This window comes from Flavobacterium sp. RSP49 (assembly GCF_003968735.1).
GTDB lineage: Bacteria > Bacteroidota > Bacteroidia > Flavobacteriales > Flavobacteriaceae > Flavobacterium.
In genome coordinates, this window is record NZ_RYDN01000019.1 from 1 (window position 1) to 57,671 (window position 57,671).

Below are 57,671 nucleotides of genomic sequence, written 5' to 3' on the forward strand. Positions count from 1 at the left end.
TCCGCTTCACATAGCGTGTTTCTTCATGTTTTTCCATTAGGATACTTTTTGTGTATCGCTATTTCAGGACGGGACATCGGATAAAAAAAAATGCGTAAAAACAATAAGGCGGCTTTTTTATATCAAGTTAAATTTGGATATTCGTACTAAATATAAACAAGCTATGAATGACTATTTAATAGGTATTGGAAAAAGAATTAAAGATATTCGAAAAGCCAATAAAAAAACCATCAGCACTGTCGCTAGCGCTGCTGATGTAAGTAATGGCCTGATTTCCAGAATTGAAAATGGGAGAACTATTCCCTCTTTACCGGTATTATTGAATATAATTAATGCGTTAGAAATAAACGTTTCCGATTTTTTTGAAGGTATGCCTAAACCTTCAGAACTTAGTTATATTGTATCTAGATCCGAAGAAAATGCGATTATCGAAAAGGAAGATGAGGCCAAAGGCTTTACTTATAAATATATTTTTGGCAAACAACTTTCCTCAATTGGATTTGAAGCTGTTTTACTTGAAGTGCAACCTAATTCTCAAAGAGACAAGGTAGAAACGGATGCTTATGAATTCAAATACATGATTTCTGGTGAATGTTCTTATATAATTGGTGATAAAGAAGTGCTTTTAAAAGAAGGTGATTCTCTCTTTTTTGATGGACGAATACCTCATGTGCCTGTCAATAAGGGACTAATTTCTGCTAAAATGCTAGTGCTTTACTTTTTTTTAAACACTGGAAAAGAATAATTTTTAAAAAAAACTCCCCTTTTTAGTATATCAAAAAAGAGAGTTCAAAAAATAACTAAACAAAAATCATAAAAGAATCGCTCTTAATTCATTTAAATTTTCTATGATATAAGTTGGATTTGCTTCTTGTATTTGAGTTCTATTTTGAGCTCCTGTCAAAACTCCAATAGTAATACCACAATTAGCATTTTTACCCTCTTCAACATCTATAGCTGAATCACCAACTTTCATTACTTTTTCAGCATTATTTACACCTGTATTTTTCATTGCCAAAAGAATCATATCTCCTTCCGGTCTTCCATTTTCTACATCATCAGCTGTTATTAATCCGTCAATTGTTTCGCCTACAATCCAGCCTAATTTTTCTAATAACAAATGAGCCGTTTTACTGTCATAACCTGTATTTAAAACCACTTTAATATTACTAGCTTTTAAATCTTTAAAAAGTTGCTCTGTCCCCTCAAAAGTTTTTATTTCTAAAATATCATAGGCATTTTTTAGCGCTATTTTAAATTTTGAAAAGGCAGCGTCAGCAATCTGACTAACATTATTAAGGCGCGAATATTCTTTTAAAACATCTGTAATCGCCTGATGTTTTTCTTTTCCCGCTCCATACTTCAAAACATCTTCTAAACTAACATTAAATCCTTCATCATTAATTACTTTTTGTACAGTCTTGTAAACGACATTGCCTTCATTAACTGTTGTTCCGGCCATATCAAAGACCACCAATTCTATTCTTTGTTTCATTCTTTTGTATTAAAAATTTTATTTATATTTTCTTTGGAAAATCCGGCACTTGCTGTCATTCCCTTCCCGCCTATTCCTGTTATGATATGAATATTATTATCTATTGTATGCTCAAAAACATCCTTAGTTTTACATTGCGAATACAGGCCATACCATCTGTTTTGAATTTCATAATTGGGCAAATCAATTATTTTTTTGGCTTCTTCGATCATGAAATTATCAATATCCATGTCTAAATCAAAACCCAAATCATCACTATTTTTGGCGTCAGCATACTGATGGGAATCGCCCAAAATGACGGAACCATCAGCCGCTTGTTTGAATAAGATATGTACGCCCCATTTTTTTTCTAAAGAATTTGGATCTTCATTTGATTTAATTGATTTAAAGGAAGGACATTCATAAAACGCTTCGTATCTCCTGATGGACAAGCCTGTAAGTATCGAGCCGTCAAGTGTATAATTTTGCTGCGGTTTGGTTTGCATCATTTGCAACTTCGAAACCTCTAAATCACTTTCGTTAAAAAGCTTTGGAAACAAGTTTTTAAACTCATTCCCATTACAAATAATCACTTTACTGGCTATGAATTCTTCATTTGCAGCACTTGAAAGAGAGACTCCGCTTGGCGTAGATTCACAATTAATAATACTGGTATTGGTGATTAGTTTTAGCCCCATATTCTGAATCATAAACTCTTGCAACCTGTAAATCATCGTTCTAGGTTCCACCGTAACTTCTTCAGGGAAAAACAATCCTGCTTTTACATAATCGGAACGCAAACCCGGATACTTATCCAAACATTCTTGTTTAGTCAACAAATGGGATTGATACTGATTCGATTGATTAATTTGAGCCAACTCTTCAATTAATTGCATTTCTTCCTCATTCGAAGCCAAATAAACCGAGCCATTTTGACGGATTGAAATATCAAATTGGCTTTGAACTTCTTTATAGATCGCTAAACTTTCTCTTCCGTATGCCTGCCATTTTGAGTCCATTCCTGAAGGAACAACTTGTCCGAAATTTTGAATTGTAGCTCCTTTTGGCATTTTATCTTTTTCTATAATAGCTACCCGAAGTCCTTTTTTCAAGGCATGATAGGCGTGAAAAGTGCCTAAAACTCCGCTACCGACAACTATAAGATCATACATTGGTTTCATCTACTACTAATTTAAAATTTTCATTTTGATTTTTATGTTTTTTATATTTTCCTTTTAAATAAAGAGTTGAACTGATGGTGACAAGGGCTCCAATTCCTGCAACCGAATACGCGCTGTACATAAAAAAATCAATCCAAGACAAACCGGATTGTCCAAAATTCTTATACAACAAAACAAGAACACTTCCTAAATAACCAAAGGCATCGGCAAGGTAAATCAAGAAACCGGCATTCCCTTTGATCCGGAAAGCTCCTATAAAACGATCAAAAAATAGACAATTAAAAGGGACGTAACAAATATATAATCCAAAGCCCGAAACGACCATCCAAGTGAATGGATCTAAATTTCCGGAGTGAAATAAATAGGTTGAAAATCCTAAGGAAATTGATCCTACCAAAAGCAAAAATTGGTAAAAAAATAAGGCTTTTTTATTGTCTCTAAAATAAAAAGCAAATCCTAAAACCAACAATACAATGAAAGCAACCCATGTTTCAGAACTCGAATAGACTGATACATCCCCTTTATACCCAATAGTATCCCATAATTCTCGGGAAAAATTGTCTCTAAAATCTCTAAAAGCGGTCAGGAAGGTGTAAAATAAAACCCATATCGTTATTGGAAATAAAAATTGCAACAACAACTTTTTCCTGTCTTTTCCAACCATCGGAATACGTTCGGAGCGCAGTTCAATATCTTCTTGTGTGGGCTTTGGAATTCGTTCCAATAGCCAACTAAAAAACAATAAAGGTAATACAAATAATGCTCCTGTGATGGCAGGCATCCAAAACTCCGAAAATCCCCAAGATGTCATTACAAAAAGTCCAACTGATTTCACGACCCCACTGGAAACGATAAAACTGGTGCTAAGAGCTACCCCTAATATTTCAGTGAATTTACGGCCTTCAAGATAGGAAAAAACAATTCCCCAAATCATTCCCAGAGGAACTCCGTTCAGGAACATAAAAACTACATTATAGGGTTGGGGCACCAAAGCAAATAAAACCAAAGCCAGTTCCGCAATGAGAATTAATCCCACCAAATAATACGCTCGTTGGTTGGCTTTTAATTCGGAGACCACTTTAATTCCAATAAATTTAGAAAATGCATAACCCAATACTTGTGCGATGATTAGAATAATTTTGTAATCAATATGAAATACTTCCATCCCTTCAAATGTGGCTACACTAAAGGGCTTCCTGAAGGCATACATACAGAAGTAAGCACCAAACGAAGCCAGTGAAGCATTCAATATAAAAGGAATATTCGATTTTTTTACTACCTTTTTCATTAGTGTTTGAATACTTTTATCGGGTTGCCTTTCATTTCAGCATCTTTCAATTTGCGATCTAAAACCTGTAAAACGGTGGGGGCGATTTGAGTGCTAAACAACTGTTCTGCTGTTTTAACGTCACTAAATACAGTATTACTATTTCCAAAAAAAGCGGGTAAACTCGTTAGTACAACTGACTTTTTCATGTTATTTTGTTTTAAATGTTGCAACATCAGACCAATCGCTCCAGTTTAAATTCTGATCTCGGTAACGAACGCGCCAATAATAAGTAAGATTTGTTTCCAATCGATTGCTGTGCTCATCGGTAAGATCATCATTCTCTTGTCTGTTTACTTTATAATACCAGTTCTCGTGTTGTTTCCAACTATCAAAAATTGGCTTTTCAAATTCTTTAGTTTTAGAAATTTGCCAATGGGAAGCAGCGTGAAAAGCGCCTTCAAATTCGCTGCTAAAGACACCCGCTTTTAACAGTACTTCGCTAAGATCAACCGCTATAAAATCAGCAGGAGAAACCGGTTTAGGAATATTAGGTTTGCGTTCGTTTTTATAAATAACGACTTGGTCACTTACTTCATTAGCTTTAAATTGTTCTTCATTTCCTCTGCTTATCCTTTTAATCGTAAACTTTGGATCTTTTTTATTGGCATCGACCTCAACCATTACAAACCCATACTCATCTTGTGTAACGGTAAACTCATCGTAATCTTTTCCCTCAAACTCTCCCCAATTATCTATTGCTCCTCCAGCTGAGGCAACATTTATCCACAAATGTTTATGGTCTTTTGATTGCCCCCTAGAATAGCCATGAGTATGCCCAAAGAAGTGAATACTCGGCTTTCCTGTTTTAGTGGTAAAATCTTCTAATAATTGGACCACTTTACCAGTAAAATTAGATTCTCCTGGGATCCATAATTCCGATTTATGTGGATGATGCAATTGGGCAAAAACAAAATCTATTTCAGGATTTTTAGCCGTTTCGTCTAAAAGTTTTTCCAACCATTCGTACTGATGTTTACTATCGCTGTAGCCCTCATTAGAGTTTAAGCCTATGATTCTCGTGTTTCCGTAATCTTTATGCCACCAATGTTCCGCATAAGCAGGTGAACCATTTTCTGGAAGACTGAAATATTTAAAATAATAAATACTGTTTTTTTCATGGTTTCCCAGAACAGGATATAAAGGAACTGTAGAAAAAAGTTTTTCGGCAGGATTAAAAAAATCATTTTTCCATTGGGAATAATTCGTACCATTTTCTACCAAGTCCCCTGGAATTAGAACCATAGCTAAATTATTAGATATTTTACCCGGAAATTCTTTTTGTAAATAGTCCAGAATTCCCTGATTTACAATCTCAGAAAATTTGTCTGGATTGTTATGATCCTTTTGCATGTCACTCATGGCAATGATATTAAAAGATTCTGCCTGAGTGGATAAGGGTGGCGTTTTAAATTCAAAAATATCCGATTGAACTCCTTTAGTAAGTACACGGTAATAATAAGCGGTATAATGATTTAATCCTTCTAATTTCACCTCGTGAATTCTGGCAGAACTATAATTAACATCAAAAGATTTTCCGGATGTTCTTTTCCCTAATTTTCTTGTCAATCCCCATTCTACAATACTTTCTTCTCCCGAATTTGTTTCCCAAAGGATTTTTATAGAGTTGGGATAAGCATCTTGTAGATAGGGTTGAATGGTTATTTTTACTAAATTTTCTTGTCCCTGAATCGATAAAGAAGGGATCAAAAATAGGGCTAATAATAGGCGTAAATATTTCATTTTTATTGTTTTTCTAATTTTGTACTAATGCTAAACTTTCTTCTAAAATTTGTAAAGCATCCATCAATTCTACTCTACTAATAGTTAATGCCGGCGATAATTGCAATACATTTCCTACCGAAACTTTAAAACTAAGGCCCCGCTTCAAACAAGCATACATCACTTTTTCAGCCTCAACAATCGCTTTTTCTTTGGTAATTCGGTCTTTTACTAATTCTATGCCCCACAAAAGACCTATGCCGCGAACATCACCAATAAGTGAGAATTTTTCTTGAAACCTATTTAATTCGGATTGCATATAAATCGCATCTTCCTGTACTTTTGCTAAGAGATTATTTTCTTCAATAAATTGAATTGTTGTTAGCCCTGCGATGGCTCCAATTGGACTTTTTTCGTGCGTATAATGTCCCAATGAAACAGCGCCAAAAACGTTATATTCATCTCTGGTAATAGTTGCAGCCTGTGGAAAAATACCGCCTCCTAAACCTTTGCCCAGACACAAAATATCAGGTTCGATATCATAATGTTCAAAAGCAAACATTTTTCCGGTTCTGCCTAAAGCAATTGGAATTTCATCCAAGATCAATAAAACACCGTAGCTGTTACAGAGGTTTCTAGCCTCTTTCCAAAAATGTTTCGATGGAATTTGTACATCGGTATTTCTAATAGTTTCCACTATAAAAGCACCAATATCTCCCTCTTTTTCAAAAACATATTCCAGATATTCTAAACATTTATTTTCATTATTTTCAAAAATACCTCGATAGGTAACCGGAGGAGGAATTCGTTCAATTCCGGGCAATAACGGCCCCATATATTCTCTAAAAACAGACTCGCCGCCCACACTGATTGCATCTAAAGAAGCCCCATGAAAAGAGTCCCAGAAAGAAACAACTTTAAACTTTTTAGTTATGGCTCGCGCTAATTTCAAGGCGATTCCCACAGCCGAACTTCCGTTAGGCGTTAAAAGGATTCTGTTTAAACTTCCCGGACATAAACTGGCTAATTTCTCCGCAAAATTAATGGCCGGTTCGTTTGTGAATCTTCTTGGCGAAAAAGACAAACTTTGTAACTGTTGGCTAATATTTTTAATCAGTTTAGGATTCGAATACCCTATTTGATGCACGTTATTCCCATGAAAATCATAGTATTTTTTACCAGAAACAGAAGTTATAGTAGCATCATTACAATCGTTTAAAACATCCAGACAAGGCGTTGACAAAGCCTGATGCAAAAAATATCGGGCATCTTTCTCTAAAAGTACTTTTGTTTTTTCATCAACTGCTGTGGCCAACCAATCCTTGCGCGCCGCTGTAAGATTAATATCGCCTTCGGTTACACTATTTATGGGAATTTTGTGTTGCATCTTAATTATAATAGCTATTGAGCGTTTAAAACTGTTGTGGGAATAATCTGTTTTGGGATGTCTTTACTTTCATAAAACACATCCAACCAGCCACCGCCTCCGGCATTAAAATAAACGATTTCCATAGGATGCATTCCTTCCTTAAGTACTATGCTTCCATCTTTTACTCTTACACCATGATCACCATCATTATCAACAACTTCAACAGCATTTACCCATAATTTACTTCCATCGTCAGAACGGGTATAGAAAGTGTAACTCCCTGCTTTTTCAATTCTAATTTGTGTTCTAAATCGAATAGCAGTATTCCTTTTAATTTCTTCTTTTAGACCATCTGTGGTGATTTCAAAACAGCTTCCTTTACTATCTGGTATTCTACTCTCTAAGGAAGGGATACTACTTAGATTGTCTAAGTAAAAAAGTTCGTAAGTTACTGGTGCTAATAATTTTTTTGATTTTACTCTATAGTAGGCCTCACTAACCATACTACTAATTTTTCCATTCTTGAAAATAGCACTTTTGACAACTGTATTTTGATTAGTATTAAAAGGGGTGGTATAGGCTTTTGAAAATTTTGTGGGCATTGTTCCATCAACTGTAAAAAATATTTTTCCATCCTGGTTTGGATTTTCAATACTAATTTCAGCAACGATATCGAACAAGCCTCCTGCTTTTTTATTGTATACAGCTTTAGGAAACATTATTGGTTCTTTCAATCGCTCTGTCAAAGGGTAATCATCCATTTCTGAAAAACCCACAAATGCATTTTTTACTGGCTTTCCAATCCAGGCTTTGGGAGTTCTTAGCCCTAAAGCAAAAGCTACTGTTGCAGCATTGTCATACTGATAGACAGGATCTATTATTTTAAAATTTTTCTTAATCATTTTTCCCCAAAGTATAAATGGAATCTCTACTTCTTCGAGTGATTCCCCACCATGCCCCATTGCAACTCCACCATGGTCAGAAGAAATAATGACCAAGGTTTCATTTTCCATTCCAGATTTTTTTATAACCTCCATTACCGCTCCCAATAGTTCATCTGCTTTCTCCACAGATTTGTAGTATTCCGGACTTCCATGTCCATATTCATGACCGGCATGATCGTTATGATCAAAGTGAATAAAAGTGAAGGTTGGTTTTTTATCACTAATGTAGGCATTGGCTACTTTTGCAGTTTCATCTTCTGTTTTTGGGTTTACATCATAATCAACCGCGCTTTTTTCGAATAAACGTCCAAACCCGTCCCAATGATAAATGGCTCCAATTTCAGCATTTGGAATTTGTTTGTCAATCAAATGGAATATAGTTGGAAAAAGAAAATCCTCACTTTGGGTAACCGCCGGCAAAACAAAATTATTTTTTTCCCAACTATTTGAAGTTATACCGTGTTGCTCTGGACCTGCTCCCATTATCATAGAAGCCCAATTAGTACTTGAACTAGAAGGTAATACTGCTCTGGCATGAAGCGTGGATGCTCCTTCTTGCATGATTTTATGAAAATTAGGCGTTGTTGCATTTTCCAGCCCAGCAGGACTCAATCCATCAAAACCAATCACAATTACATGCTTGGGTTTTGCTTCAAGAGCGCTGATCTGCGCCTTTGCTGTACAAGACCATAAGGAAGAAATCCCTATGGCCATACTTAAAATTTTTATATAGTGCATCCTTGATTATTTTAACAACCACATTATGGCATTGATATCATCTGATCCTCCGTATTGACTAGTCAATGCAGCATTGACATTCATACTATTGGTTTCAAATTCAGATTGTGGATATTTCCATCGCATCGGAATTCTTAACCCATTTTTATTAGCAGGCCCTACATTAAAAACGGGAATTCCTGTTCTTCTATAATTAAAATAGGATTCGCGCTCTGAGTTTTGAAAAAAGGCGACATACTTTTGACTCAAAATTTGTTCTAATCCATCTGCTGTATTTCCCTTATAAACAATATTGGCACTAGCTAAAAAAGTATCGATGTCAGTTGTGGAAACAGCATAAAACTCCATTGAAGCTTTGATCCCTAAATTATAATAAGTGGCCGCATCACCTGCAATCCATCCTCTATTAATGGCTTCAGCAATTCCAAATTGTTGTTCGGCATACCCAATTAAAATATACTCTTCTCCACTGTAAGTACTATAAAACCTTTTTTCGTTTGGATAAGAAAACTTTCCTTCATCTGATGCGACTTGCATGGCGCCTTGGTCCTCACCCGTATTCGCACCGATATAAGCGTTTAAATTTAAAGGATCATTTGCATCGTAATAAAATTGAGCAGGATCAGCTACTTTGTAGATTCTAGGATCATTATTTTGTTTTAAAATATCTAAATAGGTTCCTCCCATAATATTTCTGTTTCTGTTGAAACCATAACTACTTGGATTTAATTCATAATTATTGCCATTCTCATCTGAAAAACTACGGGCCATATTATCAGCAATTCCGGTCATAATTGGATATTTTTTTGGATTGGATACGATCTGATTAAATTTTGTTTTAACATCTATTTCTGTTGTTTTTTTACTCAAACTGATTAAAATTCTTAGATGAAAAGCATTAATGGTTTTTTGCCATTTGTCTAAATCTCCTTGAAATAAAAAATCCCCTTCAACAGCTCCAGTTCCAACTTCTCCCTTAGCAATAATTATTTGATCATTTGCCGCTTCAAGAAGTGCTAATATTTCTACGTAAACTTCTTTTTGGCTATCGTATTTAGGTTGTGTAATGGCATCAACACCTGCTGCTCTTAATGATTCTGTCATCGGGATGTCTCCCATTCTTTTTGTCATAAAATCTAAAAAGTAAGCTTTAAAAAACTTTGACAAAGCACCGTATTTATTTTTGGTATCTAAATTTGCAGCTTCTTTTTCCATCGCAACAACATTAGATAAGGTCGTATATCGTAAAGGTGCTGATCCCCAATTATAATCTTGAGATCCGTAATAATCAAACGATATTGTCCAAAATTGGTTGTCTCTTTGTGCATCAGACCAAGGACCTTCACCGAGATTATTCGTCACTCTTAACACCTCAGATAATAACATGGAAGGCGGAACGCTCGTGGCTCTGTTCGGATCATTCGTTAATTCATCAAAATTGGTACAGGAACTAATTATAAAAATTAGTGCAATGATTAGTATGTTTTTATACTTATTTAATGTTTTCATCTGTTTATTTTTAAAGTTTAAAGTTTAAGTTAAGACCATAACTTTTTACGGTTGGTGTTTGCAAAGGCGAAGAACCTTCGTTTAGAAATTGATCCAAATCGATGTTCTTATTTTTAGAGAAATACAATAAATCTCTTCCTATCAATGAGATAGAAGCTCCGTTTATAAATGAATTTTTCAGCGCAGATTGAGGCAAATTATAAGTAACACTTACTTCTCTTAATTTAAAGAAGGTTTTATCAATAATATTAGCCGCAGTTTTACCATGATATGATTTGGCATAATCTTGAAAATACATTTTTGTGGTATTCGCGGTATAAGTTCTGCTATCTGTCAACACATTGCCTTGTCCATCAGTAACTAATTCTCCTCCAGTAACTACTACTCCATCCGTGATATAAGACTTAATACCTTGTACATCATTGGCTCTTTCCGGAGTATCACTAAATTCATGTCTACCACTTTGCCACATTTTAAGATTGACATAATTTTCGATTTTACCGCCATATCTTCCATCAAAACTGAAGTTCAATCCAAAGTTTTTATAACTAAGATTGTTGGTAACTCCTAAAGCCCAGTCTGGTGCCTTGTTTCCAATCTTAGTTTGATACGAATTCATTAAAGGTTTTCCGTCACCACCCACTATTAGTGCTCCGGTATTAGATCTCATAAAATCATAGATATAAAACCCGTCAACTCGTTCTCCAATTTTTATTAAACCATTGTTTTGAATACCAGCATAAACTTCTTTCAAATACTCTTTATAAGTAGACCAGTTTACATTAAAATTCCAGTTAAACTTTTTACTTGCTATAGCTTTAACGAACAAAGAAACTTCGACTCCTTTTGTTTTTGTTGTAATTCCGTTCGCTTTACTCCCTAAATATCCCGAAGTTTCAGAATATTTTAAGTCGAAAATTTGAGGCCCATTGGTATTTTCAAAATAAGTGACATCAAATCCAAATTTATTTTTAAGCATTCTGGTTTCTAAACCAACTTCTATTGAAGAGTTAAATGCAGGTTCTAAATCCGCATTGGATAAAACCTCTCCAACATATGCGGCATTATAAGTTTTCCCATCGATAGTAAATGGATCTCTTAGTCTATAGGTATCTTGGTTACTATAAATATCTAAAGAACTGCCTACTTTTGCATAAGAACTTCTTACTTTCAAATAATCTACATGAGGAATATTAATTAGCTCACTTACTATAGCACTTACACCCACAGAAGGATAAAAGAAGGTATTATTTTGTTTCGGCAATCTGGAATCAGTATCAAACCTTCCTGTAGCTCCTAAAAATAAGAATGATTTATACGATAAATCTAAAGAACCATAAGCGCTATTACTTTCAAAGTGACTCTTATAATTAGTGGGTTGAACCGGGGTTTGGGTATTGCTCAGGTTATATAATCCCGGAATAATTAAATAGTTCGTAGTAGCATAGGAATTTCTATACTTTTCCGTATTATTATTCAAACCTAGAGTGGCTTTTATATCAAAATTATTGATGGTTTTAGTATAATTCAGCATCAAATCCGAATAATTTTTGAATTTGTAATCGTATTGTTCTTTGTAATCCCCTTGTGCTTTTTCTCTTCCATAAGTCGTCATGGAATACGGGAATTTTTCATCTCTAAACAAATTACTCAATGCCACATTAGTTCTTAAAATAACATCAAAATTGGTATTAAATTTATGATTTAAACTAATTTGTCCGGAATAGTCATTTTTATAATATCCTTTTAACCATTCATAAGCCATAAAATAAGGATTGTTATAGCGCGTATATTCAAAGCTTTTTACTTGCAAACCTTCTTTTCCTTCTTGCCAGTAATCTCTCAAATCTCTAACATCATAATCCGCTCCTCCCCAAATCAGCATGTTATACAAATAACTGTTAGGACCGTATTGCACATTTGGGTTATTAGGAGAAGTTTGAAAATTAAAATTTGAACTCGCATCTACCCAAGTTTTATCACTTAAATTATATCGACCACTTAAGTTATAATTGTAGATGTTTAATTTAGTATTTGGATTAATCCCTTTTTGATAGGTATTGGAAACTGAGAATCGAATGTTACCCTTATCAAAGGTGGAAGCCAAAGCCAAGTTATCAGTAATTAGCAAACCGTCTTCCATAAAGTTTTTAAAATTATTAATCCCTCTGGCCAACCAAGGCGTTGCAATAAGATTTCCATTGGTATCCAATGGACTATCATATTGAGTAATTAATTGCCCATCAAACTTGGGTCCCCATTGATCATAATCCGCATCATTTATTCCTCCTCCTTTACCATCTTTAAAGGCATAATTACCATAAGACCCCGGCCCATAAGAATTTTGTGTATTAGGAATAGCATTAAATCCAGATTGAAATAAGGAATTATGATTAAACTCAACTACAAAACCTTTAGCATTTTTAGTTCCTCTTTTTGTAGTAATTTGTACCGCACCATTACCTCCTACAGAACCATACAAGGCAGCGGCATTAGCTCCCTTTAATACATTGATACTCTCTATATCGTCCGGGCTAATATTATAAGTATCCGTACCTAATGGAACTCCATCTACAACAATCAAAGGACTTTTTCCTCGCAAATATAATTTTGGACTGCTAAAAAATTCTGATGAGGCGGCAACTATTAAACCCGAAACTTTACCCGCAAGAGAATTCATAACATTTGCATCCCTTCCTCTTGATAAATCACCCTCAACTTCTTGAACAGAATACCCTAATTTCTTTTTTTCTTTCTTGATTCCTAAAGCCGTTATTACAACCTCATTTAAACTTTCTGAACTAGATTGAAGCACTATAACTGCACTTGTTAATTTAGAAGTATTAAAATCAACAGAATCAAAACCAATATAGGAGATTGTAATAATCTCATTCCCTTTTGGCAATTCAATTTCAAAATTACCATTCATGTCAGTTCCCACACCAGTGGTTTTTCCTTTAATAATGACAGTTGCGCCTGGCAACGATACGTTTTGTTCATCAACAACCTTACCCTTAAATGTAGTAGTTTGTGCAAAAATTAAAGATGTACTTAACATCAATAATAAGATCATACACGTTTTTAAATTTTTCATCAGACTCTTAAATAATTACTATTAGTAAATTTTACAAAGCAAATTTGATAAATATTTTACTATTAGTAAACTTTTTGATTTTAAGAAATCTTTAACAAGTCTTTATTCTATTGTCAATTAAATGTTAACTAATAAAAAAATCAAATAGGATAGATTCTATTAAAATGAAATCAAGCGGCCTCTCTTCGGTCGTTCTCTTTGTTCCGTTCGGCAGGGCTATTACATCCACAATACCGCTTCATTTCGTTACACTCCGCAGGCTACGTTCCACTGCATTCCAGCAGTATCATGTCTGTCGCCCTTTATTTTTTCAGCGGTTGCTCCTTTGCGCAGCCATCGGGGTTGGCGCCGTTCCGTAAAAAACGTCACTTCGTCCCGCAAAAATGCGGGAGTACTTTCCGTTCCCGTCCTGCCGTGGCTGTTCGATTGCCACAACCCCGTCACTGCGCTCCTCGATAAATAATGATTTCCGCTGTCGCTACAATCATCATTTTCTGCCGTGCTTGGAGGTGTTTGATTGCCTTGCGAGAGAAACGAAGCAATCATAATAACCTCCTTAGAAAAATCTCAACAAGACGATAGTCCAATTTCTTGAAAAGAAAGAGAAAAAAATCCAGCAAACATAGCATCCATTCCTCTCTTTCAGTCGGTCGTACCTCCCTCCGGTTTCGTTCGTCATTTCTGTTGTTTTAACGGCTTTATTTTATTCTCTTTTTTCTTTTCAAAAAATTAATATTTAATACCAATCCACCATGCCGAATTTCATCATTAAAACACACCAAAAAAATACAGTTTACAAAGCAAACCAAATCTTTATTGTCAATAAAGGAATGAATAGTGGCAAATGGAGCGTAGCGGAATTCACCAGAAGACACTGAAACGGTTTACTGGTTAGCGCCTATAGTTTATGGATAGTAAGATTCTGGAATCAATCACTGGTTGGGTCCGTAATCTCATTTTTACGAATCGACGATTTCAAAAAAGTTTTCAACTTAAAGGTAAATGAAATGCTGCAGGAAGAAGAGCTGCATAAAAAACAAATTCAGGCGTTGAGGTTGTTGGAACAAAAAGAGGATCAATTCGAGAAGAATATTATACTGATAAATGAAATGAGAAAAGTGATATTGATGAGGTATTGTAAATAATAGCGCTTTGAGTACAAACTAAATAATTGCAATAGTTAAAAAAATAAAACATAAATTAGCATATTGAAAAAAAATTTATTTAACATAAATACCCTAATAGCAGCCATTTAATCGAAAGACTAATCTAACGCATAGTATTAAATCATTTTCTAAACAATTCTTAATATGAATAAATTAAAATCTCTTCTTAGAAAAATAGCAGTACTACTTTTTGTTTTCACTGGCACAATTGTAATGGCACAAAAAAACCCAAGCAATGCTAAATTCAGCAAATTTCTGGATAATTATTACGAAGGCGGCTTACTATTAAACCCATTGACAGCGACACAAAGAGGCGACAACAGATACAACGATTTATTTCCGAACGATATCGCTGAACCCTACCTTAAAAAACAACACGGTTTTACCATCATGTATCAAAAACAGTTAGCATCTTTTGATAGAAACAAGCTGAATTCCTTTGATAAAATTTCTTTTGATATCGTGAGCCTCCAAATAAAGCAAACACTGGAAAGAGAAAAATTCAATTTTGAATACATGCCCTTTAGCCAGTTTAGGGGCTATCCCAGTTCATTACCCTCACTTGGTTCAGGAAAAAGTTTTCAACCTTTTAAAACAGCGAAAGATTATGAAAACTGGCTCAAACGAATTGATGGTTTTACGATATGGGCCGATACTGCGATAGCTAATTTTAACAAAGGTCTTGCAATGAAAATGGTCCTTCCAAGAGCCTTGGTGATTAAAATGATTCCGCAGCTGGAAGCTCAAACTGTTACAGATACACTTAAAAATATCTTTTATGAACCCGTTCGAAATATACCAAGCTCATTTTCAGTAAAAGAAAAGAAAGTGATTCGGTTGGCCTATCAAAATGCAATCATTACAAAAATCATCCCTACTTATCAAAAACTGGCCGATTATTTAAAAAATGTTTATTTACCAAAAGCCAGAACCTCTTCGGGCTATAATGATTTGCCTAATGGGAAAGCTATGTATGCCTATTTGGTTAGAATGAGTACCACAACCAATCAAACACCTGAAGAGATTTACCAAACCGGACTTCGGGAGGTGGAACGAATTACCAAAGAAATTGAAAATCTAAAGATTAAAATCGGCTTTCAGGGCGACCGAACTGCCTTTTTCAATTATGCCCTGACTGATCCCTCCTTTTTCCCTTTCGCAACCGACGAAGAAATATTGGAAAGTTACAGAGCCATCCTGCCCATCATAGAACCGAAGTTGAAAAAATTATTCAATATTGTTCCCAAAACAGCCTTCGAGGTGAAGGCAATCGAAAAATTTAAAGCCGCGACTTCGGCTGCCAATTATGAAAGAGGCACAACGGACGGTAGCAGACCCGGTTATTTTAATGTTCCAATCGTTGACGCTACTAAATTCAATAAGTTGGGGATGGACAACCTTTTTATCCATGAAGCAATTCCGGGACACCATTTTCAATTGTCCTTACAACAAGAGAATCAGGATTTGCCAAAAATTAGACAATTTGCCTCGTATTCCGTTTTTTCTGAAGGCTGGGCTTTGTACGCCGAAGAATTGGGCGAAGAATTGGGATTGTACACGGATCCTTATCAAAAATTGGCTGCCTACAAATCCGAATTATTTAGAGCGATACGCCTAGTGACAGACGTTGGATTGCATACCGGAATACTAACAAGAGAAGAGTCAATCCAATACATGATGGAAAAGGGGGGAAGAGAGCAACAAGCCTCTGTTTCAGAAACAGAAAGATATATGGCAATACCAGGACAGGCGCTTTCCTATAAAATAGGGGAATTGAAAATATCGGAATTGAAAGCCAAATATATAAAAAGCTTGGGTGACAAGTTTGACATCAAAAAGTTTCACGATGCGATTTTGCAGGTTGGTTCCGTGCCTTTAAGTGTATTTGAAACTTATATGGATAATTGGGCTTCTGAATAAATTAAATAAGGATAATATAAATATTAATTGGGGAAAAACAGTTTTTTAACCCAATCAAAATTATTTTTTGTGACTTATAAAATAGAAAGCCTGATCTTTCGAACCAGGCTTTCTCAATTCATCCGGAAAAGGGTACCAATCATAGCCGGATTATTTTTCGCTGCATTTTTACATTGAACTTGATTCAGTGTCTCAGTGTTTCTTTTTATATTTTGTCAATCCTTTTAAAAGGAGTGAAATTAGGAAACTAAATAATAGCTCCAATTATTGCTAAGAAAATCGTTTTTAGAATGTCTTCAGAAACAATATTTGGCATGACACTCAATAAAGTTCCGGACGCGTTTCCAATTGATAAAGTGTTATTTGATTCCATCTCGCGGTAAATTTTGATTGTCTTTTTTCAATCGATTGGTAATGGCTTGCTCTCGGTTCGCTGTATCATCAACCGTGATTTGGCTGATTATTGAAATGACACCTCCTGCTAGGGCTGCATATCTGGCAATACTGACAACGGCTACAGGTAAAATTACCGGAGCCGCAATGATACTTCCACTGATAGCCAATAAAGCCATTCCAATACTTCTCAAAACCTTAAAAAACTTTGGGGTTGGTGATTTTGCACGTCCAACTATATTCATAATTTATTTACTTTTTTTAAACCTTGTTGTCCTGATCGGAATCAAAGGATTAGTCTATATTTTTATTTTCACTTCTTCATTATAGATCAAAGCTTTATAAACTAACGCTTTTAACTTTTCTAACTCTTTTCTGGAAAAACTTCCTTTCCCTATTCCGGTGTGCAGTGTTACAGTTGCAATACAGCCCAATAATTCCGTTTTAGCATCATTGGCGGGATGGATTAAGATCAAATCTCTCCCCGGAACATTTTTTAAATGCAAGTGCCATTGAAACTTGGGACTAAATCGCTTCTGTAAAATACATTCTCCCTCGGGAATGCAAGAAATACGCTTTCGGTTTCCCAACCAAGGCAATTCGATGGTATAACAAACTATGGTGCCGTTCCATTCTAATACCCCTTGCGTTCCCTCTGGAAAATACGTCCGTGTCAACACCAGGACCATCTTACAATCCGCTCACTTGGACCAATGCCAATGGATTGTAGGAGCCATTTTTCAATGGGTACATTTGTCCATTAACTTCTTGGTAGAACTCCACTCCCAAAGCCAGAAACAACGGTTTTGTGCTTGCAGGAGTAACTGTATTCAGTTGGGAGATTGCAACCGTAGCCACTGCATCCCAAGGTAAAATCGCGGTTTCGGAATGCGCCTCAACAAAGATTTCCGTTTCAAAATCAATCTCGGCTCCCGCAGAAATAATTTTAAAATGCGTAGTTCCACTCGGTGCGGCAATCAAGTTTTCCGGAACAAACGAATCCAAATCTACAGTGATTTCACCGGTCACACGGTCAATTGCTCCCACAAATGGGGCAAATAAACTAGTACCTAGTTTTCCTCTGATGTTGAATTCAAATCCGGCCAGCAATTCTGCTTCGCCATCAATCACATTTCGCAATCCACGCTCACTTACCATGTCCGCCTGAATGACTTTAATCATTTTCTGGGTCAATCGGCTCACCATTCTGCCATCAGCGGTATTCAAAAGCAAAGCTCTCAATGCCGTTCTCAAAATCTTCCCGGCCTTCCCGGCTCTTCCAAATTCTGAACCATTTTCACGGGTTCTTTGAAATGCAGGATCATTCTTGATTCTGTTTGCATCAATTCCCCCTTTTTCGCGAGCCAGATGCCCGTCCTTGGTTTTGTAAAAAGTAATATCTCCTATAGTCCCTTTCAGCTTAATTATGCCTTTCTGTCTTGCCATAATTTCTAATGTTTTAAATTAATACTGTTTTAAATTTGCTCAATCATCTATCGTTGCAACATCTGTCGATTGATTTCCAAACAAAGATTAGACTTAAACCAATCATTTAGAACAGACTATTGTTCCATATGTCTTACAGTGGTATAAATGGCATTTTTAAACATAAATGTCACCCAGTATCGGTAAACCTACCAAAAAAACAACTATATGCTTTTACATATAAAACGCTATATTTGCTTAAAATCAATGCAAATGCATATAACAATGAAGACATTAGCCACTTTTGTAAAAGAGAAAAGAAATGAAGTATACCTAACCCAAGAAGCTTTTGCGGAACGTGCTGGAGTGGCACTAACTGTTGTTCCTAAAATAGAATAAGGCAAAGAAAACCTAAATCTCGGAAAGGTAAACGAGGTCCTTAAAATGTTTGGCCATACATTGGCACCGGTCAGTGCAAGAGAATTATTAAAAATCAACAATCCTATAGAATAAAAGAAAATTCCACGCCTTGTTTCATCGGGAGTAAACGCATCCTTTTTTTGATTAATTTTACTCCACTACTGTTTGGCCAACAGTAATTTAAAGTATATCAAAGCCTACCCAAAGCTATAGATAGTGTATGAAAATCGAAAACAAGAGGTTGTGTATCTACCCGAAGGACATACAACGCATTACAGGGAAGAGTTACCGGCAAAGCGTGAGAATGTTGCAAACCATCCGCAAAGAGCTTAACAAGCTCCAAAACGAATTGGTGAGCATAGAAGAATTCTGCCAATACACCAGCCTGAAACAGGAACAGGTAATGAACTTAATCGTTGACTAAAATCATTCTTGCAAATTGAAAATTGCAATGCAACCCGTTCATTTTTTGGTCGTCTTTATGAGATTAATTGGACTTAAATCCGTAAATTTGATTCATACAATTTAAGTGCTAAATTGAGTCAAAAAAAAGGGTGCATAATTCGGTGCACTCATTCTGAGAATTGGCTTTAAAGTCAATGAATATAAGGGGTTACTAATTTCGATTAATCCCTCTTTCTCCGCTGGTTATTTCAAAAAACCTGCCAAAACTCTTTAAATCCTATGATTTAGAGGGTTTTTTAATTTACTCCCTATCCAAATTATTCATAGTTTCTCATTCTAAAGGAGTACAATTCGGGGCACTATAAAATTTCAAAAACATTGTGCCCCTACCTATGTAAACCCTTTTGAAACAAGGGGTTAATTCATTGAACATCTTGTTTTGAGTTGATAGTTTTTCTAAATTTCTATTAACTTAAAGGTTACCAATTATGGACAATCCAATTTCAATCCTTTTTTATTTAAAAAGAGTCAAAGTCAATGCTCAAGGTTTGGCTCCAATTTTTCAACGAATTACCATCAATGGTAGACGACTGGATAACAGCACCGGCAAGTTTGTTGACCCAGACAAATGGCACTCCGAAATGTCTAAAATGAGAGGGACTTCGGAGGAAGCTCGTTCAATCAATGGACATCTTGACAATTTAAAATCAAAGATTTTAAATGTGGAGAAAAATTTAATTAAAAAAGACATCCCGGTAAACTTTGAATCCTTCAAAAATGAGTTAACCGGTAAAAAAGAAAGGGAGCGAATGTTAATTCCTATCTTCCAGGAACACAATCGTAAAATCAAAGAGCTGGTGGGTCAGGAATACACACCTGGTACACTGGAACGCTATGAGACTTCGTTAAAACACACTAAAGATTTTATTTCTTGGAAATACAACATCACGGATATCAATATTGAGAAGATCGATCATTCCTTTATCACCGAATATGAATTCTACTTGCGCAGTGAACGAAAATGTGCCAATAACACTGCTGTAAAATACATCAAGAACTTCCACAAAATCATCAACAATGTTTGGCCAATGGATGGCTAAACAAGGATCCTTTCGCCAATTACAAAGCAAAAGTCAAAGAAGTCATTCGAGAGTTCCTTTCTGAAGCCGAAATAGAGCAAATGATAAACAAAGAATTTGTTTCCGAGCGATTGGAGCTCGTTCCCGATATATTCGTTTTTAGCTGCTTTACTGGCTTGGCATACATAGATGTAAAACAATTGACACTGGACAATATTTCCTCGGGATTAGATGGCGATAAATGGATTTTCAAGAACCGACAAAAAACCGATACAGCTTCCAAAATTCCATTATTGCCAATGGCAAAAGATATCATCGACAAATATGCTGAGCATCCGGTTTGCAAAACGAGAAACGCCTTCTGCCTATTTTAAGCAATCAAAAAATGAACGCCTATTTAAAAGAAATTGCAGGTGTTTGTGAAATCGAAAAAGAATTAACCTTCCACATTGCCCGACATACTTTTGCGACTACGGTAACGTTAACAAATGGTGTCCCAATAGAAAGTGTGAGTAAAATGTTAGGACATAAAAATATAAGAACCACACAGCATTATGCAAAGGTTTTTGACAAAAAAGTAAGTAAGAATATGAAAATATTTCGTGACAAATTTGCTGCAGTGACTCACCATCAAGTAAAAAAAATAAACTAACGGTAAGTCATTGAAAATAAATGAGATAACTAATAGTCACTTTTTTATTTGTTTTCAACCAATGATTTAAACTATTTTAAGTGATTTTTATTACTAAAATTAAATAGAAATTAACCAAACCTAAACTATTTAATAATCATATTCAGTCGCACATTACTATTTGAACTAGAAGAAGAATTAAATTCAATATCATTTCATTATGATAACCCAATAAGCATGAGTGATAAGTCTATCTAAACTTAGTGTAGTTATTGGGATAGCATATTCATCACTAATTAAAATAGCTTTCGCTCATTAAATCGTTAAATTTTATTTAGAATAAATTTAAATAAAAACTTGTTTGTTCCATTTTAGGTTTTATATTTGCAGTAAATTATTTTAATTCAATCTAAATTAACTAAAATGAACTTTAAAAAAATATCTTTTTCTGCATTACCAATTTTAGTATTAGCACTTGGTTCGTGTTCAAATGATGACAATGCAGCTGCTGAAGAATCTTTTAACTACACAGTTCCGACAACGTATACATTTGAAAGAAATGCAGTAACTACTGTAGACTATTCAGGTCAGTCAAGTCGATTATTAATGCTTGATGAAATGGGGAAATATTTCAGTACAGCCGCAACAAACGGAACTGTAGCTGATGATGCTGTTTTATCTGAAATGTATTTAAATACAAACAATCGCTATACTGGTGCAGGTTTAAACACCTCAGGGAAACAATTAAAAGATAAAACAGCTTCTTCAAAAGATTATTTTTCATTATATCTTGGTGGTGGTTCAATAGCGGAACAAGTAAGTGTTCGTGATTTATTTGAAACCCAATTCGACAATGCTGATGCTGCCAGTCAAGGAAAAACTGCTTCAGCGGGTGTTGCAGGTGTTTATCTAGATGGAACAAGCAAACGATTATTTGCAGCAAATGGATTAGAGCCTCAACAAGTGTTATTAAAAGGAATGATGGGCGCTTGTTTTATGGATCAAATAGCTAATAATTATTTAAGTTTAAATAAATTAGATGAAAGTACTAATAAAGCAGACAATACCGCAAAAATTTTAGTGGCTGGAAAGTCTTACACAACTATGGAACATACATGGGATGAAGCTTATGGCTACATATATGGTTCAGATGATTTAAAGGTTACGCCAAACGTATTCAAACATTGGAGTACCTACATCAATCAAGTCAATGCAGATACTGATTTTAATACTATAAAAGCCGATATCGAAATGGCTTTCCGTAAAGGTAGAGCCGCGATTGTTGCTAATGATTATGCTGTTCGTGATGCTCAAATTGATATCATTAAAGCAAAATTAGCAATGGTTTCAGCCGTTAGAGCTGTATATTATTTACAAGAAGGAAAAGGTAAATTAGCAACAGATAATGGTGCAAAAGCTTTTCACGCTTTGTCTGAAGGTTACGGATTTATTATAGCATTGCGTTATACAAATAAACCAGGAACAAATAGCCCCTACTTTACAAAAATAGAAGTAGATGCAATGTTGTCTTCTATGGTGAGCGGAACAAATGGTTTGTGGGCGATCGATACATTGGGAGCAAAACTCGATGCTATTTCATCCCAAATTGCAACAAAATTCAGTTTTACAGTAGTGCAAGCTGCGACAGTAAATTAATTAAAAACAAAATACGAGAATTTAAGTTCTCTTACTTTGTGTATTTTTGTAAAAATTTTTAAAAATGAAAAAGATTCTATTAATTTTAAGCCTCATTGTTTTAATTGCGGCTTGCTCATCAAATGAGGGAGAGAGCACTATTGAGGGAAATAATTATGATCGAACAGTACTCTTAACTAACTGGGCTGATAATATCATTGTTCCAAGTTATGTAAATTACCAAGCAAAGGTTCAAATATTAGTAACGAACTCAAATACTTTTGTCTCAACGCCAACTGAAGGAAATCTTCAAACGGTTAGATCTTCTTGGTTAGACGCTTACAAAGCGTATCAATATATATCAATGTATAATTTAGGTAAAGCTGAGGAAATCAATTTTAATATGGCTTCCAATACTTATCCAACAAATACCATCGGTATAGATTCAAATATTTCATCTGGAACTTACAATTTGGCATTGTTATCTCAACTTGACAAACAAGGTTTTCCTGCATTGGATTATTTGCTAAATGGTTTGGGTACAAGTGATGCAAACATTGTAAGTTTTTATGTTACAAATACAAATGCCTCCAATTACAAACAGTACTTAACCGCGGTAGTTATTAAACTAAAAACGAATATTGACGCAGTTGTAACCGACTGGAATTCCAATTTTAGAAATAGTTATGTGGCTAATAACGGAACTACGGTAAGCAGTTCAGTAAATAAAACGATAAATTTATTTGTAAAAAATCTTGAAAAAGATATTCGGACCGGTAAATTAGGAATTCCGTCAGGCGTTTTTTCAAGCGGTGTTAAATTTCCCGAAAAAGTGGAGGGTTATTACAAAAAAGATATTTCTAAAGAGTTGCTAAATGTTTCCTTAAAAGCACAACAAGATTTTTTTAATGGTAAGCATTTCAATAATGCAACAACTGGTGAAAGTCTAAAAACATATTTAGATTTTTTAAATATAATTAGAGATAATAAAAAATTAAGCGACATTATAAACAATCAGTTTACGACAATTTTTACTGTAAACAATTCCCTTAACAACAGTTTTTCACTACAAGTAAATACTGATAATTCAAAAATGATTGCTGCGTATGATGCCTTACAGCAAAACGTAATCTACACAAAACTAGATATGATGCAAGCATTAAACGTTACTATTGATTATGTAGATAGCGATGGCGACTAACTATGAATTTTAGTACAACGAAATATATCAATAAATATTCAGAGGCATCAACGCTAGCTTTTTTTAGGCTAGCGTTTGGTTTTATGATGGTTTTAAGTTTAGCGAGATTTGCGAGTTATGGCTGGATTAAGACGTTTTACATTCAACCTCAATTTCACTTTACCTATTACGGTTTTGAATGGGTAAAACCACTAGGTAATTATACGTATTTATTATTTTTTATCTCTGGATTAGCCGCTTTATTTGTTGCCATTGGATACAAATACAAACTATCGATTATTATTTTCTTCCTGAGTTTTACTTATATAGAACTCATGGATAAAACGACCTACCTAAACCATTATTATTTTATTACGGTGGTGAGTTTTATACTGATTTTTTTACCTGCAAATGCTTACTTTTCTATTGATGCGTACAGAAATCCTAAAATTGCCTTTCAGAAAATACCCAGTTGGACAATTGATATTTTAAAAGTGCTTATCGGGATTGTATATTTTTATGCGGGATTGGCAAAACTCAATTCAGACTGGCTTTTTGAAGCTATGCCACTCAAAATCTGGTTGCCTGCTAGTTCCAATTTACCAATAATTGGTTCCTTATTAAACGAGAATTGGGTACACTACGCCTTTAGCTGGACGGGAATGATCTATGATTTAAGTATCCCTTTTTTACTACTATACAAAAGAACCCGACTATTCGCTTTTGTTTTAGTCGTGGTATTTCATGTCCTGACTAAAATACTTTTCCCAATTGGCGTTTTCCCGTACGTAATGATTGTCAGTTCATTACTTTTTTTTAACAGTAATTTTCATAAAAATATCCTACAATTTGTTTCTAAATTATTCAATTTTACTTTCGCTGTTTTTGAGAATGGAAAAGAAAAAATTAAAAATTTTAATTTTATTCACAAAACTAAAATAGCTTTGGTGAGTTGTTTTATAGCTTTCCAAGTACTTTTTCCGTTTCGATATTTATTGTATCCTGACGAATTATTTTGGACTGAAGAAGGCTTTCGGTTTTCATGGCGTGTGATGCTTATGGAAAAAGCTGGTTATGCCCAATTTAGTGTTACCGATGCAAAAACAAAAGAAAATATAATGGTGGACAACAGTCGTTTTTTAACTTCTTTTCAGGAAAAGCAAATGTCGTTTCAACCGGATTTTATTTTGGAGTACGCACATTTTTTACACGATTATTATCAAAAACAAGGTGTTCACAACCCTGTAGTTAGAGTAGAAAGTTACGTCGCTCTTAACGGAAGATTAAGCAAATTATACATTGACCCAAAAATAAATCTAGCCAAAGAAAATGAATCTTTCAAACACAAAACTTGGATATTACCTTTTAACGATGAAATTAAAGGATTTTAGTTGCATTCTACTTTTGTTCGTCACAATAAATAGTTTTTCCCAATATAAAGTTTCGGGAATAATTACGGCTGAAAACGGTAATAAATTAACGTTAGTCGAAGTTTATAACAAAAGTTCCGGGACTAAACAGCTCTCTAATTCTAAAGGAGAGTTTTCAATTGAATTCAACCAATCTGGTGATTATCAACTTGTATTTTACAAAGAAAACTATGGTGTTTTAGAAAAAACAGTGTCAATATCAGATCAAAACATTGTTGTTGTTTTAGAAAGCGTTGCACAACTTTCCGAAGTGGTAATCAATAAGCAGAAAGAGAAAATATTCGCTCTCAATAAATTAAAAGATATTGAAGAAACGGCTATTTATGCCGGAAAGAAAACCGAAGTTATTTCATTAAATAAAATAACAGCGAACAAGGCAACCAATAATGCCCGTCAAATATTTGCTCAGGTAGTAGGACTAACTATAAATGAAAGTTCTGATGGTGGTTTGCAATTAAGTATTGGAGGTCGAGGATTGGATCCAAATCGAACAGCAAATTTTAATACTCGTCAAAACGGTTATGACATCAGTGCGGATGTTTTGGGTTATCCTGAAAGTTATTATGCAACACCCACCGAAGCATTAGAAGAAATTCAAGTAGTACGAGGCGCGGCATCGTTACAGTACGGAACACAATTTGGCGGATTAGTTAATTTCAAATTAAAATCACCAAGTAAAAGACCCTTTGAGTTTACAACGAGAACTACAGTAGGCTCGTATGGTCTGTTTACCAATTTTACGTCATTAAGTGGCACAAAAGACAAGTTCAGTTACTACACCTTTTATAATTACAAACAAGGAAATGGATTTAGACCTAATTCTGACTTTGAAAGTAAAAACTATTTTGGAAATTTAAATTATCAATTTTCGGATAAAACTTCCTTACATTTTGACTACACCTATTTCAATTATTTAGCACAACAAGCTGGAGGATTAACTGACGTGATGTTTGATAAGGATCCAACACAAAGCAATAGAACACGAAACTGGTTTGCTGTAAATTGGAATTTATTTGCCCTTCGCTTAAAGCATAAATTTAATGATAAGGCAGATTTTTCTTTGCAATTATTTAGTCTAGATGCGAGTCGTAAAGCACTTGGATTTCGTTCTAATAGAGTTTCTGCCCCGGATGTATTAGGTACTGAAAGGGATTTAATAATTGGTAAATTTGTCAATTGGGGTGCCGAAGCACGCTATTTGCAGCGTTATACAATTAACGAGAACACCAGCGCTTTTTTGATTGGTGCAAAATTTTATCAATCCAAAAATTCAGGAATTCAAGCCCCGGGAAGCTCGGGTAGTGATGCCAATTTTAATGTTGCTGAGACGGAATTTCCATTTTATGCCAACCAATCCAACTATACTTTTCCCAACTTAAATATCTCTGTTTTTGGAGAAAATATTTTTAAAATAACTCCAGGTTTTTCTATAACTCCGGGTTTTAGATTTGAAAAAATAAAAACACAAGCCGAAGGTTCTTATCGAAAAATAAATCTTGATTTAGCAGGAAATGTGATTTTAGATGAAACTACGTTTGAGAAAAACACAAAAGACCGAAACTTCATTTTAGTAGGTGTTGGATTAAGTTATAAACCACAAAACCGAATTGAATTGTATGGGAATATTTCTCAAAATTATCGCTCGGTAACATTCAATGATATTCGTACGGTTTCACCAAGTCAAGTTATTGCTGAAGATATTACAGATGAAAAGGGTTATACTTCTGATATTGGAATTAGAGGACAATTTGGAAATAAAGTAACCTTTGACGCGAGTATTTATGGCTTGTATTACAGTGATAAAATAGGAGAATATGAAACCCGAAACCCAAATGGCTCTGCGGCAATTGTCAGATTGCGAGACAATATAGGAACTGCTGTAACCTACGGTTTTGAATCCATGTTCGACTGGAGTTTAAACAATACATTTTTTAATGAAAACGATAACTTTGTTTGGAATGTATTTTCTAATATTGCGATTACCAATTCAGAATATTTAAAATCGGATGCGCCAAATATTGAAGGCAATAAGGTCGAATTTGTACCGCTTTATAACATAAAAACAGGAACCGGAATTGGATATAAAAACTTTATTTCAAGTGTACAATTTACCTACGTTTCCTCTCAATTTACCGAAGCAAACAACAGTAAAACAGATAGAAATGACAATACGTATGGTATTTTTGGCCAAATTCCAGCCTATTATGTAGCTGATTTTTCAACCTCGTATAAATGGAAAAAATGGAAACTAGAAGCCGGAATCACTAATTTTACAAACAATAGTTATTTTACAAGAAGAGCCACTGGCTACCCAGGACCAGGAATAATACCTTCTGATGCAAGAACTTTTTATACTACGCTTGAGTATGTTTTTTAATATTTAAAAAATTTGATGATATTCAAGTAATTTACAAAACAGATAATAGTTTATTCAAATTAATGAGTGCTTCAAATCTTTTTGCAAAGAAATATATATACGATTTAGACTACATAATTGATTAAATGCCTTTAATAGAATTATTCAATCAATTCAACATCAAATCAGAAAAATTAAATTAATCGGAGCATAAGACAATTTTTGATTTGGATAACGAAATAAATCCAATTGACGAACCTAAATTACTTTTATAATTCGATAGTGTAAAAATTCAAAACAGAACAGACCATCACATTCGAATGATAGAATAAAAGTATTAGAAAACAGCAAAAGTTGGCATCTAGCTTTAAATTAATGTTCTAAAGTAAGAGAGTTGTACAACCTTCTTGGTAAAGATTTCCCTGTTCCAACTGCTACCAGAATAAAGTGATTCTTTAAACACGTATCATTTAGTCTTCATTTACATCTAATGCTTAATTTTCAAATCGTTAATTTCCCTTTTCAGGGCCAAAAACATATCTTTCACACTTGCAGCTTCAGAGATTTCTTGTTTTCTATCGCTCCTGCCAATATTACATTCATACTCCCAAATCTCAAGAATATCAGAAGCCTTTACTTCATAAGGGGGATAATAAATATTATCTGATTCCAAAACCAGAATATTTTTTTTGTTCTTATTCAGTCTTTTGTAGACCATCCCCTCACTTTTGGTTATCAGTATATAAGTCTTACCATCCATAACTTCACCTAATTTTTCAATGTACCGACCAACAATGATACTACCATCCTCATGTGGTGGCATGGAATCTCCTTCTACCGGAAAACCCCTATGCTTGCCAGATCCCAAAAATGGTAATGAAATTTGTTGCAGACTTTCAATATATTCCGGATCGGCATACCCATTCAAATACCCGGCTTTTACTTTTTGTGTAACGACTTCAATAAAGTTATCTCCTTTTTTATCTACCGTAATCGGCAACACCAATCTGTTACCTTCCAATTGTAACAAATCATCTACGGGAATTTTTCGAACATCCACAGATAGCAACAGGTCTATACTGATGTGATAGTAATGCGCTATTTTCTTCAATATTTCATACGGTGCTTCCGAGGTTCCGTCTTCATATTTGACATACCTACCCCTAGTTATCCCTAAGGATACAGCCAGCTTTTCCTGTGAAATCTTTTGTTGCACCCTAAGGTTCCTTATGTTGTCAGAAAATAAAGACATAGCCATTTTGTTATAATTTGTAACAACAAATATAATCAAATTTGTTATCATCTGTACTAATTTTGTAACGTATAAAAAGAAAAGAAGATGGAAAGAGCAATTGTACACATGGATTTGGATACTTTTTTTGTGTCCTGCGAAAGACTGGGAAATTCAAAACTGGAAGGAATCCCTTTGATTATTGGTGGCGGAGATCGTGGTGGTGTTGTCGCTTCTTGTTCGTATGAAGCCCGAACTTTCGGTGTGCGTTCCGCCATGCCTATTAAAATGGCACTCCGCCTCTGCCCTCAGGCAAAAGTGATGAAAGGTGATATGGAATTGTATTCTAAATTATCGCATGACGTAACCGAAGTGATCCAACTAAAAGCACCTATTGTAGAAAAGGCAAGCATCGATGAATTTTACCTTGATATTACCGGAATGGATAAATTTTATGGGGGTTACAAATGGACCAACGAACTGGCACAATCCGTTACCAATGAAACTGGTTTACCCATCAGTTTTGCACTATCGGTAAACAAAACGGTATCTAAAATTGGTACCGGAGAAGCCAAACAAAAAGGAAACTTGGAAATACCGGAAAATAAAGTCCGGTCTTTCTTAAATCCGCTTTCAATCCAAAAAATACCCATGGTGGGTGATGTGACTTTTCAGTTATTATCTCGAATTGGAATCCGTACCATTCAAACGCTTTCTGAAATGCCTGCCGAAGTATTGCAACGGATGATTGGCAAGAATGGCATCGACATTTGGAAGAAAGCAAACGGTATTGATCACAATCCGGTGGAACCCTATACAGAACGGAAATCCATTTCAACGGAGCATACTTTCACTCAGGATACCATTGATATTCCAAAATTGAAATCAATACTGATTGGAATGGTGGAAAAACTGGCTTTTCAGTTGCGTTCTGAAGAATGGCTGACTTCCACGGTAGTTATTAAAATAAGATATTCCAATTTCGACACAGAAACCGAACAATGCAAAATACCTTACACCTCAGCCGATCACATGTTGATTAAATCTGTTACCGATTTATTTGATAAAGTTTACCAGCGTCGCATGCGGCTCCGATTAATCGGAATTCGTTTCAGTGGACTCGTTCGTGGAACCTATCAAATCAATTTATTTGAGGATACCGAAGAAATGCTGTCTTTGTATCAAGCCATGGATAAAATGAAAAGCCGTTATGGCTTTGACGCCGTAATGCGGTGCGCCGGAGCAAGCTTCAAACCCAATAACAAATCAGAAATTTTAAAACGATCCTCTAAATAAATAAAAAAATCACAACCAAAACCGCATTGTCATCCCGAGCGCAGTCGAGGGACAACAACTCAAAAACCCATTACCCAAAACCTAACATCCCATGTACCTCAACTGTCATTCTTTTCATTCCCTGCGTTACGGCACCATCCCGCTGTTGGATCTCGTCCAGCAGGCTGTTATTTGTGGTGTAAAAACAATGGCATTAACCGATATTAATACCGTTACTGGCATCTATGATTTCATAAAAAGCTGCGAAGAAGTAAATATTAAACCACTCATAGGAATAGAATTTCGTTGCAACCATCAACTGCGTTATATCGGCTTGGCAAAAAACGCCGGTGGTCTAGCCGAAATGAATCGCTTTCTAACCAAACATAATTTCGAAAATAGCCCTTTACCAGTATCCGCTCCTGATTTTAAAAAAGTAGTCATTATTTATCCTTTCGAAAATAAGCCAGCTAAATTAAAAGACCATGAATATATAGGCATTACTCCCGATCAGCTTCCCAAGTTGTTTCTTTCGGAATGGAAGGCTTTGCTTGACAAAATGGTGATTTTACAATCTGTCACCTTTCGGACTAAAAGAGAATTCAACTTGCATAAAATCCTGAGAGCTATTGATACCAATGTCATCTTGTCCAAATTGACTGACGATGATTATTGCAAAACATCTGAAGTAATGATTTCTTTGGAGGAACTGCTTTCAAAATTTGAGGAATATCCTCAAATTATCGAAAACACGCAGAAACTGATGGATCAGTGTCATTTTGAATTCGACTTCAAAACGCCCAAAAACAAAAAGTATTATTCCGGGAGTCGGGAAAGCGACATGCAGCTTTTAACCAAACTCGCTCACGAAGGATTGTTAAAAAAGTACGGTGCCGATAATTTCCAAGCAACAGCTCGAGTGGAGAAAGAATTAAAGGTGATTGATCAACTAGAATTCAGCAGCTATTTTCTGATCACGTGGGACATCATTCAATACAGTATAAGTCAGGGCTTTTTGCATATCGGTCGGGGTAGCGGAGCCAACAGTATCGTGAGTTACTGCCTTGGCATCACCGACATCTGCCCTATTGAACTGGATTTGTATTTTGAACGCTTCCTGAATGTAAACCGCAAGAGCCCACCGGATTTTGACATTGACTGGTCCTGGAAAGAACGCAATACCATTCTCCGATATATTTTTGATAAATACGGTGCCGATCATGTCGCTTTCTGCGGAACCAATGTGGAATTTAAATACCGTTCCATATTCCGGGAAGTGGGTAAAGTGTTTGGGTTGCCCAAAGAAGAATTGGATGCATTGGCTAAAAACCCAATGGCGTTACATGATAAAAACCCAATAGTAAAGTTAGTGCAGGAATACGGGATGTTGCTTGAAAAATACCCAAATCAACGCAGCATGCATTCCTGTGGAATCCTGATTTCCGAAGAACCCATTACCAATTACACGCCTTTGGAAATGCCCCCGAAAGGGTTTCCAATTGTTTTGTTCGACATGCACATTGCCGAGGATATTGGTTTTGAAAAGTTTGATATTCTCAGTCAGCGCGGGATCGGTCATATCGATGACAGTGTGAAACTAATCGAGAAAAATCAGGGAATCAAAGTCGATATTCGGGATACATCATTGTCAAAAAATGAGGCGAAGGCCAATCACTTTTTGAGCCATGGAAAAACAATTGGATGCTTTTATATCGAAAGCCCGGCAATGCGTGGCTTATTGCGACGTCTGAAATGCGATAACTACAAAACCTTAGTAGCAGCATCCTCCATTATCCGCCCGGGTGTCGCCCAATCCGGTATGATGAAAGAATATATTTTCAGGCACAACCATCCCGATAAGTTCGAATATTTTCATGACGTTTTTAAAGAACAGCTAGGCGAAACCTATGGGGTTATGGTCTATCAGGAAGACGTCATTAAAATTGCCTTACATTATGCAGGACTTCCCGCTGCCGATGGAGATATTCTGCGTCGGGCCATGAGTGGGAAAGGACGATCCAAAGCTGCTTTGCAAAAAGTCAAAAACAATTACTTTGCCTGCTGTACGAAAAAAGGACATCCGCTTAAGTTGAGTGAAGAAATATACCGACAAATTGAATCTTTCGCTGGCTATTCCTTCTGTAAGGCTCACTCCGCCTCTTATGCTGTTGAGAGTTACCAAAGCTTATATTTAAAAGTCTACTATCCTATTGAATTTATGGTAGCGGTGATCAATAATCAGGGTGGTTTTTACCGTACCGAAGTATACGTACATGAAACCAAAATGTCAGGTGCAACCATTCAGAATCCTTGTGTAAACAAGAGCGATTATGAAACTACGGTATATGGCATTGACGTTTATTTGGGCTTCATGCATCTGGAAGGTTTGGAAAGTAAAGTAGCGCATGGTATAGTTAAAGAACGGGAGGAACAAGGTGCATTTAAATCATTAGAAGATTTCATCAATCGCATTCCCATAGGTATTGAAGGGATACAGATTTTGATTTTTATCGGAGCATTCCGCTTTACCGGTAAAACAAAAAACCAATTGCTGGTGATTGCCAGACTCATACTAGTCAATTTCAAACCCGAAAACAGAAATGGGATGCTGCTTCAGGAACCAATCAAAGAATATGAACTGCCCATACTCGAACGCTCCCCTTTTGAAGATGCTTTTGATGAAATCGAGCTATTGAGTTTTCCGGTTTCCTGCACCCCTTTCGATTTATTGCAGACCAAATATCGAGGGGACGTAATGGCGAAAGATTTATTAAAGCACCATAAAAAAACGGTAAAGATGCTGGCCTACCTTATTTCCAGAAAGCACGTTCCTACCAAAATGGGAACCATGTATTTTGGAACTTGGGTAGACATAGAGGGGGAATATTTTGATACGGCACATTTTACTAAAAGTCTGGAAAAATATCCGTTCCAAGGCGGCGGCTGTTATTTACTCTTAGGAACTGTAGAAGTGGATTATCATTTTCCCACCATTACGGTTATCAAAATGGCCAAAATGCCATTCCTCCCTGATCCAAGGTATTCCAATACTTCTGACAGACAATATAAAGTCCATGAACAAATTCGGGAAGATGTCAGCATGACCCATCGGGCACCGTATCCACAGGAATATGAAATTAATCTGCCAAGACATAAAATGGAGGTGGGTACAAAAAAAGAGTCTGTTTGACTCTTTTAGCAAGTGAGGAAGGAGCGATTTCACCAACTTCATATACAAGAATAACAATACAATTCACGTTATATACCAAATGAAAAAACAGGAATACGCAATAGTAGATATAGAAACCACAGGCGGCAATGCCAGTAACAGTCGCATAACAGAAATTGCCATTGTTATTCATAACGGAACCAGCGTAATCGACCGCTGGGAAACACTAGTCAACCCAGAAAAAGAAATACCGCTTGCCATTTTTTCGCTAACCGGCATTAACAATGAAATGGTTCGGGATGCACCTATTTTTGATACTATTTCTGAAAAAGTTTTAGAAATGCTTACCGGACGCATTTTCGTTGCCCATAATGTCAACTTTGATTATTCGTTTGTTCGGCATCAACTCGAAGCAAGCGGATTCAAATGGACCGCGCCAAAATTGTGCACCGTTCGCGCAGCAAGAAAGATTAAGTCAGGATTGGCTTCGTACAGCTTGGGAAGGCTTTGCCAATCGCTAGACATCCCTTTAACAAACCAACACCGTGCCGGTGGTGACGCGGATGCCACAGCCATATTATTTTCCCGTTTGTTGGAATGGGACGTTGAAGGAATTATCGAAAAAATGATAAAAAAAACTTCTCAAGACCAGCGCTTACCTCCAAATCTGCCGCCGAATGACTTTGAGCAATTACCTGAAAAAGCAGGAGTGTATTATTTTTACGATCAGACAAGAAAAGTAATTTACGTAGGAAAGGCAATTAACTTAAAAAAAAGGGTGGCTTCCCATTTCAGTGGCCATAATATCACGCCACAAAGGCAAAATTTCCTGCGAGATATTCACAGTATTTCCTTTGAAGTTTGTGCTACCGAATTAATGGCGCTTTTGCTGGAATGTACCGAAATTAAGAAACTATGGCCTACTTACAACAGGGCACTCAAACGTTTTGACCCTAAGTATGGGCTGTATGAATATGAAGCCCGCAGCGGTTACAAATACCTGGCCATTGGAAAGTTAGGCAAATTTCAGGCGTGCATAGAGTCTTTCAATAATTTGTATAAAGGCATCAATGTATTGCGCAGCCTAGCCGAACAATTTGGCATTGATAACCGATTCTGTAACTACGGCATGGACGACCACAGAGAACTTATCCCAAAACCGGACCGAGACAATTTACCTGAAGTGGAACTACACAACGAGCAAGTCGAAAACGCCATTGATTTTTTAATAAAAAACAGGCCAAGCTTTGCCATTATAGACAAAGGCAGGTCTGCTGAAGAACGCAGTTGCATTTGGGTTGAAAAAGGTCACTTTTATGGCATGGGATATATTGCATCGGATATTGGTTTTACAGATCCCTCTGATATAAAAGATCATGTCACTCAACACAAAAGCAATAAATACAGTGTGGATTTAATCCTTGCTTATGCTGAGAAATATCCGGGTAAGGTTCTTTTTAAACAAAATCATAAAGAATTATGAGACTTTCAATAACACCGAAATATTTACATCAGGCATTGGCGAAAAAATTTTTTTTGACTTTCCAGATACGGAACTCATGTTTACTACAATTTTGTTTTCAAAGAAGAATCTGACTATTATTACACTACGTTACGTGACAACGCGCCATGGCAAGAATATGCACCCTCTGGCTCGTTTGTAATGAAGCACCTACTTTCCTTATAAAAAGAATCGTAGCGTTTGCATCGCAGCTAACTTAACAGAGCCTATTCAAACAGTATTGCATTCAGTGCCTCAAATTAATAATCAATTCACGTTCTTCCACTGGCAATCCTTATGAATACAAAAGAAGTTTTAGCTTCCCGTCGGAGCCATGATGGAAGTACCCTTACCATAAAGCCAATAAGGAGCGAAGTGGCAGAAGCGTAAGCGCTCTCACAACCTAAATCTGTAGGCTCTATATCTGAGCTATTTTTGGAAAAAGAAATTAAACTTAATTTAACTCAATGATTTACTACAAATAAAAACAGCATCTAAAATTACTTTAGATGCTGTTTTTTAATGCACTGTAAAAAAATTATTTTTATTTAAGCGATTTCATATCAATTACAAATCTGTATTTAACATCATTGCTTGTAACACGATCATAAGCTGTGTTAATATCTTGCATATTGATAAGCTCAATATCACTAGTAATATTGTGTTTGCCACAGAAATCTAACATCTCTTGTGTTTCTTTAATACCCCCAATTAAAGAACCAGCAATACGCTTACGTCCCATAATGATATTTCCACCATGAAATGGCTTCAAAGGTTCTACTGCACCAACTAAAACCATTGTTGAATCAATTTTAAGTAATCCTAAATATGGATCCATTTCATGACCTACAGGAATAGTATTTAAAATAAAATCGAAACTGTTTTGGTGTTTTTTCATATCGTCTTCATCTTTGGAAATTAAAACTTCATGAGCACCTAAACGTTGAGCATCTTTTCCTTTTTCTGGCGATGTTGTAATCATAACCACATGTGCACCTAATGCATTGGCAAATTTAACGCCCATATGACCTAATCCTCCTAAGCCTACTATTCCTACTTTATCTCCTTTTTTCACATTCCAATGACGTAATGGTGACCACGTAGTAACTCCTGCACATAATAGCGGTGCAGTTGCTGCTTCGTCTAAATTTTCTGGAATGCGTAGTACAAATTTTTCATCAACAACAACTGACGTTGAATAACCTCCGTATGTTTGTTTGCCTTCAAGATGTTTATCCGGACTGTTGTACGTAAATGTTGCTTCATTTTCGCAAAATTGTTCTAAATCTTTCTGACAAGAAGAACATGTCTGGCAAGAGTCTACCATACAACCTACACCTACTAAATCACCTACTTTATGGCTACTAACACCATTTCCTACCTCTACTACTCGACCAATGATCTCATGTCCAGGTACTACAGGATAGGTTGATCCATTCCATTCGTTTCTTGCTGTATGTATGTCACTATGACAAACACCACTGTAAGTGATATCAATTTTTACGTCAGCTGTTCCTACAGCTCTTCTTTCAATATTTATAGGTTTTAAATCTTCTGTTGATGCTGTTGCACCATATGCTTTTACTGTTGTAGTCGCCATTATTATGTTGTTTTTAAAGTTACTATTTATTCAATTTTTGTATTACTATTTATTTAGAAGCTTCTGGATAATCAGTATATCCTTCTGCTCCTCCTGCGTAGAACGTACTTTGATCCCATTCTGCTAAATCTAAGTTGTTTTCAAAACGTTCCACTAAATCTGGATTAGATACGTATGGTTTACCGTAAGCTACTAAATCCGCATACCCTTCTTCAATTACTTTATTTCCTTTTTCTTGATCAAATGCCGAGTTAATCATCAATGTTCCATTATATAGAGGACGGAAATGTTTAGCTATTTGTGTCACAGCATATGGTATTTCTGAAACATCTGTAAAAGGTTCAGAAAGATGCAAGTATGCTAAATTATAATCATTCAATTTTTTAATGATGTATTCAAACGTTGCGATTGTGTCTTCATCCATAGTTGTTCCGAATGGACCGTTTAATGATGGATTAAAACGAGCTCCAATTTTTTCCTGCGGAATGACTTCTTTGATCGCATCTAAAACTTCAAAAAATATACGGGCTTTATTTTCAATACTTCCACCATACTCATCCGTTCTATGATTAGACGTTCCGTTAAAGAACTGCTGAAACAAATAGCCATTAGAGGAATGTATTTCTACTCCATCAAAACCAGATTTTACTGCATTTGCAGCTGAATTTTTAAAATCTTGTACCGTAGTTTTAATATCTTCAATGGTCATTTCCTTTGGCGTAACAGTATCTTTAAACCCTTCCGGAGTAAATGATTTATCATTAGGATTTATAGCTGATGCGGATAATGGTAATGCTCCATTATGAAAATCGGGATGAGACATACGTCCTACATGCCACAATTGAATAAAGATTTTCCCTCCTTTATCATGTACACGTTTGGTTACTTTTTTCCAACCTTCTACTTGCTCATCTGTGTAGATACCAGCCGTATTGATATAACCTACAGCATCACGAGACACTTGCGAGCCTTCTGTAATAATTAAACCTGCTGATGCACGTTGCTCGTAATACAAGCCATGTAGCTCATCCGTTGGAACGTTGCCTTCATTATCTGCTCTACCACGTGTCATAGGCGCCATGACAACTCTGTTATTGAGATTAATATTTTTTTTATATGGTGTTAATAAAGGTTGTTTGCTCATGTTGTTTTTTATAAATTATTTGTTTTTTACAAATTTACATTACCGTGTCACCAATATCATTGACTTATATCAATTAAAACAGATTTAACTGTTTTCCTAACTCTATTTAAGTTTTCTGGAGTGACTCTTAAATCGTTTATACCGATTCCAGCTTAAAACGATCAGATCGTTCTAGGACAAAGGGCACTATTTCTGAAAATGTTTTTAATCCAGTTCCTCAAGTGTATAGAACAATCGATTTTGTACCCCTATATTTTCTTTCTGTAATTGGTATGCCAAAGGAATCGCGCGTCTAGTATACTCAAAACATTGGTTGTTATAGATTATGTCCAAAACAGGTTTCCCTTGGTACTCTTTTATGAGATCGATTTGGTTGCCTTTAAAATCCTGAACCAGAATTGAATCAACAGCTCTATTTTCTTTATTCATTTATTGCGGTTTTGATTTTAAGCTCACTATTGCAAAATTGATGAAACGAAGTTGTTCGTTGTCTATAATTATTTTTTTTGATAATTTAAAGTAATTTTCAATAGAAAAATTTTCTGTTAAGAAGAAAAAATTCATTAAAACGGCTATTCTAGTGTTTTAAATAATTTTCGCCAGCGGGTAACAAGGTTATGATTTAATAGCTTCTATCGAAAGATTTTTTTATTTAGTATCGCTTTCCTTTTTTGTTACTTATATTAAAAATGGTTCCAAAGTTTTTACACTTTGTAACCATTACTTATTTTTCTAGCTAAATTGAAATGTTTAGAAATTACATCCAAGTAATAATATCTTTTGTATTTCTTCTTGATTTAGGGTTTGCTGGATCTGCTTTTCTGTAACCAAAAGCAACCATAAAGGATAAACCGTATTTATCTGTATCCACACCAAACTTTTCTCTCAATAAATTTTCTGTTTTTTCTTGATGAAAACCTTCAATAGGACAACTATCAATACCTACTAAAGCGGCTGATGTCATCATATTTCCCAAAGCAATGTAGGTTTGTTTTGATGACCAATCGAATAATTTTTTATCCGTATCTAAATCAAAATCATTTTCTTGAAATTCTCTGTAGAATTTAGTATACAATTCTATGGTATCTGCTGGCCATTGTTTGACTTCTTTCATCATTGACATAACATAATCGGAATCGTATTTTACCATTGGTGCTTTCATAGACAAACCCAATACAAAATGGCTTGCAGTATCTAGTTTTGCCGGTGCTCCCCAAGCTACTGGTTTTATCAATTCACGCAACTCTTTGTCTTGAACAACAATAAAATGCCAAGGCTCAAAACCAAAAGAACTTGGCGATAAATGTGCGGTTTCTAAAATAAATTCCATATTTTCATCTGAAATAATTTTAGCAGCGTCAAACTCTTTAGTGGCATGTCTAAATTGAAATGCATTGATAATATCTTCTTTTGCTATGTTAGGTATGCTCATATTCTGTTGTATAAATTTTTAATGACTACAAATTTACAATACTGCAGCAGAAATCTCCTTGACCTATATCAAGTAAGATAGATTTAATATTTTCATAACTACATCTCTTTTCCGGTTTGACTCTCACGTTTGAGTAGTTCTAAACCAGCTTGACTTTCTATTCCTTTTTTTGAAGTACAAAGAGAAAAGTGAAATCCCTCAAAAAAGAAGACCAAAACGAGCCCGACATTGGCAATAATTTGGAAAATCAGTCTACTTCATAAGGTTTTATAAAACTATTTGACATTCTCTGATTCTTTTAAATGTATCACGTAAAATAAGCAAACGAGACAATACTTCCCCTCAATTATTCTACCTTTGGAATCAAATTACAAACCCGCTTGAAAGAAAAACTCAAACAATTAGAATTATTTTTAAAAAGCTCGAACTTTGACCGAGGGATTCGTATTGGTTTTGGAATTGCTGTACCTCTTGCAGTGCTGTATCTTTTAGGGTATTTTGAATATGCTCTAGCTGTTGCTATAGGTGCTTTTTTAAATGCGCCAGGCGACATTCCGGGCAGCACCAAGCGTAAAGTCAATGCTATTTTAATCAGTATTGGATTAACAATGATTATTACGGCTATAATCCTATTTTCAAAACCTTTCCTACCCCTGTTTTTGGTGGCACTAGCAATTATTACGTTTGCTGTCTCGCTGCTTTCGGTTTATGGTTTTAGAGCGTCCTTAGTGTCCTTTTCTGGCTTATTGGCAATGGTAATAGCAATTGCCATTCAAAAAGAAACGGCCTATGCAATTTTAGTTCAGGTTGCCTTAATGGGTGTCGGAGGTCTTTGGTATTTAGTCGTATCCGTTATTTTTCAAAAACTTGCGCCTGTAAAAGATCAGAATCAGCTATTGTCAGATACGCTTTTCCTTATTGGTGAATACTTAAAAATACGAGCCAAATTATTAACAAAGAAAACTGAGCGTGACAAATATCTTAAACAAAGCTTAGTTTTGCAACATCAAATCAATGAAAAGCAGGAAACACTCCGAGAAACACTGCTAACCGCACGTAAACGTTCCGGACGTTCGCATTATGAAGAAAAGCAACTGTTAATCTTACTATCTTCTATTACTATCTTCGAATTGACAGAAGCAAAACATTTGGATTACAAAATGATCGATGAAATTTTTGGCGAGCACAAAGAATTTCTAAAAGCTTCCAAAAATCTGAGCAAAATCATGGGCGATCACCTCATCCGTTTGTCTGAATTATTGATTCAAAAGAAGAAAATACCAAATAAAGATATTCTATTAAGTACATTAGCAGAAGCCAACGAATCTATCAAAAATTACGTCGATACCGTCAAATTACCTGAAGCGCGTGAAGGTGCTTTAGTATTGAAAAATCTATACGATTATCAAGAGCAACTGCTACAAGAAATCAGAGTTATTAGACGTGTAATGGCCAATGTCAAGGAGGCTTCTAAAATATCCTTAAAAAGACAAGATTCGAGTCAGTTTTTAACGCTTCAGGAATACAGGCTGAATGTCCTTGTTCAAAATTTCAGTTTGGATTCCACCATGTTTAGACATTCATTGCGCCTTACCATTGCGATAGTATTTGCCTATCTATTTGGATTTCTTTTTGACATCCAAAATACTTATTGGATTTTGCTGACCATTATCGTTATTATGCGACCTAGCTACGGTCTAACCAAAGAGCGATCAAAAGCTCGTATTATCGGAACGCTCATTGGTGCGACTATTGCTGTTGGTATTGTGCTGCTTACTCAAAATGTAGTGGTTTATTCGGTATTAGCATTTGTTTCATTGGTATTTGCATTTGCATTAATTCAGCAGAATTATAAGTTTTCCGCTGCATTGATCACCATCAGTATCATATTTGTGTATTCCTTAATCAATCCTGATGCCTTTGAAGTGATTCAGTACCGCGTCATCGACACCATCATTGGAGCCACTATAGCAGTTGTTGCTAATTATATGCTTTTACCAAGTTGGGAAGCCAATAATCTAAAACAGGTACTTCTGAACGCTTTAAAAAGGAACAAAGAATATCTTATAGCAACACAAGAGTTATATCAAGATCCTTCTAAACACAAACTCTCCTATAGTTTGGCAAGGAAAGAAGCATTTCTTGCTATCAGTAATTTAAATGCTGCCTTCCAGCGATTGACCCAAGACCCAAAATCGAAACAGAAAGAATTTCAACTGATTTATGAAATTGTGACTCTTAACCAGACCATGGTTTCTGCCATCGCATCCATTGGTAATTTTATCAGTAATCATCAAACCACTCCTGCTTCTATAGAATTTAATATACTCATCAAAAAGATATCCAATACCCTACAGATGTCCTTCGATAGTTTTGACGATACTCAAATAAAGAAAAAAGTCACTACAGAAACTGCTGAAGATGCGGAGGAAAAGTTGTTGGGGAAGTATCAGCAATTATCAGATTTGCGAGATGAAAATATCAGATTAGGCCACACTGAATTAGATATCGAAACGCTTCATGGTCTTCAGGAAGCTTATTTGATTGCCAATCACATGACCTGGTTAAAATCCCTTTCAGAAAATATACAAAAAGCTACAGAACGTTATCGCTTGACTATCGTAGAAACCCAGTAGTAATTTTTTATCGATGTTAAGGTAATATTCACAACATGCTTTTCATTATTACTTATAGCACTTACTTGCAACTAAATTTGGTACTTGTCAATATCATCTTTTTTGTTGTCTTCTATCTATTCAGCATTCATCCTCTTTTAAAAATTGAATTATATAAAGATCAAAAAAAAGCGTTTTAATTATTAAGTATATAACTTAAATGGAGACTTTTTATTCTTTTGTTTATCCTATTCGCAATTCCTTTTAATCAAATATAAATTCTGTACTTCCTTATTATGAACCTCCCATTGCGTTCCTTAAGGTTGCTTCTTTTGTTATCTTACAACCCCCTTCATTTTTTAATCAATTAGACGCTACTGCCAATAAAACAGCTACGTAATGACAAACAGCACCTGCGAGCACAAAAAAATGCCAGACAGCATGGTTGTACCGATATTTCTTCCACAAGTAAAAAACAACACCAATAAGGTAAAGCGCGCAGCCAATTAGAATCATAGTCAGGATATTAGAGGGAATACTTTCAAAGAAAGTACGTCCGCCAACAACCATAATCAAGCCCATTCCTATGTAAATTACCGTAGAAAAAATCTTCCATTTTTCTATAAAAAAAATCTTATAAATGATTCCCAATGCTGTAAGACCCCACAAAACCGATAGCAACGTTATACCAAAAGAATTAGGCATATACATCAGTAAAAACGGAGTGTAAGTACCCGCTATCAAGAAATAAATACTGATGTGATCAAGAATTTCAAGTGTGCGTTTTGCCTGAACATTCTGCATTCCGTGGTAGAGTGTAGAAAAAGTAAAAAGTTGTAAAAAACAAAAGCCATATATAGCCGCACCAATAATACCAGAAGTGTTATCACTTTTAATAGCAAATGCAATTAGGATAGGGATACTTACAATACCAAAAATAATTCCAAAACCATGTACGATACTGTTTACGAGTTCTTGCCTGATTTGTATATTTGAATTCTGAGTTTGCATAAAATTTATTTGACAATGCGTATTATTTTACCTCTTTTTTGTAAAATTACTCAAATCTAATCCTAACTTAACTCTAATGGCGATATAATTTACCTTTTTATTACTACTGTTCTACTTCCAAGAGGTCTCCTTACACGCTCTATGATGAATCGTCTGGTCTGGTTTATTTCCTATTGAACAATTTGCATTTCTTTATTCAGCAGATTTAATCGCGCTTAAATTATAAAGGAGATTATAAAAAAACTTTCGTCACACTTGCTTCTGCTGATTCTTCTTTTCGTTGTCCTAAGAATGATCACTCCATCTACTGAGCGAAATGAAATTCGCCGAAGTAATCCTTTCGTGCGGTAAACTAAACATATTGTACAAAGTAAAATTCACGAACTAATCTCTGGACCGCCTATGTAAAAAGCAATAATAAAAACGCTCGCCTCTCTTCACCACAAATATCAAAGATGTTATTTCGATCCAATTGCAAAATTGTAATAAAAGTTATATATATTTGAAAAAGCATAAAATAGTTGGGTTTTAAAACTGAATTCGTATACTGTGGTGCTAAAATTATCTTTGCTAAGCATACTATTTTAAAATGCCAGCTTTCAAAGGTTTGTCAATTTATTTTTAATAAATATCGTCTAGGTTATGAAAAATTTACTACTACTTTTGTTTGCACTTTTAGCTTTTGCTTCCTGCTCGAAACAGACATTAAAGAATAATGTTGCGATTACAGGAATAGATTCCAAATTGCGGCCCGGTGATAATTTTTTTAGATATGTAAATGGTAAATGGTACGATTCGGTACCAATTCCTGCCTCCCAAACTGGAGTTGGTGCCTACATGTTTATGAATTATCCACAACGGATACGCCTACAAGGAATATTGGACAGTATTTCACAAAGCAGGAATCCTATAGGGAGCCCGGAACAGAAGGTAGCTGATTTTTATGCCTCAGGCATGGACACTGTAAGGATCGACGAACGCACTTACAAACCTATTAAACCACTTCTGGCCAAAATTGAAACTATCAACGACATACCGTCCTTAATGAATTTTGTGGCAGGTGAAGCAAAAATGGACAATTCTTCAATTATAGCTTTTGGGGTGTCACCTGATGATAAAAATAGCAGTAGGAACATAGCACATACCTACCAAACAGGTATTGGTTTGCCTGACAGGGACTACTATTTCAAATCAGATTCATCAACTGTTGCCATACAAGAATCATACAAAAAATACATTGCCACTTTATTTCAAAATACAGGCAGCAATGCCGAAGAGGCCAAAAAAAATGCTGATCTGGTTTATGATATTGACAAACAACTCGCCGATTCGCATAAAACAAAAGTGGAACTTCGAGATGTACAAGCTAATTATAATAAAATAGCTGTGACAGATCTTGTAAAAAGACATCCCAACATAGGTTGGGCTGATTTGCTTAATAATTTAGGTGCTCAAACAGATTCTCTTGATGTTGGCCAACCAGCCTATTATGATACCCTTAATACCCTTTTACAGACTATTCCCATCAATAATTGGAAAATTTATTTAAAAGCAAATACAATAGCAAGATATGCAGATGATTTAAGCAAACCTTTTGTAGATGCCGCATTTGAGTACACTAAAGTACTTTCTGGTCAGGCAGTTCAAAAATCACGTGGCGAAAAGATGGCTAGTGCTGTTGATAATTACCTAGGCGAAGCCCTTGGGCAATTGTATGTAAAGAAATATTTTTCGGAGGATGCCAAGAAACGAATGTTGATCCTGGTGAATAATGTACAAAAAGCCTACGCTGTGAGAATTGATAAGTTGGAATGGATGAGTGACGGTACAAAACAAAAAGCGAAAGAGAAACTGTTTGCGATCACCAAGAAAATAGGATATCCAGATAAATGGAAAGATTACAAAAATGTGCATATTGCAAGAGATACATATTTTGAAAACGTCGTGTCGGCTGCTGCAGCTGGATATGAACGACAATTAGCAAAATTAGGCAAACCTGTTGATAAGGCAGAATGGTATACAACTCCTTCAACGGTTACGGCGTATAATAATCCTACGGCAAATGAGATTGTCTTTCCGGCAGGTATTTTACAAGCGCCATATTTTGATAATAATGTGGATGACGCCCTCAACTATGGAGGTATTGGAATGGTTATAGGCCATGAAATAACCCATACTTTTGATGATCAAGGCGCTCAATACGATAAAGAGGGTAACTTAAAAGACTGGTGGACAAAAGAGGATTATAAAAAATTTAAGTCAAGAATACAACAAGTTATCGATTTGTACAGTACCTATACAGTATTGGACTCTTTACACATCAAAGGCGACATGACTGTTGGTGAAAACACGGCAGATATTGCGGGAATAGCGGTCGCTTATGATGCTTTTAAAATGACCCAACAAGGACAAGACACAAAAAAAATTGGAGGTTTTACTGCAGACCAACGCTTCTTTTTATCTATTGCCAAAATATGGAGAGTAAAAATGAAAGACGAATACCTGCGCTTGTGGATCAATAACAATCCTCATTCCCCACCAGTTTGGCGTGTCAATGGTCCTCTAATGAATACCTCCCCTTTTTACGAAGCATTTGATGTAAAACCTGAAGATAAAATGTTTTTACCAATGAAGGATAGAATAATAATTTGGTAGTAACGCGACAACATCAAAGATATTTCTTAAACCTCTAACGTACATGGCTGTCAAAACACAAAAAACAGCTAGAGACTTCATAATACGATCTTGGCATTAATAAAAACTATAAATGGAAAACAGACCCAAAGTTGGCATTGGAGTAATTATAATTAAAGGCAACAAAATCCTTCTTGGCAAAAGAAAAAATACACATGGCGAAGGAAGCTGGTGCTACCCTGGAGGCCACCTAGAGTTTGGTGAGTCATGGGAAGAATGTTCCCGCAGAGAAGTCTGGGAAGAAGTAGGAATTCAAATTAAAAATCTTCGTTTTGGAACCATTACCAACGATATTTTTGAAAACGAACATAAACATTATATCACAATTAGCATGATCTCAGACTATGAATCCGGCGAAGTAAAACTTATGGAACCTGATAAATTCGACAAATGGGAATGGTTTGAATGGGATAAATTACCCTCACCACTTTTCTTACCAACAATCAACCAACTAAAAGAAGGCTTTAATCCCTTTTAATGTCACACTGCAAAAGACAATTCCTTATCTAAATCAAAAAAAGTTTTTTTTCAAAACAAACCTTTTTAAACAAAAAATAAACAGTGTGATACAATCGTAACCTCCCACAAACACACATTTATAATGAGTGCCTACTTTGACTTATAAAAACAATTCGTAGCGCTTGCAACGCAGCTTACTAAAAAGAGCCCCGTGCCCCCGCAGTTGCATTTCCTCCTTATTCCAAATATTAGACAACTAACAATCTTCCCGCGCTGTCGTAAAATTATATTCCAAATCCTTTTTATTTAGTATTGAGCGACGATTTTCTTCTCACCTCTATACTAGATGCGCAAACTTTACCCGCACAAAAAGTAAAGTATAAAAACCTTGATTTTAACTTATGCAACAAGTAAGTGAAATTTATGACAAAGATTTCAAAGAAAAAGCCATCCAATTGAGTTATGAGTGAACCAATCGATCTAAACTAGCCAGAGAACTGGGAGTAACAGCATAGCAGTTGCACAAATGGTACAAAGAGTTCGAGGAGTTTAGAGAGGGAAGTTTTCCTGAAAAGGGAATTTAAAACTAAGTCCTGAACAAGAAAAAATTCACGAACTGGAGAAAAGACGGAAATATACAGAGCTAGAGCGCGATATATAAAAAAGCAATCGGCATTTTTTCCAAGAGTAGTCGATGATTTATAGTTTCATAAAAACAACGTAAAAATATTTCCGATTAAAAAGATAGATAAAGTACTACATGTTGGTTAAAAAAGTTATAATCAATGGAAAAGTCAGTCAGTTTCAAGGCAAAAACCAAGAGCTGAGCTCGGTTCATAAAAAACAACTTCCATCTATTTTGAATCAAAACAAGATTTGGAAGTCCAAGAATAACTCCCGAATTTTAGCGGTGTTATTTTATTCAACCTACTTTTATAAAGATTTTTTAGTTTGAAAATCACAATTTTGCATTCTTTTATAGATGCTCCGATAAAAAACAATACATTAGTGAAATTAAATTTTATCAAAAAATTGTTGTAAAAAACACCTCAAACCGATCTCTTTATGAAAAAAACAGTACTATCGTTGCTCTTAGTTGGATTTTTTACGACAATGCATGCCCAACCATCAAAAACACCAGCAGCTACTCCTGCGCCAAAAGAAGAATATTCAGCTGCAAATCTTATTTTCAATCCGGATTCGCAGGTGGTAACGGAACACAGCACGACTATCAAAGGTCAAAAAGTGCCTTACAAAGCAACCACTGGGACGATGCCGGTTTGGGACGAGGATGGAAAAGCAATTGCCGGATTATTTTACACGTATTATGAGCGATCTGATGTAAAAGATCGTGCTGCCCGCCCTTTAGTCATCTCCTTTAATGGCGGTCCAGGTTCCGCTTCGGTTTGGATGCAGATTGCTTACACGGGTCCTACTTTAATTAATATTGATGATGAAGGCTATCCGTTACAGCCTTATGGAATCAAGGAAAATCCATATTCGATATTGGATGTCGCCGATATTGTTTTTGTAAATCCTGTTAATACCGCCTATTCAAGAGCGACAAGTAAAGAAATACCAACCACTAAATTCTTTGGTGTAAATGCCGACATTAAATACCTTGCTGATTGGATTAATGGATTTGTATCCCGAACCAATCGTTGGGCTTCACCCAAATATCTCATTGGTGAAAGTTATGGTACTACGCGTGTTTCCGGATTGGCACTAGAATTACAAAATAGTGAATGGATGTATTTGAACGGCGTTATTTTAGTATCGCCAACTGAATTGGGAATCACTCGTGGAGTCGCTTCTGAAGCTGCACTGAAACTGCCTTATTTTGCTGCTACGGCTTGGTTCCATAAAAAATTACCTGCTGATTTACAGAACAAAGATTTAACGGATATGCTGCCTGAAGTAGAAGAATTCACCATAAATGAACTGCTTCCCGCAATGAGCAAAGGAGGCGCATTGGACGATCAAAAAAGAAAAGAAATCGCGTCCAAAATTGCGCGCTATTCCGGGCTTTCGGAAAAAGTGGTTTTACAAAATAATTTAGATGTTCCCTATGATTATTTCTGGAAAGAATTGTTACGCGATCAAGGATTTACCGTAGGAAGATTAGATTCTCGTTACAAAGGAATTGACCGTAAAACCGCTGGTGACAGTCCTGATTTTAATGCCGAACTTACTTCTTGGCTCCACTCCTTTACTCCTGCCATCAATATGTACTTGCGCAATAATTTGAATTACAAAACCGATTTCAAATACAATATGTTTGGTTCTGTGCGGCCTTGGGATGATTCCAATGATAAAACCGGAGAAAACCTGCGTCAAGCCATGGCTCAAAATCCGTATTTGCATGTAATGGTTCAGTCCGGCTATTATGACGGGGCTTGTGATTATTTCAATTCAAAATACAACATGTGGCAAATGGATCCAAGCGGAAGACTAAATGACAGAATGTCCTGGAAAGGTTACAGAAGCGGGCACATGATGTATTTGAGAAAAGTAGATTTAGAAACTGCCAACGAGGATATCAGACAATTTATAAAACAATCTTTGCCGAAAGCCGGAGAGTCGGCAAAATATTAGTGGATAAAAAATTTCTAAAAAGGCTGTTCAAAATAATTTTGAACAGCCTTTTTTATTTTTTACATATACATTGGCTAATATAAAATACGTAACGGCATTTATGGGTAAAACAAAACCTATTTTTGTGACGTGAAAAAATCAGTTTCAATTATTGGAGGAGGACCCGCAGCACTTATACTGGCTGCATTATTGGATTGTGAGAAATTCAAGGTTACAGTCTACGAAAAAAACAAAACACTGGGAAGGAAATTTTTGGTGGCCGGAAAAGGGGGATTTAACCTCACCCATTCGGAACCCATTGCCGAATTGATTGCACGCTATACACCACCTCATTTTTTGGAAAGAGCATTGCTTGATTTTGATAATGAAGACTTTAGACAGTGGATAGATACCATCGGTATCCCAACCTATATTGGCAGTAGCAAACGAGTATATCCTGAAAGTGGCATCAAACCCATAACAGTACTCAACGCAATTCTGGATGTTTTGACTAAGCAAGGTGTCGCTATTCAATACCAACACACCTGGACGGGCTGGAGGAACAAAGATGACATCGTTTTCAATACAGATACAGCAATAAAATCCGACTATACCATTTTTGCCCTGGGCGGTGGTAGCTGGAAGATCACCGGTTCTGATGGTGCCTGGCTAGATTTATTTGAAAGGAAAAATATTCCTATCGTTGCTTTTCAATCTTCGAATTGTGCGTATCGGGTGAACTGGCCGGAAGATTTCATCTTGGAACATGAAGGCAGTCCGCTTAAAAATATTGCGATTAGCTGTTTGAATAAAAGACAAAAAGGCGAAGCGGTTATCACACGTTTCGGTTTAGAAGGAAATGCTATTTATGCACTTAGTCCACACATTCGGGAAGAATTGGAAAGTCAACAAAAAGCTACAATTTTCCTAGATCTCAAACCAACCTTATGTCATGAAGATTTGCTTGACAAAATTAGAAAATCAACTTTTAAAAAGACGAGCGAAACATTACAGAAAGAAGTAAAATTGAGTCCCGCTCAAATTGGACTTTTGAAAAAATACCTTTCGAAAGAAATCTACTTGAATCCAGAATTATTGGCTCAAAATATTAAAAAATTAAGCCTCGAAATTACCGGTGCTGCGTTATTGAACGATGCGATATCAACGACAGGCGGTATCCAACTGAATGCTGTGGACGAAAATTTTCAACTAAAAGATAAAAAAAGTAATTATTGCATTGGTGAAATGCTCGACTGGGATGCACCTACCGGCGGCTATCTCTTGCAAGCTTGTTTTAGTATGGGAATGCACCTCGCGCGCCACTTAAACAGTCTTTCTTAGATTTTATTACAACACCATTTCTTCAAACAAGCGTTGTGTTGTTTGTTCTAAATCATCACACAATCCTGGATGTGGTCTTGAGGTTTGAATGGCGGAACTGCGAAGTGCTGTTAACCACCGGAAACGCGATGGAATATCAAATTGTCCTATTGGTCCTCCTGATTTTTCGCCATGCGCTACTTTGGCAAATGCCTGTATATTTAAATGCAATTGTTCTTTATCCAAATCATCTGAAAAAACTTGGAGTTTGGATTCATTTACTGCATACAAAACCTTGATGAATTTTGCTTTTTTACAAAAAAGAATAATACCCACATTGAGGAATTCTTCGCGTTCTACCCTTGGCACAACCCGGATTACGGCATACTCATATAAGTGCTTTTCTTGCATTTTGTGCTTCGTTTATAAAAATTTCGGAATGGTTCAAACGTGTTATTAAAAACTGAAAATAGACTTCCCGAATTGCATCCGGAGTTTCATCGGTATCTTCCCAATGGAGCCATACTTCCGGAATCAGATTCACGATATTTTGCAATACATCGTCAGTCATTATTTTTTTGAATGCTACATCAGTTTCTATTAATAAAGAAGCCTGAGGCAACAAAACATGGTCTTTAATCAGTGCAAAAGGACTTTGTGCTTGCTTTTCCCAATTGGTCCACGAATAATGAAAATAAAGACTTGCGCCGTGATCGATCAACCATAATTCTTTATGCCAGATCAACATATTGGTGTTTCTAAAGGTTCTGTCCACATTGGTGATAAAAGCATCTAACCAAACAATTTGGGAAGCTAGTTTTGGGTTAACCAACGTGACAACAGGATCAAAATTTATGGCTCCCGATAAATAATGCAAAGCTAAATTCAGACCCTGACTCCCTTGAAGCAAGTCCTGAATTTCTTCGTCGGCTTCACTGCGGCCAAAAGCTTCGTCGAGATTTGCAAAAACGAGTTCCGGCATTTTCAAGTTTAATACACGAGCAATTTCTCCACCGATTAATTCGGCAATTAAGGCTTTTACGCCATGTCCAGCACCTTTGAATTTCAGTACATATTTAAAATCGTCATCGGCTTCAGCGAGCGCAGGCAAAGAGCCGCCTTCCCGCAAAGGAGCGATGTATCGTGTAACATTTACGGTTCTAAGATGGGGTGTTTTTTCCATAATCGAATTGGATAAAGCTATTTTGCTTGGATACAAACTTACAAATAAGTAGAAGAATTTAGTATCTATTTTGCAGAATGATTGCTAACAATCTGTCCGTCTGACGAAAAATTAACCTTATAAAGAATATTTTTTATTGCTAAATTGTATCAATAATAAGTTGAATAAATTAGCTATTCATAAAAAAATTACCGGAAACTATAATGAGATTCCTCCCTCGTCGGAATGACAAAAGGAAAAGAAATACAATGGTAAAAGACAAAATACTACTCCACGTTTTCTATAGTCAAAAAAGCTTTTCCAATATTCGCAATCACATCTGAAGCGATAAAAGATTGATAGCCCGTTTCTGGCAAGGCAATATCCGCGGTTAATCCGTGAAGATACACGCCAAGAATTGCGGCACTAATGGGTTCATAGGCTTGTGCCAAGAGACTTGTAATCATTCCCGTCAAAACATCACCCGTTCCGGCGGTTGCAAGCGCAGCATTTCCGGAGGTATTTTCATATACCGTTTCACCATCAATGATTTGGGTGGGTGCGCCTTTCATAACGATTATAATTTCGTGTTGTTTGGAGAAAGAGATTGCTTTATTCATTTTTTCTTCTTCGAAATGCCATTTTCCAATTAATCGTTCCAGTTCTTTGGGATGTGGCGTTAGGATTGTTTTGGGCGGTACTAAAGAAAACCATTCTTTGTTTTGGGATAAAATATTCAGTGCATCGGCATCGATCACTAAAGGCGTTTTATTTGTTTTTAAAAACTGATGTAGCGCATTTTGGGTTTCTACGGCCTGACCCAATCCAGGACCAATTCCGATGGCTTGTGGTGTAATGTCGAAAGTAATATTGGAAATTGATTTCTCCTGATTGTCAGTTAAAACCATGACTTCTGGGATTGAGATTTGTAAAATATCGTATCCACATTTCGGAATGAAAACGGTAACTAATCCGCAACCGGTTTTCAAAGCCGCTTTAGAGGATAAGCTCACTGCTCCTATTTTGCCGTAACTTCCGCCAATGATTAAAGCGTGTCCTTGAATACCTTTGTGGGTATGTTTGTCTGGTTGTTTGAAGCGTTTTAGAATTTCTTTTTGGTCAATATAAATAGGATTCGTCATGGAAATTTATTTGTTTAAAATTACGAATTTAATAGGATACAAATTCGTTATTTGAACCGAAATTCCCTAGCCCTGATTATAACGGAAATCCTTATTATATGCCTTTTTGGCGAATAATAAGATTACAGTGAAAAGCAGGAAATAGCTCCTAAAAATACTTATTACAAATCCTACAGTACAGATTGTTCCGAAAACGTTTGAAACTTTAAACTTTGCTTCGCTCCGCCTTTGTCACCCGAAATAAAATCAATAAATTAGCAAAATTAAATTTTATAGAAAAACACAATGAAAAATACTGCGCTTACGCACATACACGAGAGTTTGGGAGCAAAAATGCTACCGTTTGCCGGATACAATATGCCCATTTTATATGAAGGAGTGAATGCGGAACATGAAACGGTGCGCAATGCCGTGGGTGTTTTTGACGTTTCTCACATGGGTGAATTCCTGCTTACGGGTCCAAATGCATTGGCTTTAATTCAGAAAGTGACTACGAATGACGCTTCGACTTTGACTATCGGAAAAGCGCAATATTCTTGTTTTCCAAATAATGATGGTGGAATTGTAGATGATTTGCTTGTTTATAAAATGAAAGATGAGCAGTATTTATTAGTAGTAAATGCGTCGAATATTGAGAAAGATTGGGATTGGATTTCGGCTCAAAATGATTTGGGTGTGGAGATGAAAAACCTTTCGGATGATTATTCATTATTGGCAATTCAAGGGCCAAAAGCGGTTGAAGCAATGCAATCGTTGACTTCAAAAGATTTATCTGCGATTCCGTATTACCATTTTGAAGTGGGTGAATTTGCGGGTATCAAAGATGTAATTATTTCGGCTACAGGGTATACTGGTTCTGGAGGTTTTGAAATTTATTGTAAAAATTCAGAAGTAGAACAAATTTGGACTAAAGTTTTTGAAGCAGGTGCGGCATTTGGAATCAAGCCAATTGGTCTTGCAGCTCGTGACACGTTGCGATTGGAAATGGGTTTCTGTTTGTACGGAAATGACATTAATGACACGACTTCGCCACTGGAAGCTGGTTTGGGATGGATTACAAAGTTCACAAAAGAATTCACGAATTCAGAAAATCTGAAAAAACAAAAAGAAGCGGGTGTTTCTAAAAAACTGGTTGCTTTTGAAATGCAGGAACGTGCGGTGCCAAGACACGATTACGAAATTGTAGATGCAACAGGAAATTTAATCGGAATTGTAACTTCGGGAACGATGTCACCTTCAATGAATAAAGGAATAGGAATGGGGTATGTAACTTCAGAAAACAGTGCTTTGGAAAGCGATATCTTTATCCGAATCCGTAAAAATGATGTTCCTGCTAAAGTGGTAAAATTGCCTTTTTATAAGAAATAAAATCATTGCATAAAATTTAGAATAACTGTATTTTTGTAGTTCAAAATAAGAAAAAGTAATGGGAAGAGCGTTTGAGTTTAGAAAAGGAAGAAAAATGAAACGTTGGTCAGCAATGGCCAAAGCATTTACCAGAATAGGAAAAGATATTGTAATGGCCGTAAAAGAAGGCGGACCAAATCCTGATGCCAATTCTAGATTACGAGCCGTGATCCAGAACTCTAAGGCAGTGAATATGCCAAAAGAAAATGTGGAACGCGCCATTAAAAAAGCAACCGATAAAGACACGGCCAATTATAAAGAAGTTTTATTTGAAGGATATGCACCGCATGGTATTGCCATTCTGGTTGAAACTGCTACTGATAATAATAACAGAACGGTGGCTAATGTTAGGAGTTATTTTAACAAATGCAATGGCACATTGGGAACACAAGGTTCAGTTGAATTTATGTTTGATCACACCTGTAATTTTAGAATCCCGGCAAACGGAATTGATCCTGAAGAACTAGAGTTAGAGTTAATCGATTTTGGTGCTGAAGAAGTTTTTGAAGACGAAGATGGTATTTTAATATATGCGCCCTTTGGAAGTTTTGGAACCATTCAAAAAGAATTAGAAAACAGAGGACTGGAAATTCTTTCTTCCGGATTTGAAAGAATCCCCCAAATTACTAAAAAACTATCGGAAGCTGAAATGGCCGATGTAGAAAAATTAATTGAAAAAATGGAAGAAGACGATGATGTCATGAACGTGTATCATACTATGGAAGAAGCATAAACTTAATTTCTACAATACCTAAAACTCTAGCTTCGGCTGGAGTTTTTTTGCCTGAAAATGTATGACTTTAAAATTATGCCTCGGTCATTTATTGTTTTAAATATTCTCTGGAGTGTCCCATATCCTTTTTTATCAGGTGCTCAAGTAATAAATCAAAAATAAAAAAATACAATATTTAATTAAAAAATACAAGTTCCATTATTTAGTGAATATAAGTTTAATTCACGGTCTATAATTAACACGATGAGATTTAGCAAACGAGTATTTTTAATATATTTTTTCCTGATATCAAGTTTCTTATATTTGCCTACTTTTTGATAAATGCGACGCCTAAAAAACAAGCGAAACAGCCAGCAAGTGAGAACATAATTATTTAAAAATAGAGCACCATCATTGAATATTAAGAATAAAAGGGAAAATTATTTTTTGTGACAATTTTCAGCAGAATGTAGTCACTGATTGAATGCGTGTAGTGAATTAACTAAATATTCCTAATACAGAATATCGTTCTAAGGAACGTTTTAAATTATAACATATATGACAAACAACATTCTAATTGAAAATCAATATAAAAGAACCAGTTTATTTGAAAAAGAAAATGTAAACTATTTAGTGCGTATTTTAAAAAGGTTTAATACTGTACCAAAGATAAATAACATCAATATAATCACCTCAACTAGTGAGCCTACTATTTTCAAAATTATACCCAATAAATCGATTATTATTGGCTCGTCCTTTTTGAACAAACCTATTTTAGCTCTAGTTTATTTAAGATATGGTATTGAATGGCAGTTATGGTACAAAGCGTTGAATAACGAAAAAAAAGAGGCTGTTTTATGCGATATCGCTGCACTTGAAGTGATTCGAATATTTTATAATTTACTACCTAAAGATGATAAAGAAAAATTAGAAGATCTTGATTATGTTTTAATTAATTTAATCAAAAATGATACCTATTTAAATACAGAATCTTCATTAATAAACGAAGAGCTACAATCTTTCCATGGTTTAAAAAATTTAAATACTGAACTCAAAGAATCTTGGAAACCTATTGTTGAAAATCTAGCAAAACCCACCGAATACTTATTAATGTCTGGAGGAGATCTTAGATTGAATATTGACGAAATTCATTTGCTAAACAAATATGGATGTCGCCCATTCCCAAGACCTGATGCATTTACTTTTGCCTCATCTACGGCGTCCAGCGTTTCAAATTTTGCTTTTGATAAAACCGATAAAGTGAGAAGTATATTAATTAGAAACAGCTTGAAAAACAGTTTTAAAAATACTACTACCGAGTTTTCTGAATTACTAAAAAATAACCTTAGAAAAATATTTAAATTAAATGAGGAATGTGAAATAATTTTTTCTCCATCAGGTACCGATTCGTCGCTGCAAATAGCAGCTATAACACAAATTATTTCCGACAAAGAAATTACACACATTTTGGTAGCCTCTGATGAAACTGGTAGTGGCGTTGCTGCCGCCTTAAAAGGATGCCACTTTGAAAACACTACTGCACTAAATTATCCAATTAAAAAAGACACTAAAATTGAAGGCTTTAGAGAGGTTGATTTAATTAAAATCCCTTTTCGAGATGAAAATGGCGCATCAAAATCTTCTGCTCAATTAGATAAGGAAGTATTTGATGCCGTTATCAAGACCAAAAATCAAGGCAGGCACATCGTGTTACATACTATGGACCAATCAAAATTAGGGTATCAATCTCCCAGTGACGAATTTATAAAAAAACTAAATACACTTGAAAATTTATCAATTCAGATTATTGTAGATGGCTCACAGCTTAGATTAGATCCAAAAGACATACAAAATTATTTAAACAAAGGGTATATTGTTACTATAACAGGAAGTAAATTTTTCACGGGCCCTCCATACTGCGGTGCATTAATTCTACCTAAAAGTGTCAACAAATTAATACATTCTGTAAAAAACACATTGCCCAAAGGTTTAACCCAATATTACAATCATTCTGATTGGCCGGCTTCGTGGTTTTGTTCCAATGAATTATCCGATGGGTATAACTATGGTTCCTATATGCGCTGGAATGCGGCCGTAGTTGAAATGGACAGATACTACAAAACACCTGTTTTATATCGAAATATGGGTATTGAGATGTTTTGCAATTTTGTTGATGATTCCATAAAAGAAGCCACTTTTTTACAGCCTATTTATGGTGATGAAACAAAAACGAAGAGTTACAGTAGTAAAGAATTTGGAATACGAAATATCCGTACCATTTTTCCTTTCTTTATTTTTAAAGATAATGAAGTTTTATCTGTTGATAATGTAAAAAAATTATATACGTTATTAAATACTGATTTATCGGATCAGTTTGAAGGTTCTTCATTAGAAATCATTCGGCTTGCTGCCCAAAAATGCCATATTGGTCAAGCAGTTAATGTAAAATATACTACTGAAATTGAAAGTGCTATTTTAAGAATTAGTTTGGGAGCAAGAGTTATTTCTGAAAGTTGGGTCAACAGAGATATTAGTCTCTTTTTTAGAAACATAGAATTACAAATGAGCCAGATCACGATCACTATTAAAAAAATCGAATTAATACTTAGTACTCCTGAATTATTGGATTAACCAAAAAAGTATTCTTCTTTATATGATCAATAAAAAAGTCCCATTTGCAAAAGCTAATGGGACTTTTTATTTATAATTTCAACTTATTTTATCATTTCTATTTTTTGAACTTCTTCTTGGTTTATACTGTCAAAGAAACCTTGTTCATGCATCCAATCATCACTAAATACTTTACTCATATAACGAGAACCGTGATCTGGAAATATGGCAATAACAACACTGTTAACATCAAACTCGCCTTGATCAGCATATTGCTTGATGGCTTGCAAAACAGCTCCTGAAGTATATCCTACAAATAAACCTTCTTTCCTTGTGATTTCTCGAGCCGCATGAGCACTTTCTTCGTCAGTTACTTTCATGAATTTATCAATAATATCAAAATCCGTTGCTGATGGAATTAAGTTCTTCCCTAAACCTTCTATTCGGTACGGATAAATTTCATCATTATCGAATTCTCCAGTTTCATGGTACTTTTTTAATACGGATCCAAAAGCATCGACTCCAAGAATTCTAATGTTTGGATTTTGTTCTTTTAAGTATTTTGCAGTACCGGAAATAGTTCCTCCTGTTCCACTACAAGCAATTAAGTGTGTGATTGCACCATTTGTTTGCTTCCAAATTTCTGGACCGGTAGACTTATAATGCGCATCAACATTCAACTGATTGAAATATTGGTTGATATACACCGAGCCTTTTGTTTCTTCATGCAAACGTTTGGCAACATTGTAATACGAACGTTTATCATCAGCAGAAACATGCGCCGGACAAACATACACTTTAGCGCCTAAGCTGCGAAGCATGTCTATTTTGTCTTTAGATGATTTAGAACTAACAGCCAGAATACAGCTATATCCTTTTATAATACTCACCATTGCTAAACTGAAACCCGTATTGCCGGATGTTGTTTCAATTATAGTATCACCAGGAGATAAAACGCCTCTCTTTTCAGCTTCTTCAATTATGTGCAATGCTATTCTGTCTTTGGAGGAATGTCCCGGATTAAAAGCTTCTACTTTTGCATAAAAAGCACCTTCTAACTCTTCAGTGACTTTATTTAACTTAATAAGAGGAGTATTACCTATAAGTTCTAAGACATTATTGTAAGCGTTTACTTTTTTTTTCATAAAAAAAATAGTTAGTTGCAGCAATTTCTGATTACACAACGAAAGTTACAAATTTAACAAAAAAAAGCTA

General features: G+C 35.5%; 43 protein-coding genes and 2 pseudogenes. 22 read left to right on the forward strand and 23 right to left on the reverse strand.

Annotated elements, in window-relative coordinates; genetic code table 11:
• Nucleotides 1-163 precede the first annotated feature (163 nt).
• Nucleotides 164-745 (forward strand): helix-turn-helix domain-containing protein, encoded by a 582-nt coding sequence (locus EKM02_RS10040; protein WP_126454757.1) that lies wholly within the window; start codon nt 164-166, stop codon nt 743-745.
• 66 nt (nt 746-811) lie between these two features.
• Here the strand turns inward: EKM02_RS10040 and EKM02_RS10045 are convergent, their stop codons facing one another.
• Genes EKM02_RS10045 through EKM02_RS10085 form a run of 9 tightly spaced genes read right to left on the reverse strand, consistent with a single transcriptional unit; the run spans nt 812 to nt 13,337 of the window.
• Nucleotides 812-1,495, reverse strand: a complete 684-nt coding sequence (locus tag EKM02_RS10045) for a phosphonatase-like hydrolase (RefSeq protein WP_126454759.1) — start codon at nt 1,493-1,495, stop codon at nt 812-814.
• On the reverse strand, nt 1,492-2,655 hold the full coding sequence (locus tag EKM02_RS10050) for a TIGR03364 family FAD-dependent oxidoreductase (protein WP_126454761.1): 1,164 nt from the start codon (nt 2,653-2,655) through the stop codon (nt 1,492-1,494). Before EKM02_RS10050 ends, EKM02_RS10045 begins: the two co-directional genes overlap by 4 nt.
• Complete coding sequence (locus EKM02_RS10055; RefSeq protein WP_126454763.1) at nt 2,639-3,943, reverse strand: DUF5690 family protein; 1,305 nt, start codon at nt 3,941-3,943, stop codon at nt 2,639-2,641. The genes EKM02_RS10050 and EKM02_RS10055 overlap by 17 nt, the downstream gene beginning before the upstream one ends.
• The gene (locus EKM02_RS10060; RefSeq protein ID WP_126454765.1) at nt 3,943-4,131 is read right to left on the reverse strand and encodes a hypothetical protein; all 189 of its coding nucleotides are present in this window, start codon (nt 4,129-4,131) and stop codon (nt 3,943-3,945) included. Before EKM02_RS10060 ends, EKM02_RS10055 begins: the two co-directional genes overlap by 1 nt.
• Before the next feature lies 1 nt (nt 4,132).
• Nucleotides 4,133-5,725 carry a purple acid phosphatase family protein gene (locus EKM02_RS10065; RefSeq protein ID WP_126454767.1) on the reverse strand — a complete coding sequence of 531 codons (1,593 nt, stop codon included), beginning with the start codon at nt 5,723-5,725 and terminating at the stop codon, nt 4,133-4,135.
• A gap of 13 nt (nt 5,726-5,738) precedes the next feature.
• On the reverse strand, nt 5,739-7,091 hold the full coding sequence (locus EKM02_RS10070) for an aspartate aminotransferase family protein (RefSeq protein ID WP_126454769.1): 1,353 nt from the start codon (nt 7,089-7,091) through the stop codon (nt 5,739-5,741).
• Between the two features lie 14 nt (nt 7,092-7,105).
• Nucleotides 7,106-8,755: an alkaline phosphatase family protein gene (locus EKM02_RS10075; RefSeq protein WP_126454771.1), complete on the reverse strand. Its 1,650-nt coding sequence runs from the start codon at nt 8,753-8,755 to the stop codon at nt 7,106-7,108.
• 6 nt (nt 8,756-8,761) lie between these two features.
• Nucleotides 8,762-10,264 (reverse strand): SusD/RagB family nutrient-binding outer membrane lipoprotein, encoded by a 1,503-nt coding sequence (locus EKM02_RS10080; RefSeq protein WP_126454773.1) that lies wholly within the window; start codon nt 10,262-10,264, stop codon nt 8,762-8,764.
• A gap of 10 nt (nt 10,265-10,274) precedes the next feature.
• Nucleotides 10,275-13,337: a SusC/RagA family TonB-linked outer membrane protein gene (locus EKM02_RS10085; RefSeq protein ID WP_158614740.1), complete on the reverse strand. Its 3,063-nt coding sequence runs from the start codon at nt 13,335-13,337 to the stop codon at nt 10,275-10,277.
• A gap of 773 nt (nt 13,338-14,110) precedes the next feature.
• Between EKM02_RS10085 and EKM02_RS15295 the strand changes: the two are divergent.
• Nucleotides 14,111-14,503, forward strand: a pseudogene (locus EKM02_RS15295) (DUF6943 family protein).
• Nucleotides 14,504-14,668: 165 nt separating this feature from the next.
• Nucleotides 14,669-16,444: a DUF885 domain-containing protein gene (locus EKM02_RS10095; RefSeq protein WP_126454777.1), complete on the forward strand. Its 1,776-nt coding sequence runs from the start codon at nt 14,669-14,671 to the stop codon at nt 16,442-16,444.
• 247 nt (nt 16,445-16,691) lie between these two features.
• Here the strand turns inward: EKM02_RS10095 and EKM02_RS10100 are convergent, their stop codons facing one another.
• From EKM02_RS10100 to EKM02_RS10115, 4 genes are read right to left on the reverse strand one after another with little or no spacing between them, the layout of a single operon-like run.
• Nucleotides 16,692-16,817: a hypothetical protein gene (locus EKM02_RS10100; protein WP_317124982.1), complete on the reverse strand. Its 126-nt coding sequence runs from the start codon at nt 16,815-16,817 to the stop codon at nt 16,692-16,694.
• Nucleotides 16,804-17,082, reverse strand: coding sequence for a hypothetical protein (locus tag EKM02_RS10105; protein WP_126454779.1), 279 nt, complete (start codon nt 17,080-17,082; stop codon nt 16,804-16,806). Before EKM02_RS10105 ends, EKM02_RS10100 begins: the two co-directional genes overlap by 14 nt.
• A gap of 54 nt (nt 17,083-17,136) precedes the next feature.
• Nucleotides 17,137-17,526 carry a DUF5675 family protein gene (locus EKM02_RS10110; RefSeq protein WP_126454781.1) on the reverse strand — a complete coding sequence of 130 codons (390 nt, stop codon included), beginning with the start codon at nt 17,524-17,526 and terminating at the stop codon, nt 17,137-17,139.
• Nucleotide 17,527: 1 nt separating this feature from the next.
• Nucleotides 17,528-18,283 carry a hypothetical protein gene (locus tag EKM02_RS10115; RefSeq protein ID WP_126454783.1) on the reverse strand — a complete coding sequence of 252 codons (756 nt, stop codon included), beginning with the start codon at nt 18,281-18,283 and terminating at the stop codon, nt 17,528-17,530.
• A 264-nt stretch (nt 18,284-18,547) separates the two neighbouring features.
• Between EKM02_RS10115 and EKM02_RS10120 the strand changes: the two are divergent.
• The 8 genes and pseudogenes from EKM02_RS10120 (at nt 18,548) to EKM02_RS10150 (ending at nt 27,419) form a co-directional block, all read left to right on the forward strand.
• A pseudogene (locus EKM02_RS10120) lies at nt 18,548-18,775 on the forward strand (helix-turn-helix domain-containing protein).
• Between the two features lie 800 nt (nt 18,776-19,575).
• Complete coding sequence (locus EKM02_RS15210) at nt 19,576-20,187, forward strand: phage integrase SAM-like domain and Arm DNA-binding domain-containing protein (RefSeq protein WP_317124983.1); 612 nt, start codon at nt 19,576-19,578, stop codon at nt 20,185-20,187.
• Nucleotides 20,169-20,540 (forward strand): hypothetical protein, encoded by a 372-nt coding sequence (locus tag EKM02_RS15215; RefSeq protein WP_317124984.1) that lies wholly within the window; start codon nt 20,169-20,171, stop codon nt 20,538-20,540. Before EKM02_RS15210 ends, EKM02_RS15215 begins: the two co-directional genes overlap by 19 nt.
• Nucleotides 20,541-20,551: 11 nt before the next feature.
• Nucleotides 20,552-20,818 (forward strand): tyrosine-type recombinase/integrase, encoded by a 267-nt coding sequence (locus EKM02_RS15220; protein WP_317124985.1) that lies wholly within the window; start codon nt 20,552-20,554, stop codon nt 20,816-20,818.
• 402 nt (nt 20,819-21,220) lie between these two features.
• Entirely contained in the window at nt 21,221-22,453 is a 1,233-nt protein-coding gene (locus tag EKM02_RS10135) for a DUF4856 domain-containing protein (RefSeq protein WP_126454787.1), read from the forward strand.
• Nucleotides 22,454-22,517: 64 nt separating this feature from the next.
• Complete coding sequence (locus EKM02_RS10140) at nt 22,518-23,633, forward strand: imelysin family protein (protein ID WP_126454789.1); 1,116 nt, start codon at nt 22,518-22,520, stop codon at nt 23,631-23,633.
• Nucleotides 23,634-23,635: 2 nt separating this feature from the next.
• Complete coding sequence (locus tag EKM02_RS10145; protein WP_126454791.1) at nt 23,636-25,003, forward strand: HTTM domain-containing protein; 1,368 nt, start codon at nt 23,636-23,638, stop codon at nt 25,001-25,003.
• The gene (locus EKM02_RS10150) at nt 24,984-27,419 is read left to right on the forward strand and encodes a TonB-dependent receptor domain-containing protein (RefSeq protein ID WP_126454793.1); all 2,436 of its coding nucleotides are present in this window, start codon (nt 24,984-24,986) and stop codon (nt 27,417-27,419) included. The genes EKM02_RS10145 and EKM02_RS10150 overlap by 20 nt, the downstream gene beginning before the upstream one ends.
• Before the next feature lie 466 nt (nt 27,420-27,885).
• Here EKM02_RS10150 and EKM02_RS10155 read toward each other — a convergent pair whose 3' ends face one another.
• On the reverse strand, nt 27,886-28,650 hold the full coding sequence (locus tag EKM02_RS10155) for an XRE family transcriptional regulator (RefSeq protein WP_126454795.1): 765 nt from the start codon (nt 28,648-28,650) through the stop codon (nt 27,886-27,888).
• 87 nt (nt 28,651-28,737) lie between these two features.
• Between EKM02_RS10155 and dinB the strand changes: the two genes are divergently transcribed.
• The 3 genes from dinB (at nt 28,738) to EKM02_RS10170 (ending at nt 34,556) form a co-directional block, all read left to right on the forward strand.
• Nucleotides 28,738-29,925: a DNA polymerase IV gene (gene dinB / locus EKM02_RS10160; protein WP_126454797.1), complete on the forward strand. Its 1,188-nt coding sequence runs from the start codon at nt 28,738-28,740 to the stop codon at nt 29,923-29,925.
• Between the two features lie 91 nt (nt 29,926-30,016).
• Nucleotides 30,017-33,094, forward strand: a complete 3,078-nt coding sequence (locus EKM02_RS10165) for a DNA polymerase III subunit alpha (protein WP_126454799.1) — start codon at nt 30,017-30,019, stop codon at nt 33,092-33,094.
• A gap of 79 nt (nt 33,095-33,173) precedes the next feature.
• A complete protein-coding gene (locus EKM02_RS10170) occupies nt 33,174-34,556 on the forward strand; it encodes an exonuclease domain-containing protein (protein ID WP_126454801.1) in 1,383 nt (460 codons plus the stop codon).
• 562 nt (nt 34,557-35,118) lie between these two features.
• Here the strand turns inward: EKM02_RS10170 and EKM02_RS10175 are convergent.
• From EKM02_RS10175 to EKM02_RS10190, 4 genes are all read right to left on the reverse strand, one after another.
• Nucleotides 35,119-36,174: an NAD(P)-dependent alcohol dehydrogenase gene (locus EKM02_RS10175; RefSeq protein ID WP_126454803.1), complete on the reverse strand. Its 1,056-nt coding sequence runs from the start codon at nt 36,172-36,174 to the stop codon at nt 35,119-35,121.
• A 49-nt stretch (nt 36,175-36,223) separates the two neighbouring features.
• A complete protein-coding gene (locus tag EKM02_RS10180; protein WP_126454805.1) occupies nt 36,224-37,318 on the reverse strand; it encodes an alkene reductase in 1,095 nt (364 codons plus the stop codon).
• Nucleotides 37,319-37,522: 204 nt separating this feature from the next.
• Entirely contained in the window at nt 37,523-37,747 is a 225-nt protein-coding gene (locus tag EKM02_RS10185; protein WP_126454807.1) for a hypothetical protein, read from the reverse strand.
• 328 nt (nt 37,748-38,075) lie between these two features.
• Nucleotides 38,076-38,750, reverse strand: a complete 675-nt coding sequence (locus EKM02_RS10190) for an NAD(P)H-dependent oxidoreductase (protein ID WP_126454809.1) — start codon at nt 38,748-38,750, stop codon at nt 38,076-38,078.
• Nucleotides 38,751-39,130: 380 nt separating this feature from the next.
• On the opposite strand from EKM02_RS10190, the gene EKM02_RS10195 reads away from it, so the two are divergent.
• Entirely contained in the window at nt 39,131-41,386 is a 2,256-nt protein-coding gene (locus EKM02_RS10195; protein ID WP_126454811.1) for an FUSC family protein, read from the forward strand.
• Nucleotides 41,387-41,728: 342 nt separating this feature from the next.
• Here EKM02_RS10195 and trhA read toward each other — a convergent pair whose 3' ends face one another.
• Complete coding sequence (gene trhA / locus EKM02_RS10200; RefSeq protein WP_126454813.1) at nt 41,729-42,376, reverse strand: PAQR family membrane homeostasis protein TrhA; 648 nt, start codon at nt 42,374-42,376, stop codon at nt 41,729-41,731.
• Nucleotides 42,377-43,018: 642 nt separating this feature from the next.
• Between trhA and EKM02_RS10205 the strand changes: the two genes are divergently transcribed.
• The 4 genes from EKM02_RS10205 (at nt 43,019) to EKM02_RS10220 (ending at nt 49,444) form a co-directional block, all read left to right on the forward strand.
• On the forward strand, nt 43,019-45,031 hold the full coding sequence (locus tag EKM02_RS10205) for a M13 family metallopeptidase (protein WP_126454815.1): 2,013 nt from the start codon (nt 43,019-43,021) through the stop codon (nt 45,029-45,031).
• A gap of 112 nt (nt 45,032-45,143) precedes the next feature.
• Entirely contained in the window at nt 45,144-45,548 is a 405-nt protein-coding gene (locus EKM02_RS10210; RefSeq protein ID WP_126454817.1) for a nucleotide triphosphate diphosphatase NUDT15, read from the forward strand.
• Nucleotides 45,549-46,594: 1,046 nt separating this feature from the next.
• Nucleotides 46,595-48,124 (forward strand): S10 family peptidase, encoded by a 1,530-nt coding sequence (locus EKM02_RS10215; RefSeq protein ID WP_126454819.1) that lies wholly within the window; start codon nt 46,595-46,597, stop codon nt 48,122-48,124.
• 129 nt (nt 48,125-48,253) lie between these two features.
• The gene (locus EKM02_RS10220; RefSeq protein WP_126454821.1) at nt 48,254-49,444 is read left to right on the forward strand and encodes an NAD(P)/FAD-dependent oxidoreductase; all 1,191 of its coding nucleotides are present in this window, start codon (nt 48,254-48,256) and stop codon (nt 49,442-49,444) included.
• 6 nt (nt 49,445-49,450) lie between these two features.
• On the opposite strand, the gene EKM02_RS10225 is transcribed toward EKM02_RS10220, so the two are convergent.
• From EKM02_RS10225 to EKM02_RS10235, 3 genes are all read right to left on the reverse strand, one after another.
• Nucleotides 49,451-49,834: a DUF3037 domain-containing protein gene (locus EKM02_RS10225; RefSeq protein ID WP_126454823.1), complete on the reverse strand. Its 384-nt coding sequence runs from the start codon at nt 49,832-49,834 to the stop codon at nt 49,451-49,453.
• Nucleotides 49,812-50,606 carry a HipA family kinase gene (locus tag EKM02_RS10230; RefSeq protein WP_126454825.1) on the reverse strand — a complete coding sequence of 265 codons (795 nt, stop codon included), beginning with the start codon at nt 50,604-50,606 and terminating at the stop codon, nt 49,812-49,814. The genes EKM02_RS10225 and EKM02_RS10230 overlap by 23 nt, the downstream gene beginning before the upstream one ends.
• A gap of 266 nt (nt 50,607-50,872) precedes the next feature.
• On the reverse strand, nt 50,873-51,727 hold the full coding sequence (locus EKM02_RS10235; protein WP_126454827.1) for an NAD(P)H-hydrate dehydratase: 855 nt from the start codon (nt 51,725-51,727) through the stop codon (nt 50,873-50,875).
• A gap of 285 nt (nt 51,728-52,012) precedes the next feature.
• Between EKM02_RS10235 and gcvT the strand changes: the two genes are divergently transcribed.
• The 3 genes from gcvT (at nt 52,013) to EKM02_RS10250 (ending at nt 56,477) form a co-directional block, all read left to right on the forward strand.
• Nucleotides 52,013-53,095 (forward strand): glycine cleavage system aminomethyltransferase GcvT, encoded by a 1,083-nt coding sequence (gene gcvT / locus EKM02_RS10240; protein ID WP_126454829.1) that lies wholly within the window; start codon nt 52,013-52,015, stop codon nt 53,093-53,095.
• Nucleotides 53,096-53,153: 58 nt separating this feature from the next.
• Nucleotides 53,154-53,867 (forward strand): YebC/PmpR family DNA-binding transcriptional regulator, encoded by a 714-nt coding sequence (locus EKM02_RS10245; RefSeq protein WP_126454832.1) that lies wholly within the window; start codon nt 53,154-53,156, stop codon nt 53,865-53,867.
• A 537-nt stretch (nt 53,868-54,404) separates the two neighbouring features.
• Entirely contained in the window at nt 54,405-56,477 is a 2,073-nt protein-coding gene (locus EKM02_RS10250) for a hypothetical protein (RefSeq protein ID WP_126454834.1), read from the forward strand.
• An 83-nt stretch (nt 56,478-56,560) separates the two neighbouring features.
• Here EKM02_RS10250 and EKM02_RS10255 read toward each other — a convergent pair whose 3' ends face one another.
• Nucleotides 56,561-57,601: a PLP-dependent cysteine synthase family protein gene (locus EKM02_RS10255; protein WP_199878482.1), complete on the reverse strand. Its 1,041-nt coding sequence runs from the start codon at nt 57,599-57,601 to the stop codon at nt 56,561-56,563.
• Nucleotides 57,602-57,671 lie beyond the last annotated feature (70 nt).

What these genes read in the sequence shown, in the direction of transcription:
- EKM02_RS10040 (WP_126454757.1), top strand. Translation starts at nt 164, where the DNA reads ATGAATGACTATTTAATAGGTATTGGAAAAAGAATTAAAGATATTCGA.
- EKM02_RS10045 (WP_126454759.1), bottom strand. Translation starts at nt 1,495, where the DNA reads ATGAAACAAAGAATAGAATTGGTGGTCTTTGATATGGCCGGAACAACA.
- EKM02_RS10050 (WP_126454761.1), bottom strand. Translation starts at nt 2,655, where the DNA reads ATGAAACCAATGTATGATCTTATAGTTGTCGGTAGCGGAGTTTTAGGC.
- EKM02_RS10055 (WP_126454763.1), bottom strand. Translation starts at nt 3,943, where the DNA reads ATGAAAAAGGTAGTAAAAAAATCGAATATTCCTTTTATATTGAATGCT.
- EKM02_RS10060 (WP_126454765.1), bottom strand. Translation starts at nt 4,131, where the DNA reads ATGAAAAAGTCAGTTGTACTAACGAGTTTACCCGCTTTTTTTGGAAAT.
- EKM02_RS10065 (WP_126454767.1), bottom strand. Translation starts at nt 5,725, where the DNA reads ATGAAATATTTACGCCTATTATTAGCCCTATTTTTGATCCCTTCTTTA.
- EKM02_RS10070 (WP_126454769.1), bottom strand. Translation starts at nt 7,091, where the DNA reads ATGCAACACAAAATTCCCATAAATAGTGTAACCGAAGGCGATATTAAT.
- EKM02_RS10075 (WP_126454771.1), bottom strand. Translation starts at nt 8,755, where the DNA reads ATGCACTATATAAAAATTTTAAGTATGGCCATAGGGATTTCTTCCTTA.
- EKM02_RS10080 (WP_126454773.1), bottom strand. Translation starts at nt 10,264, where the DNA reads ATGAAAACATTAAATAAGTATAAAAACATACTAATCATTGCACTAATT.
- EKM02_RS10085 (WP_158614740.1), bottom strand. Translation starts at nt 13,337, where the DNA reads ATGATCTTATTATTGATGTTAAGTACATCTTTAATTTTTGCACAAACT.
- EKM02_RS10095 (WP_126454777.1), top strand. Translation starts at nt 14,669, where the DNA reads ATGAATAAATTAAAATCTCTTCTTAGAAAAATAGCAGTACTACTTTTT.
- EKM02_RS10100 (WP_317124982.1), bottom strand. Translation starts at nt 16,817, where the DNA reads ATGGAATCAAATAACACTTTATCAATTGGAAACGCGTCCGGAACTTTA.
- EKM02_RS10105 (WP_126454779.1), bottom strand. Translation starts at nt 17,082, where the DNA reads ATGAATATAGTTGGACGTGCAAAATCACCAACCCCAAAGTTTTTTAAG.
- EKM02_RS10110 (WP_126454781.1), bottom strand. Translation starts at nt 17,526, where the DNA reads ATGGTCCTGGTGTTGACACGGACGTATTTTCCAGAGGGAACGCAAGGG.
- EKM02_RS10115 (WP_126454783.1), bottom strand. Translation starts at nt 18,283, where the DNA reads ATGGCAAGACAGAAAGGCATAATTAAGCTGAAAGGGACTATAGGAGAT.
- EKM02_RS15210 (WP_317124983.1), top strand. Translation starts at nt 19,576, where the DNA reads ATGGACAATCCAATTTCAATCCTTTTTTATTTAAAAAGAGTCAAAGTC.
- EKM02_RS15220 (WP_317124985.1), top strand. Translation starts at nt 20,552, where the DNA reads ATGAACGCCTATTTAAAAGAAATTGCAGGTGTTTGTGAAATCGAAAAA.
- EKM02_RS10135 (WP_126454787.1), top strand. Translation starts at nt 21,221, where the DNA reads ATGAACTTTAAAAAAATATCTTTTTCTGCATTACCAATTTTAGTATTA.
- EKM02_RS10140 (WP_126454789.1), top strand. Translation starts at nt 22,518, where the DNA reads ATGAAAAAGATTCTATTAATTTTAAGCCTCATTGTTTTAATTGCGGCT.
- EKM02_RS10145 (WP_126454791.1), top strand. Translation starts at nt 23,636, where the DNA reads ATGAATTTTAGTACAACGAAATATATCAATAAATATTCAGAGGCATCA.
- EKM02_RS10150 (WP_126454793.1), top strand. Translation starts at nt 24,984, where the DNA reads ATGAAATTAAAGGATTTTAGTTGCATTCTACTTTTGTTCGTCACAATA.
- EKM02_RS10155 (WP_126454795.1), bottom strand. Translation starts at nt 28,650, where the DNA reads ATGTCTTTATTTTCTGACAACATAAGGAACCTTAGGGTGCAACAAAAG.
- dinB (WP_126454797.1), top strand. Translation starts at nt 28,738, where the DNA reads ATGGAAAGAGCAATTGTACACATGGATTTGGATACTTTTTTTGTGTCC.
- EKM02_RS10165 (WP_126454799.1), top strand. Translation starts at nt 30,017, where the DNA reads ATGTACCTCAACTGTCATTCTTTTCATTCCCTGCGTTACGGCACCATC.
- EKM02_RS10170 (WP_126454801.1), top strand. Translation starts at nt 33,174, where the DNA reads ATGAAAAAACAGGAATACGCAATAGTAGATATAGAAACCACAGGCGGC.
- EKM02_RS10175 (WP_126454803.1), bottom strand. Translation starts at nt 36,174, where the DNA reads ATGGCGACTACAACAGTAAAAGCATATGGTGCAACAGCATCAACAGAA.
- EKM02_RS10180 (WP_126454805.1), bottom strand. Translation starts at nt 37,318, where the DNA reads ATGAGCAAACAACCTTTATTAACACCATATAAAAAAAATATTAATCTC.
- EKM02_RS10185 (WP_126454807.1), bottom strand. Translation starts at nt 37,747, where the DNA reads ATGAATAAAGAAAATAGAGCTGTTGATTCAATTCTGGTTCAGGATTTT.
- EKM02_RS10190 (WP_126454809.1), bottom strand. Translation starts at nt 38,750, where the DNA reads ATGAGCATACCTAACATAGCAAAAGAAGATATTATCAATGCATTTCAA.
- trhA (WP_126454813.1), bottom strand. Translation starts at nt 42,376, where the DNA reads ATGCAAACTCAGAATTCAAATATACAAATCAGGCAAGAACTCGTAAAC.
- EKM02_RS10205 (WP_126454815.1), top strand. Translation starts at nt 43,019, where the DNA reads ATGAAAAATTTACTACTACTTTTGTTTGCACTTTTAGCTTTTGCTTCC.
- EKM02_RS10210 (WP_126454817.1), top strand. Translation starts at nt 45,144, where the DNA reads ATGGAAAACAGACCCAAAGTTGGCATTGGAGTAATTATAATTAAAGGC.
- EKM02_RS10215 (WP_126454819.1), top strand. Translation starts at nt 46,595, where the DNA reads ATGAAAAAAACAGTACTATCGTTGCTCTTAGTTGGATTTTTTACGACA.
- EKM02_RS10225 (WP_126454823.1), bottom strand. Translation starts at nt 49,834, where the DNA reads ATGCAAGAAAAGCACTTATATGAGTATGCCGTAATCCGGGTTGTGCCA.
- EKM02_RS10230 (WP_126454825.1), bottom strand. Translation starts at nt 50,606, where the DNA reads ATGGAAAAAACACCCCATCTTAGAACCGTAAATGTTACACGATACATC.
- EKM02_RS10235 (WP_126454827.1), bottom strand. Translation starts at nt 51,727, where the DNA reads ATGACGAATCCTATTTATATTGACCAAAAAGAAATTCTAAAACGCTTC.
- gcvT (WP_126454829.1), top strand. Translation starts at nt 52,013, where the DNA reads ATGAAAAATACTGCGCTTACGCACATACACGAGAGTTTGGGAGCAAAA.
- EKM02_RS10245 (WP_126454832.1), top strand. Translation starts at nt 53,154, where the DNA reads ATGGGAAGAGCGTTTGAGTTTAGAAAAGGAAGAAAAATGAAACGTTGG.
- EKM02_RS10250 (WP_126454834.1), top strand. Translation starts at nt 54,405, where the DNA reads ATGACAAACAACATTCTAATTGAAAATCAATATAAAAGAACCAGTTTA.
- EKM02_RS10255 (WP_199878482.1), bottom strand. Translation starts at nt 57,601, where the DNA reads ATGAAAAAAAAAGTAAACGCTTACAATAATGTCTTAGAACTTATAGGT.